Origin of the sequence: Bdellovibrio sp. HCB117 (genome assembly GCF_047305915.1) — a bacterium.
GTDB classification, from domain to species: Bacteria; Bdellovibrionota; Bdellovibrionia; order Bdellovibrionales; family Bdellovibrionaceae; genus Bdellovibrio; species Bdellovibrio bacteriovorus_B.
Genome location: NZ_CP178622.1, coordinates 3,039,239 through 3,096,909 on the forward strand (window position 1 = coordinate 3,039,239; position 57,671 = coordinate 3,096,909).

General features: G+C 45.9%; 45 protein-coding genes (2 of these 45 running past the window's edge). 22 read left to right on the forward strand and 23 right to left on the reverse strand.

The window, feature by feature from the left end:
• Positions 1–598, forward strand: the 3' portion of a protein-coding gene (locus tag ACLWBD_RS14400; protein ID WP_063205060.1) for a signal peptidase II. Its footprint begins 335 nt before the window's first position; the window shows 598 of its 933 coding nt (coding positions 336–933); the start codon falls outside the window, past its left edge; its stop codon occupies positions 596–598.
• A 36-nt stretch (positions 599–634) separates the two neighbouring features.
• On the opposite strand, the gene ACLWBD_RS14405 is transcribed toward ACLWBD_RS14400, so the two are convergent.
• Together ACLWBD_RS14405 and ACLWBD_RS14410 are read right to left on the reverse strand one after the other, a co-directional pair.
• Positions 635–2,182 carry a methyl-accepting chemotaxis protein gene (locus ACLWBD_RS14405; RefSeq protein WP_413568683.1) on the reverse strand — a complete coding sequence of 516 codons (1,548 nt, stop codon included), beginning with the start codon at positions 2,180–2,182 and terminating at the stop codon, positions 635–637.
• A 201-nt stretch (positions 2,183–2,383) separates the two neighbouring features.
• Entirely contained in the window at positions 2,384–3,229 is an 846-nt protein-coding gene (locus tag ACLWBD_RS14410; protein WP_413568685.1) for an exonuclease domain-containing protein, read from the reverse strand.
• Positions 3,230–3,372: 143 nt separating this feature from the next.
• Here ACLWBD_RS14410 and ACLWBD_RS14415 point away from each other — a divergent pair, with 143 nt between their 5' ends.
• Complete coding sequence (locus ACLWBD_RS14415; RefSeq protein ID WP_253696412.1) at positions 3,373–4,020, forward strand: TorF family putative porin; 648 nt, start codon at positions 3,373–3,375, stop codon at positions 4,018–4,020.
• On the opposite strand, the gene ACLWBD_RS14420 is transcribed toward ACLWBD_RS14415, so the two are convergent.
• Both ACLWBD_RS14420 and motA read right to left on the reverse strand, forming a co-directional pair.
• A complete protein-coding gene (locus ACLWBD_RS14420; RefSeq protein WP_413568687.1) occupies positions 3,992–4,954 on the reverse strand; it encodes a flagellar motor protein MotB in 963 nt (320 codons plus the stop codon). The genes ACLWBD_RS14415 and ACLWBD_RS14420 overlap by 29 nt on opposite strands.
• A 97-nt stretch (positions 4,955–5,051) precedes the next feature.
• Positions 5,052–5,918 carry a flagellar motor stator protein MotA gene (motA, locus tag ACLWBD_RS14425; protein WP_081112120.1) on the reverse strand — a complete coding sequence of 289 codons (867 nt, stop codon included), beginning with the start codon at positions 5,916–5,918 and terminating at the stop codon, positions 5,052–5,054.
• A 104-nt stretch (positions 5,919–6,022) separates the two neighbouring features.
• On the opposite strand from motA, the gene ACLWBD_RS14430 reads away from it, so the two are divergent.
• Entirely contained in the window at positions 6,023–7,831 is a 1,809-nt protein-coding gene (locus ACLWBD_RS14430; RefSeq protein ID WP_413568690.1) for a protein-disulfide reductase DsbD family protein, read from the forward strand.
• A gap of 56 nt (positions 7,832–7,887) precedes the next feature.
• Here the strand turns inward: ACLWBD_RS14430 and ACLWBD_RS14435 are convergent, their stop codons facing one another.
• Positions 7,888–8,391, reverse strand: coding sequence for a hypothetical protein (locus ACLWBD_RS14435; protein ID WP_413568691.1), 504 nt, complete (start codon positions 8,389–8,391; stop codon positions 7,888–7,890).
• Positions 8,392–8,497: 106 nt separating this feature from the next.
• On the opposite strand from ACLWBD_RS14435, the gene ACLWBD_RS14440 reads away from it, so the two are divergent.
• From ACLWBD_RS14440 to ACLWBD_RS14465, 6 genes are all read left to right on the forward strand, one after another.
• Complete coding sequence (locus ACLWBD_RS14440; RefSeq protein WP_063244375.1) at positions 8,498–9,547, forward strand: hypothetical protein; 1,050 nt, start codon at positions 8,498–8,500, stop codon at positions 9,545–9,547.
• Positions 9,502–10,368, forward strand: a complete 867-nt coding sequence (locus tag ACLWBD_RS14445; protein ID WP_063205064.1) for a pseudouridine synthase — start codon at positions 9,502–9,504, stop codon at positions 10,366–10,368. Before ACLWBD_RS14440 ends, ACLWBD_RS14445 begins: the two co-directional genes overlap by 46 nt.
• Before the next feature lie 3 nt (positions 10,369–10,371).
• Positions 10,372–11,259, forward strand: a complete 888-nt coding sequence (locus ACLWBD_RS14450; RefSeq protein ID WP_413568693.1) for an EamA family transporter — start codon at positions 10,372–10,374, stop codon at positions 11,257–11,259.
• 112 nt (positions 11,260–11,371) lie between these two features.
• The gene (locus ACLWBD_RS14455) at positions 11,372–15,115 is read left to right on the forward strand and encodes a tail fiber domain-containing protein (protein WP_413568695.1); all 3,744 of its coding nucleotides are present in this window, start codon (positions 11,372–11,374) and stop codon (positions 15,113–15,115) included.
• A 42-nt stretch (positions 15,116–15,157) separates the two neighbouring features.
• Positions 15,158–15,757 carry a pentapeptide repeat-containing protein gene (locus ACLWBD_RS14460; protein WP_413568697.1) on the forward strand — a complete coding sequence of 200 codons (600 nt, stop codon included), beginning with the start codon at positions 15,158–15,160 and terminating at the stop codon, positions 15,755–15,757.
• Positions 15,754–18,045, forward strand: a complete 2,292-nt coding sequence (locus ACLWBD_RS14465; protein ID WP_413568698.1) for a PQQ-binding-like beta-propeller repeat protein — start codon at positions 15,754–15,756, stop codon at positions 18,043–18,045. Before ACLWBD_RS14460 ends, ACLWBD_RS14465 begins: the two co-directional genes overlap by 4 nt.
• On the opposite strand, the gene ACLWBD_RS14470 is transcribed toward ACLWBD_RS14465, so the two are convergent.
• The 5 genes from ACLWBD_RS14470 to ACLWBD_RS14490 all read right to left on the reverse strand — a co-directional run bounded on the left by ACLWBD_RS14470 (position 17,972) and on the right by ACLWBD_RS14490 (position 25,631).
• Entirely contained in the window at positions 17,972–19,810 is a 1,839-nt protein-coding gene (locus tag ACLWBD_RS14470; RefSeq protein ID WP_413568699.1) for a hypothetical protein, read from the reverse strand. The genes ACLWBD_RS14465 and ACLWBD_RS14470 overlap by 74 nt on opposite strands.
• An 86-nt stretch (positions 19,811–19,896) precedes the next feature.
• Entirely contained in the window at positions 19,897–20,892 is a 996-nt protein-coding gene (locus ACLWBD_RS14475; RefSeq protein ID WP_413568700.1) for a type II secretion system protein J, read from the reverse strand.
• Positions 20,889–23,750, reverse strand: a complete 2,862-nt coding sequence (locus ACLWBD_RS14480; protein WP_413568701.1) for a hypothetical protein — start codon at positions 23,748–23,750, stop codon at positions 20,889–20,891. Before ACLWBD_RS14480 ends, ACLWBD_RS14475 begins: the two co-directional genes overlap by 4 nt.
• A 33-nt stretch (positions 23,751–23,783) precedes the next feature.
• Positions 23,784–25,079, reverse strand: a complete 1,296-nt coding sequence (locus ACLWBD_RS14485) for a hypothetical protein (protein WP_413568702.1) — start codon at positions 25,077–25,079, stop codon at positions 23,784–23,786.
• 216 nt (positions 25,080–25,295) lie between these two features.
• Complete coding sequence (locus ACLWBD_RS14490; protein WP_413568703.1) at positions 25,296–25,631, reverse strand: KH domain-containing protein; 336 nt, start codon at positions 25,629–25,631, stop codon at positions 25,296–25,298.
• A 125-nt stretch (positions 25,632–25,756) separates the two neighbouring features.
• Between ACLWBD_RS14490 and ACLWBD_RS14495 the strand changes: the two genes are divergently transcribed.
• From ACLWBD_RS14495 to rfaE2, 10 genes are all read left to right on the forward strand, one after another.
• Positions 25,757–26,509, forward strand: a complete 753-nt coding sequence (locus ACLWBD_RS14495) for a TIGR02147 family protein (RefSeq protein WP_413568705.1) — start codon at positions 25,757–25,759, stop codon at positions 26,507–26,509.
• 100 nt (positions 26,510–26,609) lie between these two features.
• A complete protein-coding gene (locus tag ACLWBD_RS14500; protein WP_413568706.1) occupies positions 26,610–30,197 on the forward strand; it encodes a tail fiber domain-containing protein in 3,588 nt (1,195 codons plus the stop codon).
• Between the two features lie 121 nt (positions 30,198–30,318).
• Positions 30,319–34,449, forward strand: a complete 4,131-nt coding sequence (locus ACLWBD_RS14505) for a tail fiber domain-containing protein (protein ID WP_413568707.1) — start codon at positions 30,319–30,321, stop codon at positions 34,447–34,449.
• Between the two features lie 53 nt (positions 34,450–34,502).
• Positions 34,503–34,790 (forward strand): hypothetical protein, encoded by a 288-nt coding sequence (locus tag ACLWBD_RS14510; protein WP_253696414.1) that lies wholly within the window; start codon positions 34,503–34,505, stop codon positions 34,788–34,790.
• 147 nt (positions 34,791–34,937) lie between these two features.
• Positions 34,938–37,022 (forward strand): hypothetical protein, encoded by a 2,085-nt coding sequence (locus ACLWBD_RS14515; protein ID WP_413568709.1) that lies wholly within the window; start codon positions 34,938–34,940, stop codon positions 37,020–37,022.
• Between the two features lie 123 nt (positions 37,023–37,145).
• Entirely contained in the window at positions 37,146–37,859 is a 714-nt protein-coding gene (locus tag ACLWBD_RS14520; RefSeq protein ID WP_063205079.1) for a hypothetical protein, read from the forward strand.
• A complete protein-coding gene (locus tag ACLWBD_RS14525) occupies positions 37,852–38,754 on the forward strand; it encodes a 50S ribosomal protein L11 methyltransferase (RefSeq protein ID WP_063244301.1) in 903 nt (300 codons plus the stop codon). Before ACLWBD_RS14520 ends, ACLWBD_RS14525 begins: the two co-directional genes overlap by 8 nt.
• The gene (locus ACLWBD_RS14530) at positions 38,751–39,512 is read left to right on the forward strand and encodes an RsmE family RNA methyltransferase (protein WP_413568710.1); all 762 of its coding nucleotides are present in this window, start codon (positions 38,751–38,753) and stop codon (positions 39,510–39,512) included. The genes ACLWBD_RS14525 and ACLWBD_RS14530 overlap by 4 nt, the downstream gene beginning before the upstream one ends.
• 11 nt (positions 39,513–39,523) lie before the next feature.
• Positions 39,524–40,303, forward strand: a complete 780-nt coding sequence (locus ACLWBD_RS14535; RefSeq protein ID WP_063205082.1) for an RDD family protein — start codon at positions 39,524–39,526, stop codon at positions 40,301–40,303.
• Between the two features lie 4 nt (positions 40,304–40,307).
• Entirely contained in the window at positions 40,308–40,775 is a 468-nt protein-coding gene (gene rfaE2 / locus ACLWBD_RS14540; protein ID WP_373998208.1) for a D-glycero-beta-D-manno-heptose 1-phosphate adenylyltransferase, read from the forward strand.
• A 56-nt stretch (positions 40,776–40,831) separates the two neighbouring features.
• Here rfaE2 and ACLWBD_RS14545 read toward each other — a convergent pair whose 3' ends face one another.
• Complete coding sequence (locus ACLWBD_RS14545; protein ID WP_413568712.1) at positions 40,832–41,686, reverse strand: hypothetical protein; 855 nt, start codon at positions 41,684–41,686, stop codon at positions 40,832–40,834.
• A gap of 193 nt (positions 41,687–41,879) precedes the next feature.
• On the opposite strand from ACLWBD_RS14545, the gene ACLWBD_RS14550 reads away from it, so the two are divergent.
• The gene (locus ACLWBD_RS14550) at positions 41,880–43,235 is read left to right on the forward strand and encodes a hypothetical protein (protein WP_413568714.1); all 1,356 of its coding nucleotides are present in this window, start codon (positions 41,880–41,882) and stop codon (positions 43,233–43,235) included.
• Here the strand turns inward: ACLWBD_RS14550 and ACLWBD_RS14555 are convergent, their stop codons facing one another.
• The 11 genes from ACLWBD_RS14555 to ACLWBD_RS14605 all read right to left on the reverse strand — a co-directional run bounded on the left by ACLWBD_RS14555 (position 43,236) and on the right by ACLWBD_RS14605 (position 54,828).
• Positions 43,236–44,021: a VTC domain-containing protein gene (locus tag ACLWBD_RS14555; protein ID WP_413568716.1), complete on the reverse strand. Its 786-nt coding sequence runs from the start codon at positions 44,019–44,021 to the stop codon at positions 43,236–43,238.
• Positions 44,018–45,169, reverse strand: coding sequence for a hypothetical protein (locus ACLWBD_RS14560; RefSeq protein WP_413568717.1), 1,152 nt, complete (start codon positions 45,167–45,169; stop codon positions 44,018–44,020). Before ACLWBD_RS14560 ends, ACLWBD_RS14555 begins: the two co-directional genes overlap by 4 nt.
• Complete coding sequence (locus tag ACLWBD_RS14565) at positions 45,166–46,947, reverse strand: HlyD family efflux transporter periplasmic adaptor subunit (RefSeq protein WP_413568719.1); 1,782 nt, start codon at positions 46,945–46,947, stop codon at positions 45,166–45,168. The genes ACLWBD_RS14560 and ACLWBD_RS14565 overlap by 4 nt, the downstream gene beginning before the upstream one ends.
• A complete protein-coding gene (locus ACLWBD_RS14570) occupies positions 46,947–47,630 on the reverse strand; it encodes a DUF4956 domain-containing protein (RefSeq protein WP_413568720.1) in 684 nt (227 codons plus the stop codon). The genes ACLWBD_RS14565 and ACLWBD_RS14570 overlap by 1 nt, the downstream gene beginning before the upstream one ends.
• Before the next feature lie 161 nt (positions 47,631–47,791).
• Positions 47,792–48,520: a hypothetical protein gene (locus ACLWBD_RS14575; RefSeq protein WP_413568722.1), complete on the reverse strand. Its 729-nt coding sequence runs from the start codon at positions 48,518–48,520 to the stop codon at positions 47,792–47,794.
• A 62-nt stretch (positions 48,521–48,582) separates the two neighbouring features.
• Positions 48,583–49,638, reverse strand: a complete 1,056-nt coding sequence (locus ACLWBD_RS14580; protein ID WP_413568724.1) for a hypothetical protein — start codon at positions 49,636–49,638, stop codon at positions 48,583–48,585.
• Positions 49,639–49,786: 148 nt separating this feature from the next.
• Positions 49,787–50,161: a YkgJ family cysteine cluster protein gene (locus tag ACLWBD_RS14585; protein ID WP_063205091.1), complete on the reverse strand. Its 375-nt coding sequence runs from the start codon at positions 50,159–50,161 to the stop codon at positions 49,787–49,789.
• A 7-nt stretch (positions 50,162–50,168) separates the two neighbouring features.
• The gene (locus ACLWBD_RS14590; RefSeq protein ID WP_413568726.1) at positions 50,169–51,299 is read right to left on the reverse strand and encodes a polysaccharide deacetylase family protein; all 1,131 of its coding nucleotides are present in this window, start codon (positions 51,297–51,299) and stop codon (positions 50,169–50,171) included.
• Between the two features lie 8 nt (positions 51,300–51,307).
• Positions 51,308–52,729, reverse strand: coding sequence for a hypothetical protein (locus tag ACLWBD_RS14595; protein WP_413568728.1), 1,422 nt, complete (start codon positions 52,727–52,729; stop codon positions 51,308–51,310).
• 252 nt (positions 52,730–52,981) lie between these two features.
• A complete protein-coding gene (locus tag ACLWBD_RS14600) occupies positions 52,982–54,274 on the reverse strand; it encodes an O-antigen ligase family protein (RefSeq protein WP_413568730.1) in 1,293 nt (430 codons plus the stop codon).
• Between the two features lie 2 nt (positions 54,275–54,276).
• The gene (locus ACLWBD_RS14605) at positions 54,277–54,828 is read right to left on the reverse strand and encodes an SLBB domain-containing protein (protein WP_063205095.1); all 552 of its coding nucleotides are present in this window, start codon (positions 54,826–54,828) and stop codon (positions 54,277–54,279) included.
• Positions 54,829–55,026: 198 nt separating this feature from the next.
• Here ACLWBD_RS14605 and ACLWBD_RS14610 point away from each other — a divergent pair, with 198 nt between their 5' ends.
• On the forward strand, positions 55,027–55,971 hold the full coding sequence (locus ACLWBD_RS14610; protein WP_413568732.1) for a hypothetical protein: 945 nt from the start codon (positions 55,027–55,029) through the stop codon (positions 55,969–55,971).
• A 51-nt stretch (positions 55,972–56,022) separates the two neighbouring features.
• Here ACLWBD_RS14610 and ACLWBD_RS14615 read toward each other — a convergent pair whose 3' ends face one another.
• Complete coding sequence (locus ACLWBD_RS14615) at positions 56,023–57,027, reverse strand: 3D domain-containing protein (protein WP_413568733.1); 1,005 nt, start codon at positions 57,025–57,027, stop codon at positions 56,023–56,025.
• Positions 57,028–57,191: 164 nt separating this feature from the next.
• On the opposite strand from ACLWBD_RS14615, the gene ACLWBD_RS14620 reads away from it, so the two are divergent.
• A protein-coding gene (locus ACLWBD_RS14620; protein WP_063205099.1) for an Hsp70 family protein crosses the window boundary here: on the forward strand, positions 57,192–57,671 show its beginning. It continues 810 nt past the right edge of the window; 480 of the gene's 1,290 nt are visible here — the first part of the coding sequence; the start codon lies at positions 57,192–57,194; the stop codon falls past the right edge of the window.

Sequence of the window (57,671 nt, forward strand, 5' to 3'; positions counted from 1 at the left end):
GGGTTATGTCGTGGATTTCATTGTCCTGGGCACGCCTTCTCTTTCCAGCCCGGCTTTCAACTTAGCGGATGCATTGCAATGGCTGGGTTATGCGCTGATCGTATATGCGATCATTCGCGAGGGTGAACTTCTGTGGCCCGAAAACAATGTTCGTAAGCAATACTGGGTGAACATGCCATTTCAGTTGAAGTACTGCTTCATTCTGATGGCCGTTGGTCTAAGCCTGACTTTGATTTGCTTGGTGTTTTCGTACACGTATATGCGAGTGACGATTCAAGAGCTGGTGGGGAATAACGCTTTCTTATTGAATAAGTTTCTGGTTCCTTACGTCATCACTTTTATAATTATCTGTATCGCCTTTTGCGCGATATTGTTTGCGGTGGGACGTTTGATCTCTCATCGAATCGCCGGTCCACTCTATGCCTTTGAGCGTTTTTTAAAGACTTCTTTGGAAGGAACATCGTCGCCTCTTAAACTTCGAGCCGGAGATGAGTTTAAACATCTGGAAGAACTGGCCGAACAAATCAATGAGCGGCTAAATCAAATTAAAAAAGAGCGCACCGTCAATGTCATCGAATACAAAGAAGATGAAAACTAAAAAAAAGGGAATCTGTGAAGATTCCCTTTTTCTTTATTAAGCCACATCATTCAAGGGCAGTAAGTCTTCGTTCGTCTTTGCGACCGTTTTTTGTACGGCTGCAGATGGACGGGCCTTCGACGCCTTTACCAGAGGAGGCACCGGCGATGCCGCAACCTTCTGCTCCCCTTTGATTGTTTCTACCAATGTACCAATTACCTGAGTCATGCTATCAGCTTGCGCGGAAAGCTCCTCTGCCGCTGCGGCCGCCTCTTCTGATGTCCCGGCATTGATTTGGGTTACCTGATCTAACTGATTCATTGCTTTGCTAATCTGGGCAATACCATTGCTTTGCTCTGTACTTGCCGCCGCGATCTCATTGTTTAATTGAGTCACCTTCTTCACTGCATTTACGATTTCACTAAGAACAACACCACTGCGTTCAGCTTGCTCACTGCCCACTTCAATACGTTCGACAGAGGCTTTAATAAGATCCGTAATATCTTTGGCTGCCAATGAACTTCTTTGTGCTAAAGTTCTTACCGCTTCCGCCACGACCGCAAAACCTTTACCCTGTTCACCCGCTCGAGCCGCTTCCACGGCCGCATTAAGGGCTAATAGATTTGTTTGGAAGGCAATATCATCAATCACGTTGATGATCTCAGCAATTTTCTTAGAGTCTTGGGAGATGCCCGACATCGAACCTACTAGAGTGCGGATTTCCTGTTCGCCCCGAGTGGCAATGGAACTTGTCTCATTCGACAAAGACGCTGCTTCCGCCGCGTTGTTGGAGTTGACCTTCACCATAGAAGAAAGCTCTTCGATGGTCGCCACTGTTTCCTCTAGCGAAGAGGCTTGTTCAGTGGAAGCCTGCGATAATTGTTCAGAGGAAGATGCGATCTGTTGAGCCGCTCCCGAAACTTGCATGGAAGCGCTTGAAAGATTTTCGATGACAGAATTAATCGCTCTTCCAAGTGAGACCAGGACAAAACCTGCCAAACCTGTCCCTAAAAGAATAGCGAACGCACTCACCAAGATCATCAGCATACGAGCATGATCGTAATTGCTTTGCGCCATTGCGGCTTCTTCTTCCATGCGCTTTTCATTGCGCTCTACCGTCGAATTGATGATTTCTTCACCGAACTTTCTAAGCGGAGCGCCCTTTTTTTGAGTCATCTCTAAAGCAGCCTTATCGTCACCTTTAGTAGAGTGATTTTTTACCTCCGCCGTCGTATTCCACCATGTCAGATAGTTTTCTTTGAATTGCTCCATCTCTTTTTTTCCAGTTTCAGTAGAAATGGCATGCAGAGAATCAATTTTTTTAAGCATTTCTTCATGACGTTTCTGCATCAATCCCCAGGCTGTTTCCATAGCCTCTGGGGAATCTTCTAAAATCAAATTCTTTTCATTCATCATTTGCAGATAGAACAAGGCTTTAATGTCTTTAACTAATGAAACGCGCACGCTTTTTTCTTCGACGATGGATTTTAAAGACAGATTAATGCCTTCCATACGAGTAAGACCAATACCTGCTATAGTTAACGAACCAAAAACAAGAATGGCCATCACAAAGGCCAACTTAAAGTTGAGACTTCTTTTTTTCATTTAGATTTTTCCCCTTAATTACGCACAACACATTTTGCAATTGCATGCAAAACGACGAGGGGATTTTCGGAAGATAAACAAACAACTAAAGTTTATTTTTAAACAATTTTTATTAACACGTTGATGCGTCCACCTAAATAACTTCTCGGAACACTTCGAACAAAAGTTCGATTTCTCCTCTGATAAAACTGCTATGGAATATTAAGCGTAGACGACAGCGACATCATTGATGCGATTTAGGTAATACCGCTTGGCTGTTTTTTCGTTGTGACAAAAGGCTTGCAAGTAATCCCCGTCCGGATTCCTTACAATACCGATAGGAGTGATCCGGCGAACTTCGCCTTTTGCAGAGCCTCCCATGTAAACCATGTCGATATCTCGTTTAGCCAAAATGGCCTCTTTGATAAATTGAAACTTTGGTTCATTCAGCGCAGCTAACGAATAATCACGCCACCAAAGATTCTTCGCTTGGCTTTTGATCACTTCAGCCAGTGTGACATTTTCGTTCATCTTTTGAAAACAAGCTAACGCGACATAAAGACAAGACTTCGCATCATCATAAGCGCGATGTGCCTGGCCGCCATCGATGGTTAAATGCTTCACTAATGTTTGGAGTTTGTGATTTTCAACTCCATGTATCCACTTACGCGAAAGAAGACTTGTGCACAACGCCGGCTCGGAAGGTAACGGCAAATGATTTTTCTCGAAGTCTGCCGCCAAGAATCCCATGTCAAACGGGGCGTGGTGAGCCATCACAATCGTCCCTTTGATAAAGTCATGAATCTCGCGAATTTTTTCTGACATCGGTGGCGCATCGGCGACCATCTCGTTTGTGATGCCGTGAATACCAATGATGAAATCGGTCATTAACTCACGCGGCTTAATTAGAAATTGCAGCCGCCCAATTTCTTCCCCTTTATACCATTTCACCGCGCCGAATTCGACGATGTCATGTCCCACCGGATAAGCTCCGCTGGTCTCGGTATCAAAAGCGACAAAGGTATATTCATTCAAAGGAAGATCTAAATTCATAGGAACAGGCACCATAACACCTTTTTGTGTCAGCGACCAGAGCCAAAAGTCCAGTCCCCGAAATCTCTGGCAGTGAAGTCTTTGTTTTTCGCTCGCGATTAGTTCAGAATGAAAAGCACTTATCTATGCGAAGATACATTGCTTTTATAATTATTCTAATGAGTTCGTGGACAGCTCAAGCCGCCGACGGGACATCGCCGACGTTTGATCTATCTGGTGACATCAACCTGTTATCTCATTACGTAGAAAACGGTTTATCCCAGTCCGATAAATCGCCTGCCTTGCAGGGTTCATTTTGGTTTCACTTTGGCTCTCAATTTCGTTTAGGAATTTGGGGTTCGAATACCAATTTTGAAAATAGTGATGATCACTTTAATTTAAGACTTCTTGGCGACATCAAAGTCTCTTTTTCTCAGAACACAAACCTGATCATCAGCTATGCCCAAAGCCAGTACTATAACGGTGGCGATCGCAATGGAAACATCATTGGTGTGCGTCTGAACTCATTCGATTATCGCATTATGTACAGCAGTTTTAGTAACTGGGAAGGCACTGACGAGAATTCAAAACGCTATGCCTTTGGAAAGTTCTTCAATGTTTTCAATGGTTGGAAGTGGGATAACGAGATTGGTTACAACACTCCCAATGTTGATGAAATTAATCCTTATTTTGATGCACGGACGGGGCTGGGAACAAAGTGGGGAGTGATCTTTTTTGAAGGAGCCCTCACTGGAACCAGTGAAAGCTCCCAATTTAATGGTGCCGGAGATTTCTTCTTTATTCTGTCGGCGTCGACGGAGTTGTAATTCCCGCGGCTTCGTTCAGCTCTTGATCTACTTGTTCTTTCAAGTTTTTCGGAGCTTCTTGTTCTTTTTTACGGTTGCTGATCTGATTCACGAAGTTGTCATACACAGACATATCCACACGTGAAGGACCAAACAAAGTTTCTAGCTTACGCGGTTTACGACCGTCCGAAGTGATTTCTTTCTGCGCGATCTTCACGCGAATGAAACCTACAAGCTTCGCCGGATCGATCTCGCCTCTTTTTTCCTTCACACTGATTCCGCCGGTGACAGACACTGTGTTTGTTTCCAAAGAAGCTAGGATCTTGTTGCGAACAATATCAAATCTTTCTGCCGCCACTTTGTTTGCCGTCATCACGTTGCCATCGGCCACCGCTTGCACAAACAATCCGGACGTTAATTTAATATCTGCGTCTTTCAATCCCGTTGTAATGCCTTTGATCTTATCCATGACTTTGACGAAATTCGAATTTGGAGTCGCCGTGCCTCTTTCAAAAAGCATGTAGTCAGGAATATCAAAGTCATAACCTTCTGGAGTGACTTGCACGTTCTTGGCAACATCATTCATCTGGTCTGCCAAATAAGCCGCCACCACTTTTGTTGAACCCATATCCAAAAGATTTGGAGTTTGATCGGCAGGTTCCATAAAGCTTTGGAATGCCTTCAAAGGTTCATTCAAAATATCCAAGAATAGTTTTTCTAGAGTGATCTCGGCACCGAAGTTCTGGAAATTGTATTCAATCACAGACGGTGTAGAGAAATAATCTGAAACGGCTTTTTTCGTTTCTTCGGATTGACCTAAAAGCCACATCACCAGGAAGAACGCCATGAGGGCCGTCATGAAGTCGGCCAAAGCCACCTTCCAGGAACCGCCGTGATGGCCGCCTCCTGAAACAATGATCTTTTTGATAACAATGGTTTGCTTTTTTTCTGCCATTTCTTATCCAGTTTTCTTGAGGTTCCGTCCTCAGTACTTATTTCTCAATCCGTTCAGCTACGCGGGCTGAAGCCCGCTTCGCCTGCTCGACAGCCGATTACGCTGCCTTCTTAATTTCTTTAGTCGCTTTATCAACTTCGTCGAATGAAGGACGCTCTTCAGGCATGATTGTACGGCGAGCGTACTCAACACACACGATAGGAGGCGCACCTCTTTGCAAAGCAATCATCGCGGCTTTGATACAAGCAAGGTAACGACCTTCTGCTTCGATATCCGCACCCATTTTTGATGCTGTTGGAGCAATCAAACCGTAGGCACAGAAAACCCCTAACATGGTTCCAACCAGGGCGCCGGCAACCAAGGAACCGATCTTTTCAACCCCTTCAGTTAAGTGGGCCATGGTTTTTACGATACCCAGAACGGCGGCAACGATACCCAATCCAGGGAAACCGTCGGCGACTGTTTGCACCGCGTGCGCGGCCATATGTTCTTCGTGGTGAATCGCTTTAATATCGGCATCAAGAAGATCATCCACGTCATACGGAGACATCTCCGCTGACAAAGTGATTTTCATCGTGTCACACAGAAAGTGAACCGCGTGGTGATTGTGCATGAAGCTTGGGTAAGCTTTGAAGATGTCACTCTTCTCTGGTTCCTCGATGTGTTTTTCGATTCCTTGCGGACCTTCTTTTCTGAACGCTTGGAAAAGTTGGAACATCATCTGCAGCAATTCGACATAATCCTGCTTCTGAGGACCTTTTGCCGTCATCGCCTTGATACTCAATTTGATACCAGATTTAATAATTTTCATCGGGTTCGCAATAATATACGCACCGAGTGCGGCTCCCCCGATAATCATCATTTCGATAGGCGCTGCTTTCAAGATAACGGACATGTGACCGCCGGCTATAATGAAGCCCCCGAACACCATCACGAATACGACTATGATACCTACAAATCCCATAAGATATGACCTCTTCAGTTTCTCTATCGGAGACAGTTGTGGTAATATTGAGTCATTGCCGAATAAACTTGCCCATGGTCCGGACTGGGACTAAGAGGAAAAGCATGAAACGCAGCCTGAAGTACATTTTAGCATTCACACTTTTACTTCTGACGAGTCCTTGGTCTTGGGCGCAGCTCAACACCAACGACACCGATCCTCTTCTTGTAGAAACGAAAGTCATTCCTTTTGAGTGGAACCCCGGCCAGGGTGGAACTCTTGAAATAAAAATGAAACTTCCACCGGGTTATCACGCCTACGACGATCAATTCAAAGTCGTTATCTTGGAGCCCGATGGATTTCAGGTGGCGCCACTGAATGTTGCACCCTTAAAAAAATGGTTCGATAAGTTTTCAAAAAAGGAACGCTTGGGAATTGAAAATGAGGCGACTCTGCAAGCGCATATTGAAGCTCCCAACCGGTTCTTGAAAAAACATGACAAGATGAAGCTTGAGCTGACTTATCAAGCTTGCTCTGACCAATTTTGTCTTTTCCCTACAACGAAGTTGATTGAAGTTCCTATCACAGTCACGGTTGTCGAAGGCTCACCGCAAATCGTTGAACAAGAAACCACACCGGCCATGACCTCCCCTTCTTTCTTCGACTCTGGAAGTTTTCAAAAACTTCTGGGCGCCAGCATGTTCACCGGACTTCTGTTTGTTTTCTTAGCGGGTGTTTTCACGAGCTTCACACCTTGTATCTTCCCGATGATTCCGATCACTCTCGCCGTGTTGGGCAATCACGCCAATGAAAGATCTCGCCTGCAAAACTTTATCACTGCGTGTGTTTACGTTTTGGGTATTGCCACGACTTATTCGGTCCTAGGACTTGTGGCTGCATCGACCGGCGGTGTTTTCGGAGCGACCTTAGGAAATCCTTATGTCTTAGCCGTTATCTGCGTGATCTTCCTAGCGATGGCTTTAAGCATGTATGGTCTTTATGAGATTCAAGTGCCGGCGGCGATTCGCAATCGTTTCGGCGCGGGCCAACAGAAAAAAGGTTTGGGTGGTGCTTATCTTACGGGGCTCTTTGCCGGCATCGTGGCCAGCCCTTGCGTAGGTCCTGTACTGGTTGCAATTTTGACTTACGTCGCTTCCACACAAAATAAAGTGATGGGATTTCTTTTCCTGTTTACTTACGCCGTCGGCTTGGGATTGATCTTTATCGCGATGGGAGTGTTCACCGAACTCAGTCGCGCACTGCCTCGCTCGGGTCCATGGATGAATGCTTTTAAGTTCATTCTTGGAACTTTGATGTTGAGTGCTTTCTATTATTACTTAGAACTTCTTCTGCCAGAGCGTTGGTTTGACCTAGCGCTGGGTGTGGGTCTGATTATTCTAGCCAGCGTTTACGGAGCCTTCCTGGCCGCGGATCAAGTGGCTTCGCCTTTGAACAAAATCCGCAAAGGTCTTATGCAAGCTGTGCTTCTGGTCGGCGTGGGTTACATCGCTTTAGCCGCTTTTGAACTTCGTCCTTACATCCGCGGTCGCATCATGGCGAACGACAGCTTAAATCAAATCCAAAAACTTCAGTGGCAAGTTTACTCGGAAGATCTTTTGGCGGAGGCTGCAAAAAACCGAAAACCTGTGATTATCGACTTCTGGGCAGAATGGTGCGCAGCCTGCCACGAACTTGAAGAGCATACGTTTTCAGACGCTCGCGTGCGCGCGATGGGACAAAATTTTGTCTTCTTAAAGTTTGATGCAACAAAAGATTCAGACAAGCTTCGCGAACTAAAAAAGAAATATGGGATTCAAGGACTGCCGACCGTGATCTTTATTAATCCTAACGGCGTTTGGATTGATGCCCTTACACTGACGATGTTTGAAAAAGCTGATGCCTTCTTAAAGCGCATGGAAAAGGCAGCACAATAAAAAAAAGCCGGTGTAAAAACCGGCTTTTTTTATTTTGGGCAAGCTGTTCGTTTCTTTTACAGACGTTTCAAACGCGCGATTTCCATTTTGGCTTCATTCAAAGCCGCTTGTGACGAAATCATCTGCGCTTCTTTTTCCGCCAAAAGTTTTTGCAAGTGGTTCATGCGAACTTCAAAACTTTTGATCACGTTGTTGTGGCGATCGACCATCTCTTGAACTTTCAGATCCAGGCTTTTGCGCTCGTTCACACGTTGCGCTAGCTGCGTGATCTTCTGACCAGCCTCGGTAGCAAGCCCATTGTGGCTTTGCTCGAGACGACCCAAAAGCTGACTTTGTTTTTCAAATTTGATGTTGGAAGATTTAATCAATTCATTCACCGTCGCCACCACCTTGTTCAGCTGGTCTGCCAAGGCTTGATTCTGAGCTTTCAGCTCGAAAATCTGACGATCTGTGTTCAAATAGTTGTTTCCTACTGTGCCCATATTCGTAGGAATTTCCATTGTAGGACTCTTGGCGACTTTCTTTTCCCCAAATAGTTCCGGATTTAGTTCTTTCTGCATAAGACGCCCCTCCTAGGACTTCAAAAAAATCTACGTCTTCTATCATATTTTTTCTGGACTAAAATTTCAAATGTTCATACTTTATGCGCGAAGGGGGAACCGCATTTTGCTTAAGGTTGGACAACTTTTAAAATTCGTATCTGATCTAAATCCGCAAAATACGCCCACGCGTCTGTCATTCTTCAATTTTTTGCGTGGTTTTCCTCATCCAGACGACGTTTTAACCCCAGAATTGATCGAAATGTTTTTTAACTACTGCATGGATTACCCGCACTGGGCGTCCAATAAGCAGCAGTTGGGTCACGAAGTTCAGTTTTTGTTAGAGAATTTCAATAGCTTCTACCAGCAGAAGTTTGACTTGAGTCCAATCCGTTTCCCGCAAAACATGCAGTTGATCGAAATCGAGCATTTCCATGACTTGATTGACGCGGTTGGCACTTACGTTAAGACGCTTTGCGGCGAAAATGACAAGTTCCGCGTTCTTCCAGATCAGAACAAACGCGTGATCGTGATTCTTCTTCGCGAAGATAAATCTTTAGAAGTTCGTAGCTTCGATCGCAAATTCACACTTCGCAATGGTCAGCTGGAGCCTCTTCGTAAAGATCTGGTTCTTTACTACAACTCCGAATTGGAGTTGAGCAGCCAGCACACCCACAAAATTGAAGTGGCTCCTTACATCACAGCACAGTTCCGTGTGATGGGCGAAAAGGTCACAGGTTCTTTGCTTCGCGGGTATGTTTTTCAAAAACTTCAAGAAATGAAAAGCGAGCCTCTGGCTGAACAGACACGCGTTTTGTTCCCGATTAAGCGTTTAGAGCAATTCTTTGTCGATCGCCGAACGGATCCTTACTATCAAGATTTGGTCAGCCAACTTGAACGAACTTGTGCTTTAATCCAACAGGGTGATTCTGAGGCGCTAAAATGGTCTTCGATCGTCTTAAATAAAGCCGAAACCGCTCTCGATAATATCTTTATGGGAGACAAGCTCATGACTCTTCTAGTACGTGACCTCCGTCACGCCATCGGAGAGTACGGCCGTAAGAATATCTCCTCTTCTGACCTCACTGGTGGTATATTGTCTTCACAACAATTACCCGAGGCCGATGAAGAATGTCTGAAAATAACTCCGCTCAAAGAGTTCGACTTAATAAACTAATAGCTGATTCAGGATTAGCATCCCGTCGTCATGCCGACCGCATGATCGAAGAGGGGCAAGTCACAGTAAACGGAAAACGCGTTTACGAGTTGGGCATCAAAGTTGATCCTACTGCAGACCGCATCATGATTGACGGTAAACCTCTTCGCAAACCGTTGTCGCAAAAGTACTATCTTGTCTTCAACAAACCTAAAGGTGTCTTAACGACAATGGATGATCCTCATGGTCGCCCGACAGTGGCGGACTATTTGGGTGAAGTGCCCGCACGTGTATTCCCTGTGGGTCGTCTGGACTGGGACTCTGAAGGCATGCTTCTTCTGACGAACGATGGGGATTTTGCTAACAAAGTCATGCATCCGAAAGCGGAAGTTACAAAAACTTATCTAGTCAAATTAGATGGGCAGCCGCAACCTCACCAAATCGAAAAGCTTAAAAAAGGTGTTTCGATTGTGGGCGGTCGCGTGTCGGCTCGTCATATTGAAAAAATCAAAAAATCCGGCGACAACAAATCTGATAAATACGAGTGGTACAAAATCGTGATCACTGAAGGTAAAAACCGTCAGATTCGTCAGATGTTTGCTAAAGTCGGATTCGATGTTTTGAAACTTCAGCGTGTGGCGATTGGTCGCTTGCGTATGGGGGCTTTGAAAGCTGGCGAACTTATTTTCTTAAACGAAGTGGCTGTAGAGCGCGTCTTCTTGGCGGATGATCCGGAAGAAGTAAAACAAAAGCGCACCTACAAAGGCCGCACGGCTTCTGTTAAAAAGACGGCCAAACCCGCTTCGCGTATCCGTGTGAAAAAAGAATCTAAAGGCAAATAGTCCATGTCTTCCATAAACCCACGCTTAAGAGGCACGATTGAGATCTCTATTGCCAGCGTGGGTTTTGGATTTTTAGGTATCTTCGGTAAGTGGGCTTTTGCTTCCGGTCTTTCGGTCGGCGAATTTCTTTCTTACCGATTTACTTTAGCCGCCCTTCTGATTTGGATCTTCCTTCTTTTATTTAAACCTCAGTGGATCAAACTTACTCGTCGTCAGACGATGATTGCCGCTCTTTTAGGGGTTTTCGGTTACGCTTTATTCTCGACTCTTTATTTTGAAGCCATCGATGGCTTGAGTGTCACACTCGCAGCTTTATTGCTATACACCTATCCGTTTTGGGTGAATGTGTTTTCTCACTTTTTCACTCACGATAAAATTTCAAAAAAGGAAGCGCTCTGCCTGGTAGGAGCTTCTTTGGGATTGGTGCTTTTACTTTGGGGTCATATTGAGGTTCGTAACATCTGGGCGATTGCCGCAGGATTAGGTTCGGCCATCAGTTACGCGATCTACGTGATGTTATCTGGACGATTGCAACAGGGTGTGCGACCGATTTCCTCAAGTCTTTATGTGATCACCTTTGGTGCGATCACGCTGTCATTATTTCACCGCACGGATTATTCGCACGTACAAAGTCTGACAAGCTTTCAGGCCAGCTGCATTTTTGGTATTGCGGTTATCTGCACGATCTTGCCTTTGACCTTAGAACTCGCGGCCCTTCAAAAATTGCGCAGCAAAGAAGTCGCGCTGCTGATGATGATTGAACCTCTGACCGCAGCTATTATGGGCGCGATGATCTTTCACGAAAGCCTTAGTCTTCGTCAACTTTCTGGGGCTCTTTTAATCGCCGGTTCTTTAGTCATCAATACTTTTAGCAAGCAAGACTCACCTTAGGCCCTTCAGAAAATCTTTAACAGCCGTTTCAATCTGAGACGAAATACTTATAGTGACGCAATATCACGTCTTTTCTCTTACAAAATGCTGTTAAGAATCCGATAAGAAAGATATGAGATCCGGAACGTCCATCACATTCATTCTCATGATTTTCTTTGTTTTTTCGGCCCACTCTTCGCCGAGAACCTTCACGTATCAAGGACGTATTCTTAAATCCGACGGAACTCCTCTTGAATACAATAATGTTAGCTTTGCCTTTGAAATTACAAACGCCTCTGGAAATTGCGTTATCTATAAAGAGCAAAGGAACAATATCAATATGCAAGGTTCCGGTGGGGTTTTTGATGTTCCCATCGGCTCGGGAGTAAAACTTTATCCAACGACTGCCGGTTATGATTTAAGAACTGCTTTTAACAATGCGGTTTCTCATAATTGTGAAGGCGGATCGACATATCTTCCACAAGAAGATGACATTCGTATCCTACGCGTGCAGTTTCATGATGGAGTCGGCTGGAAAGCGATCACTCCGAATAATGAAATTCGCGCGGTGCCATTTGCTTCCTTTGCAACATCAGCCTCTAAATTGGGCGATAAAATCGCCGATGATTTCGTTTTAAAAACATCCGTCGGTGCGTGCGCCCTGGGACAGTATCTGACTTATGATGGCACCAACTTTTCTTGTCAAAACGATGCCGGTGGCGCGGGTATGGTTAGCGATGTGAATGTGACAGCTCCGCTGACAAAAGGTGGAACGGCTTCTATTCCAAGTATTGGCATTTCTGTAGGCACAACCGCGGGAACTGTCGCTGCGGGAAATGATGCGCGCTTTTTGAATGCCGAACGCCTGCGGGGAGTGAATGTGTCGTCAACACTTCCGTCCTCAGGTGGACAAGTTCTTCAATATGACGGCAGTCAATGGGAGCCTGCAGTTTTAGGAATTTCGAGTATCACGGGATTGCAAACTGCTTTAAATGACAAAGTCGCCGTCACAATGTTTCCAACGTCTTGTTCGGCGGGACAGTCTTTGGTGTTCGTCACACCGGCAAATAAATTTGATTGCTACAATATTCAAATCTCTGAATCGCAAATAACAGGAACGTTTTCTGGCGCAAAAATTTCTGGAAATATCATCGGAAACGCGGCGGGTTTCACAGGGAATTTGAGTGGTGATGTCACAGGAGCCCAAGCCGCAACGGTGGTGGGAAAAATTCAAGGCATCGACATTGATACGACAGCGCCGACGGCAGGTCAGGTTTTAAAATTTGTCGGTGGCAAGTGGACTCCCGCTGCCGATATCGGGACATCTAATGCCGTTACCAATGGCGGCAACGCCACGAATATTAAGGTCGACACCAATGCCAATCGGCCCGTGACAGGCGCCGTCGGTGACATTTACATCGCATCAGATATCAATACCACTTTCGTGGGTTCCGGCGCCGGTTGGAATACTGTCGGTACATCCAACTTAGCTTTTACTTCAGGAACTCTGCCTATCGCACGCGGTGGTACAAATAGTACGACAGCTTTGACGAACAATCGTGTGATGATGTCGTCAGGTGGTGCGATTATTGAAGCCCCTGCTTTAACTGATGGACAGCTTCTAGTGGGTCGAACTGGAAATTCTCCGGTCGCCGCGAATCTTGTCGCTGGCACTGGCGTGACAGTGACGAATGCGGCGGGTTCAATCACTATTTCTGCAAATGGAGGACTGGCTCCAGGCGGAACTGCTGGTGGAGACCTCAGTGGCACTTATCCAAATCCGACAGTGGCAAAAATCCAAGGAACTTCCGTCTCAGCGACGGCCCCTTCAGGAATGGGGCAAGTCTTACGTTACAATGGGACCGATTATGCCGCGAATTTTTTAAGTCTTGCGGATATTCGTTCGACGGTAACACCAGCAAATACTATTTTTCCTTCTTCACCTTGTGCAGCAGATAAGACTCTGAACTGGTCGGTCCTTACAGATACATTCACCTGTCAGAATATTGGAATCACAGATTCGCAAATCACCTATGCGTCTAAATCCGCGAAAACTTTTTTGGCAGCTCCTACAGGGGCTGCGGGTGCCCCAACATTTAGAACTTTAGCTTCCACAGATTTACCAACAAGCGGAGTGAGTGCCGGGACTTACACTTCAGTGACTGTCGATACTTATGGTCGAGTGACCTCTGCTTCCAATCCTACAACAGCTTCTGGATATGGCATCACAGACACCTTCGTTCAGAATGGAAATTCATTCGCGGCGGGAGCAGTCTTAGGAACAAACAATGCTCAACCTTTGAGTTTTGAAACCAATGGCGCAACTCGCATGAACATTTTAGCGACGGGAAATGTCGGTGTGAATGTTACCACTCCCCTTGCGCCCTTGCATGTCGATGGCATCTTCATGGCCGGTGAAAATAGTGAACGCGCTATTTCTTTAGAGCCTGATGTGAGTTCGGGATTAACTGGGGCTGCTTCTGCGGCCCAGATCCGAATTTCTGATCCTAACTTTGATGAAGCCACAGCGGGATCCACCTTCCTTACTCACGAGTCAGATGGGGCCACGGTTTTAGGGAACACTCGAAGTAATGGGGGACTCTCTAGCGTCAAGTTTGTGACGACACCCAACGCGGGTTCTCCGACAGAAAGAATGCGCATTCACTCGGATGGTTCTGTCAGTGTGGGCTCAACAGCCGCTCCGGTATTTATGACCGTGAACGCCGGTGGAACTGTCGCTCCTTATGTTCCAGCAACAGATCGCTTGGCCGTCATCGGTAATGCCAACACCGTCATTCAAGTAACGAGTCCCAATACGGCGGCGGGTGGCATTTACTTCTCGGATCCTGAGGATCGCGATCCAGGCGGAATTGCTTATTCACATCTTTCAAATGCCATGTCGTTCAGAGTGAATGATGCCACAAGCATGTACATTGATTCCACCGGCAACGTCGGGCTTGGTACAACAAGCCCCGCTTTCAAATTGGAAGTCAAAGGTGGAAATACACAGATAACTTCTAATACCACGATGGCTAATACTGGAGCCGTCGGCGGACTTCGTATTTTCAACTCGCAGTCTTCTAATGCCGCCGACTATATCAACATCGGATGGATCGGTGAAAACAAATACGGAATTCAATCCGCAGATGAACTGACCAATCGTGATCTCTTTCTGAATCCCTACGGTGGAAAAGTCGGCATTAACACGACGTCTTCAAGCCATGCGTTGACCGTCGCGGGACAAGCTTATGTCACTGATGGCGCCGGCTTTGTAGAAATTCTTTCTCGCGCAGATTCTGCACTTAATGTCACTAATGACAATGGATCTAAGCGTGGGTTCACTGTTCATCACAACGCGACCACCCTGCTATCGCAGTTCTATTATTGTCCCGGTGGCGCCTGTACCTCGAAGATGACTTTTGATTACAACGGCAATATGTGGATAGCTGGAACTTTAACTCAGGCTTCGGACCTGCGACTGAAAACCAATATCGCACCTCTAGAAAATAGCTTGGATAAAATTCTTTCTTTGGAAGGCGTCAGTTATGACTGGAAAAATCCTGAAGGTCGAGGCCATCAGATCGGTCTTATCGCTCAAGATGTCGAAAAGGTTTTTCCCGAGGCGGTAGAAACCAATAAAGAAGGCTGGAAGGCCGTTGCTTATCAAAACTTAGTGGCTCCTTTGATTAATGCTATCAAAGAACTTCATACCTTGGTTATGACTCAAAATGGGAATCAAGATCGCGCTATTGCGTCCTTGCAAGAGTCTAACGAAGTTCTGAAAGCAGAAGTTCAAAACCTTTCAGAACAGAATCGTCTGCTGAAGGACGCCCTGTGTGAATCTCATCCTCAGTCTAAGATCTGTCAAAAAAAGTAAAAAGCTTTGCTTCACAGAAGCAACAGAATAAAATAGAGATATATGCACGTTTTCACTGTGACCTTGCTCTTAATAACCTCTGTAGCAACGGCGGAAGTTTGTCCCGACGGTCGCAAAAGTTCCGACTTCATTCAAGGTTCCTTGCAGTTTGTTCGTTGCCAGAACATTCAAAATGCTTACTTTGAAAAAGATCTTCTAAAGGGAGCGGACGCTTCTGGAAGCCATTTCTATAAAGTCGGATTCAACAAAGTAAATTTTGATAATGTTCAAATGACGTCCGTCGAGTTCCGGGAAAACACTTTTGAAAAAGTAACGGGACTGAACTGGAACATTCAAAATTCGCGATGGATGGGTGGGATAATAAAAGACAGCCATCTATCCAAGAATCGCCTCGACGCTTCCAAGCTAGGTGGAGTTAAAATCTATCGTACGAATTTAAGCGAAACCTCATTGAAGGACACGACTTGGAGCAACTGTTATTTCGAAGACGTAAATCTGGAAGGCGCTGACCTACGCGGAGCCCGCTTCGACATGTGTGTCTTCTTAAACGTACGTATGAAGGGAGCTATATTTAATAAATACACGAAGCTTCCAATTTCTGACGCTCAAAGATCACTTCAGGGCATGGTGTACTCTCCATGAACAAGACACAACGGCTGTACGGCTTCTTTCTGTCTTTGACCCACATTGTGACCCTTTGGTTTTGGCGGGCCTTTGATTTCGATTACGGGCTGTCGCACAAGCTTCAGAATTTAGAATGGAATCCTTGGCCATTTATTCCTGAAGGGCACGTCTTATTTATTCAGGAACATGCGGTCGCGGTCACAAGTGCCTATATACTTCTGTCCTTTCTGACACCTTTACTGTTTCTGTTTGAAAAGCCTAAAGACCCCCTTCGTCTTGGCGCTTTCACACTGACTCTATTCATTAAGCTTGCGATCTTTTTTTCCTCTTATGATTTTATGGGTAACTATCACTATATGGGCAACTTGCTGTTGGCCCTTTATGTGGTCTCTGGCGCCCATCTGCTTTTTTTACAGATATCGTTAGCACTTTTTTATTTCGGCGCCGGACTTTTAAAGTTCAATGCCGAATGGATCACGGGTTCCGCTCTTCTTCGCGAAACATTTTTGCAAGGATTCTGGTTACAGGCAGCCTGCGTTTACGTCATCTTGTTAGAAACAGTCTTGATCTGGTTTTTATTTGCCAAAAATAAATATCTTCGCCTTATTACTTTCGCCCAACTCGTTGTCTTTCATATTTTCAGCTGGCACATCGTCGGATTTTACTATCCGTCGGTGATGTTTCTATTGCTGACTGTATTTCTTCTTTATCGGCCTACGGATTTTAATTTCAAAAATAGCCTTCCGAAATTTGCACCCGTCTACTTTGCCCTGTTCTTAGCGGCTCAGCTCTATCCAAAGCTGCTTAATAAGAATGAAGCTTTGACCGCCGAGGGAAGAATGCTTTCCTTGAATATGCTTGATGCCAAAACAGAATGCCTGGCATCGTTTGAGCTTCCAACCCAAGACGGATATTTGTACCTGGATCAACCGCTTTCTTACGCGATTCGCATCCGCTGTGATCCGTTGGTTTATTTTAATTATGCAAAAAAACTGTGCGCGCAATCTTCCGATGTCACTATCCCCAGCGTTAAGATAAACCTGAAATCACGCAAACAGACCGATTATCAAGACACATGGGTCATTCGCGACCAAGAAATGTGCGATAAAGAAATTACCTATTCGATCTTCCTAAATGATTGGGTTCACGCGAGTCACGAACTTTCTGCGCCGACATCAGCACCAGAAAAAGCTTACTCTCATTGGCGGGAAAATCCGCAACGGACCGGAGAATCTCGTCATCTGATGAAAACATCGTTTACTACCACCTCGCTGCCCTTTCCTTTTCAGGAAAACATTCACTCCGCGGGTAAATCCAGTCCTATAGCCTTTAAGAGTCTTTGGTTTGTAGGAAGCGATAGTGGTTCGTTGTACGCCTTTGATAATTCCTCTTTTCTTTGGAGAGATTACTTCCCGAAGCCTGTCTTTGGCTTTCATGGCTCTGGTGTGACCACCGAAGATGGAGATCTCTATCTTGGTGCTTACGACGGAATTTTGCATAAGATCCGCAGTAAAGATGGAAAACGGATCTGGTCCGTAAAGTTGGGAAGTGCGATTGGCTCTTCTCCCCTTTTGGTAAATGGTTCGCTTTACGTCGCGGTAGAAAATCTGCCTGATAGCAGCACTTTCTTTGCGCTGGATCCGCGCAATGGCGCCATCCGCTGGAGTTCAAATAAAATCAAGGGACTTGCCCACGCTTCGCTGAGCTACCACGCCAAAAGTGATCAGGTATTTGGGGCCACTGGTGCGGGTGAAGTGATTTCCTTTCACTCACGATCCGGTAAGGAAATGTGGCGCATAAGCGTCTCGGGAAAGATTATTTCTACGCCTCTAGTCACTGACGAAACAGTGGTCATTGTAAGTACAGAGGGAGATGTCCAAGCACTGAATGTTCGTAACGGGACCTTGCGCTGGCATCATCAGTTAAGCTCGGGATCTCGGGCCTCTCCGTCTTATCATTCTAAAGAAAATATCCTGATAGTTCCCTCTGAAAATGGCGACATCACGGCTTTACAAGCTTCCGACGGGGCCGAGCTTTGGCGGAAGGTGAATGCCCACCTTCACGTATCGAGCGGACTCATTGCGCGTTACGGTAAGGTCGATGTGTATATAGATCAGTGCCAGGAAAAGACTTTGTGTTTTCTAAATGTGAAATCCGGTGCGGTGCTGGAATCTTATTCTATACCGGAAAGTTTTTCATCGACGCCTATGCTGAAAGAAGACGGACTCTACATCACTCTTGATGGGTCAGCGGGCTTATGGCGCTTGGGTGAGAACGTAAAGACTGCAAAACAGTCTGCAAAGTAGTCTGGTAGATTTCTTGGGCCTTGTGTGACGGCTCCGCTTTTTGCAGATTCTCTACCACTTTGCCCAGATACTCCACTCGGTTCAGTGTTGTGCGATGCTGATACTGCGTCAGCTGATAAAGTAACGACTCATAACTTTCCGGTAGCGCCTCTTTCATATTCGCTTGCAAAACCAAATCTACATGCAAAAGCTGACCCGCTATGGCCACAAGAGGATGGTTGTTCTCTACTCCCCCCGGCAAAGGAGAAGGCTTTTGAATAACATCCAATGGAAAATGAATCTGAAAATGATCGCGAATGTAGGTCATCGTCAAATTTCGACAGAACAACACTTCTTCCGTCATCGGCCGGTTGTTAACCTCACGGTAAGCCTTTATAAGACTTTTTTCATCACAGTTATTAGACGTCTCAAGACAGTTCAAAATCTTCGGGAGAACACCTTTACAGACACCCGGTGTTGCCCACGCCATGTGATCCGAAGACTTGGCGGAAATGATTTCCAAGCGGGCTTCCAACTCCATTAGTTTTTCGTCCTTGGATTTGGACGTAAAAAGATTTCGTTCAAAATTTCGAATCAACGTGTCTGAGGATGGAATCATCAAAAGTAGTGTGGTCAGAACAGCACTCAGCGCAAGAGGTCTTTGAAACTGAGAAAGGTTTTGGCTCGCGACGTATGCAAAGTTAATGGCTAAGATCGGAAGGAAAGAATAGATAAAGCGAGCTTCTCCGGGGTTCGAGAAGAAAACAGCAGCGCACTGACAAAGAATAAATAATAGGAAAAGCCGGGTTATCGGATTTGAAAGAATTCGCGAAGCACAGAAGAGTGTACAAAGAAATGCAAAAAGATAAAGACCGCCGAAGATCTTACTGAGGGCCGTCATTCTTCCTTTCATTGGATCAGGATAGAAAGGCCCGTCAAAGATGTTCAACAAGCTGCGCGACTGCAGTGCCGCCACCCACGGTCGCTCTTGCACACATGCCTTCGCCGTTTGCACATAGTAAAACGTATCGCGAAAATCATTTTCTAAAAATAGAGACCGCGTTTCTCTAAGAGACCAAAATGAGGGCGGTCGAAACCAGAATGAATTCTGCTCGTTTTTAAAATCCAACGTGGGTGCCTGACACCAGGCCTGAGCGATATTGGCACCGCGATTTAAATTCAAAGACGCTGTTCCTTGTCGATCAAATCGACTGTTCACAAGCGAAAGACCCGCTAGCAGAAACACCATGAGCATCAAGCCCGCCAGAGTCTGCTTGCGGGACATCCTTGTTGCCTCGGTGGAGAAAGTGAGGGCGTAGAACGGAAAAAGCAAAAGAAACGGCAGAATGATATTTCTTAACGCGAACGAGAGACCTAATAAAATGAAAATGCCTAAATGGCGTGTCCACGATGACACTTTGAAAGTTTCAAAGTAAAGCCCCAGAGCCAACACCGTCAGAAACTGAAAAAGGCTTTCGCTTATGTTTAACGAATTCAAATAAATCTGCATGGGATTAAGCAACAAAAAGAGTCCTAGAACCCCGTTTTGCCATCGTGAAGCGACATTAAGATGACCCAGAAATCGATAGACCAAATAGGCGGCGCCCAGCCCTAATCCCTGATTCAGCCAATAAAGAAGACTCAAGCGATATTCTAAAAGACCGATGGAATCTAAGATTTTATAAATAAAGGCCAGCCAAACCGGATAAGAACCCCATGCCGCAAAATTTCCGAAAACTTCGCCAGAAATCACAGCCAAGGCTCGCTCATCGAAGCGAAAAGCCATGTGAATATTCCACGTCTCGCTTTTATAAAAGAATACGAAGAAAGCGAATCGAAGAAGAATGCTAAGAAGAAAAAGTCCCCGTAAGCTTAAAGAGATATCACACCCGTCCTAAGAATGTCGTTACTGATCGTCGTGGAAATACTTTTCGAAGTAACACGAACCAGATCTGTGTAGGTATCAATCATTTTCAGAAACTGTTTTAACTCAATCTGATTTTCACAGGCACCAGGGAAGGCGTTCTTCCTTAAGTAACAGTTGTTTTGCACAGTGAAAGTTTCAATGGCAACGTTCGTTCCCTCGACATTCTTAAAGAACATTCCAAATCCCGCGCCTACAACAGGGTTTCCGGCATTGGATTTAGGGAACTCTTGAACGGAGATCACTCTTTCATTGTTATCGAGATCAATGGAGTAAGCCTTAAAGAAGAATTTAGAAACTGATCCTTCCGTACAATTGGGCGAGTTCGGAAGACAGCAGGTAACACTCATCGTGCCATCACTGCGATGAGTGATGAAGGGACGACGTTTCATTGCGCCTAATACGTACAGTGCGGTGATACCCGGAAACTTATTATCTATCTCAAAAGCTTTATCCGCCTCATCACATCGTGCGACCATAAGGCGTTTGGTTCTTTTTTGCATTCCACCTTGGCTTCCGGTCAGACGATGTTCTTCCAACAAAAAGGAATCAAGAATAATATCGTAAGCCGTTCCTGAAATGGCTTCCGTGGCTTTTTCATACAGGTGGCTTCCCTGAGCATTCTTAGCCCATTCTTGAGGATTTATAATCATTGACGGCGCAGGTGAAACTGCGTTGCTACCTAGACTAGCGGCTCCCGTATTGAGAGTTTGATAAAAAGTTGTCGGCATATTCAGACGGCTCATGTTTAAGTTTCTTGCCGAACGACGAATAAACATATCCATTTCTTGAATTTCACTGACCACTTCTTGCTTCTTTTCAATACGCTTCATCTCTTTTACAAAGACAATCGTTGCCTGGCTTGATGCTAAAAGCAGAATGGCCATGATGGCACTGACCACCATGACCTCAACCAATGTGAATCCCTTCTTATCCAAAATCATGGTTTCACCTTAATAAAATCCAGATACCCCAGATCAAAATTCGACTTCTTCATCACCCACAACATCGAAATCAAGGGCTTTTGTAAATCAGCTTCAAGTAGGCGGTCTTCATCGGTTCCACAGCCTTGCGCTATATCCCTAACAGCGATGTTTCTATTTCTGCTTGAATAACAAGCGACTTTGATTTTCACCGAAGGATCTGGAACCCATTCAAACTCCTCTTGCTGTTGCGCTTGAGGCGAGCTTTGTGGTCCTTGGTTGCTCTTATCCACTTTGACTTTTTTCAGTAGTCGGCGCGCTTCAATAAAGGCACCGTCTCTATCGACAAGCTCCTGACTGAGCTCCTCAAATCCGGGCTTTTTAAACGCCAGCTTAGAAAACTCTCCTTGAAGCGCGGGTGCAAGATGCGGCCCTTGCAGAGCGACCCATACTGCACGCGGTTCGGAAGCCAACTCTGGAAACGGATAATAGTTTCCATGAGGTGCCACCGCCATGAGCGAACTCAACCAACCCGAAGAAGAATGAGGCGCGACGAAAAATCCATTCGAAGATTCACAGGCGTTACCACCGTCCGCAAAGTTTTGCGATGACTTGCCGCGAGTGACGAAGAATGCTCCGCTTTTATTCTGACAGAGGAATTCGTGCGAGCTTGTTTGTTCAGAGGCCACAGGAACAACACCGCGGAATTTAACGTGATTGAAAAGCACATAGGCCGTTCCGCCACTGGCAGGCGCACGCACGTACGAATAAGGTGTTTCCGAAACTACGGTGTGGGTCTGTACACCTGCAGGACTATAATAAAGCATGTGACGTTGATCGACGTCATTTGAAAGCATGGCTCTAGGCACATCTGCCACGACACCGGCGTCTTCAACTTTGAGTGCTGTCCAGAATTCGCTAGAAACTTTACTTCCAAAAGATTTTTTCAAATCACTTGCAGCCCGAGTACTCTCTTCTTCTCCTTGTGGAGAAACAAAGAAGCCCATTTTTGCTAGATTCAGAAACTGATAACGATTCGATGCTTTAGGGATCTCATCTAAGCGGGCCACGGACCCGCCCTGTTGCAGAATACCTTCGCGCAACTGAGTCACCGGATGTGATTCGCGTCCCATATTTCGGCAGGCATCCGGAGCCTCGGCAAAACTCACGGAAGGAATCGTCGAAGTTCCCAGAGTGCGCGCCAAAGTATATTCACCGAAGGCAAAACACATCGCAGGAAGCTTGTCGTTACAATTTCGCGATTGATAGATCAGCTTTCCATTTTCAACTTTAGCCGAAATACAACGGCCTCCTCCTGCCAAGGTGATGTTTTGTTCAGCATAAGGCAGGATTTTTTCGGCTTCGTCTTTGTTTTCAGCAGCACATTCAGGAATCTGCGCATCCAAAGGTTCTGGCGGCAACTCGTTCAATGGGCCAAAGGTCTCTAGCCCCATGCGAGTGCATCCTTTAACAAAACACATTGTACAATGAAGTGGCATCGAAGCAGCGCCGATTTCTGCTGCCCACTTATCTTCGTTATCCAAGAAATCCGGAGTGGACACGGTCAAAGAAGGTCGTGCCGAAATTGGATTGGTCTCAGAACACACTTTGCGACAAAGAGGTTCTGCATTATTCACTTTCACCTTCAAGCCATTGCCGCCCGGACTGAACGACATAGGAGCACTTGTATCCATTCCGCCTTGAGCATCTATCGGGTAAAAAAGCTGGTTGGAGTGTTGACGATAAGATGTCGTCGCTGAGTTTGTGTACTCTATCGACGTTCCCGAATTGTTCAGAATATTCTTCCCATTAGTATCTAAAAACTCCATCTTAGGACTGACCCGGACCCGTTCTCTATAACCATACTTGTTTTTAGAAAAATAGTTCGCAAAAGCCGTGACGTTTATAAACGGTTTGTAGTCGCGCGTGTGATTTCGCGCCGGGCAACGAAAACGGGTTTCTGTACAAGCGGCGACGACGTTTTTAGTTCGATCTGCGGAAAGACGACCATCAATGTAACGACCTTGAACCACTTCCGTAGCAGAAAACGAAATTTCAAAAGGACTGACACCGGACTCTTCAAAAATAGTATTATTATAAATAGTCCGTCCCGAAGGGTCTCCGACACCGGTGCCCGCGGGTGACATCGACAGAATCACACCATTAGCATCGCGGACATCACACGAGCCCACGTCTAAAACTGAAATAAGATCTTTTGAATCTGCGGAACGCTTAGAGCGTTCTCCGTTGTCTAGAATACGGTCATAGTTCGTGACCGCCTCAACCATGAAGACGGCGGTTTTTGAATCGACTCTCTGCAAACCCATAGGTAACAGAGAAAATACGGCGCTGGATTTCGTCGGATCCATTGTACGAATGCTAATACTTAAATCGACTTGTAAAGTTTTGAAATCAATAGCTTGGCTGGTCGCCAAGGTGTTCCTGCCCTGAACGGGGGCTAATGAGATTTTGATTTCGCCTCTATCTGAAACTTTATAATCTGATACCGACCACTCGGGTGCAAAAACCTTTTTCCACACGGTCAAAGAAAACGCCGTGTTAAGCCGCGCTTTTGTTGTCACAAGATCAATGGGTTGAATTCCGGGTTTAATCTGCTTTGGCTCTAATAAAGAACAAATGCCTTTTGTTTTAAGGCCCCCCGACGTCTCGGCAGTTTCTAAAAGGGCCGCCCGTGTGCGGTTTAAAACGTCAGTTCCGATTCCAGGCAGTTCCTGTTTTGCAACAGAACTTTTCGCCATCGTCGAATGCTGGCTGACTATGGCAGCAATGGATAGTATCGAAAGAGCTACGATACCCGCGGCGATCACGCCTTCAATCACGGAAAAACCTTGTATAGATTTAATATTGTGTTTTTTCATAGATCTCCCGCACATAAACGTTCAAAAAAGAGTCTAGTTATCACCGTCGCCATCACCGTTTGACTGAAGGACTTCGACAGGGCGTGGTCGGACCACCATCGTTGTGACCGTCGTAGTTTCCGTGACGGACTCCTGAGGCGACGTCACTTCTATCTCAGGAAGTTGCACCCCCAGCCGCTTGGGCTCGATAACGGACAAAGTTGGATTCTTCACGAAGGTGCTTGCCACGTATGGATTATAAGTATTTCTAAACGTAGGTTTCGTGGCTTCCATCGGTGAATATCGAGAGACACTGATATCAAATTTTTCGTAGGAAAGACTTTTAAAGCTACTAGCCACAGTGACAGAGGTCGACGTCGAGCTGCTTGCAGAGTCCCCTTCCACTTCACGACTGACTCGTTGAGTTTGAAATACGCGCACCGGCGAATAGCATTTGCGCTCAACTTCCGCGTTGAGTTTTTCCCCAGGCATGAAGACTTCTTGCTTACCCATGGCATCGACCAGCATCACGTCTTTTTCCCGATTCGGATAAATTTCGCTATTGTAGGTCGTCGTTCTTTCATACTTTAGCTTGTAGATAGCCCCTGGCCCCAAATTTGTGATGCGCACACCGATCATCGCCGATGCACCATCTTGGGGAGCCCCCAAAGGGCCGCGACATTCTGGATTGTTCGTCAGAACACTTCCGGCTTCACATTCAAAGATGCAGGATTCTCTTCCCGTATTACTAATCACCTGCACGTCAGGGGTTCCGATAGGACGACGAATCGCACCACTTTTACTGACTTCTTTAGCTCGGCCGTCGGTTCCCATGAACTGCGTTACCGCCGTCATCACCACCATAAATCGATCGTCATCCGAGAGAGAGTTAATGAATGGAATTTCGCCCACAAGAGATCTAAATGAGCTTTGTTTCGACCAATCAACAAGATCCATTTTTAATTCGGTGGTATAAACCTTCTTGTTCTCATCTTTGTTTTCCACAACAAGAACCAAAACATCGTCCTCATGACGAACGGATTTTATATTGTACTTACTTTCAGGAATGCGCGGAGTATGGTATCCACCGCCCCAGCGGCATTTTTTATTACTTCCTAAATCTTCCCAACCATCTTCGCGACACAATACCAGGTTATGAGCGACGAAATATCCGCCTAATCCCAAGGCTTTTTGATTCCCTAGATTTGTTTCCCATTCAGAATAGGCGTAAGACGACCTTCTAAAGATATCTAGTCCCATCTGAGACATGGCAGCGACGCCCAATACGGAAATAACCGATATCCCTGCGACCATTGGCAGAATGCCTGCGCCAGAGTGATTCAACTTCACAAAAACCTCCGACCGAAACGCACAAATGAAGCATTTTAATGTTGATTCCCCAAATTTATCGGCAATTTTTCGCTGCGAATAAACCCTGGGTGCATTACGATGTGTGGTTTAAAATTTTTTTGACTTCGCGTACCGCTTCAAAAGAAGACGACGTTCTAAAATTTTTAAAATTGCGTAATATAACTGTCTCACTCATAAAAATGATTTGCTTTTAACTCAGTAGAACTGATCTTCGTTCTCGACTTGCAAGATGGCGCGAAACCCGTGGCGGCCCGCTATCGCCGTCACTAGATGGCGAAGGCAATTGATAGTTCTACCTCCACTTCCCAAAACCCGGCCGAAATTATCTTGATCTGTTTTTATGTAATAGACGGTGGTCTGTTCCCCCACGGAATATCTAAGACCTACACTATTCGGATCGCTGGCAATTTCTTTAAGTGCCAATTCGACAATGCGCTGAATATTTTCTCGCGCGATATTGAACTTTTCCGAAGATCCATCTTCCATCTTCCGCACTTTAATCACCGCCACTTGCTTTCTTAGCGAACTCATTCCTTGGCCCCTTTCGTGACATAGTTCTTCATCTCTTGTGAAATGTCTTTAGCCGAGCTTAAGTTACTGTGTCGGACTCGACTGTATGCCCACAGATTCAAAAACTGCGACCATGCGAGGAGCAGATGAACGAACTTTCAAAAATCCTGATTCGCGAGTTTAAAATGAAGCGTCAGCGAAATCTTAAATTTTCACTCAGGGCTTTTGCTAAGTTTTTGAAAACGGATGCCAGCAATCTTTCAAAGATACTTCGTGGCGAGAGAATTCCTTCCGCTAGCTTTGCTTTGGAGCTTCTTCAACGACTGAACATCAATACGGATGAAAGAAACATAGTTTTGAAATCACTTGTCGAAACTAAAAGCCATCTTAAAGAAGAAAAAAAAGAAAAGTCGAAAAATCTAGAACACAAAATCGTGGCGTCCTGTCACTGGCTTCACCTCATTTTGCTGGAGCTCTCGCAAATAATGATTTTAACGCCAAATCAGCTTGAAAAGATCAGCCGAATTTTGAATGTCTCTTTGTATGAAGTTAAGGTGGCCTACGAGGAATTGGCAAGGTGGGACTTATTAAATGAAGATGGCATCGATAATTATAGTACGATGTGTGGGCCCATAACTGCGGAAAACCTTCGCGCTATTCAAAGACAATTTTTAAAGATGGCTGTGGATGCCATGGAAATCTACGACCTGACAGAACGGGAAAACACGACACTGACTTTCTCGATTCCCAAGACGCACATTCCCGAAGTAAAAGAGATCTTAAAAAAGACTCGCGATCGGATCAATCGTTTATCCAACATGAAGAAAAATCAGAAAAGCTGTATCTACAATATTTCCATGGCCCTTTATCCCGTCTGTGATAGCGCCGATCTGTCCTAAGTTGTATCAAGTTGAAACAGTTTTCTTAGAAAGTATTACGTTCTGTCTATAATTCCGCTTTTCACTCGGACTTTCTTGTTAAGAATCCGATAAGAAGAATATGAAACACGGAACGTATCTTGTCTTGATTCATGTTTTTCTAGCATCCCTAGGAAGCTTCGCCGCTCCTAATCTTCTGACATATCAAGGCCGCATCGTGAAAGCGGACGGTTCCGCCCTTGAGTACAATAACGTCAGCTTTTTATTTGAAATCACTAACAACACCGGCGCCTGTGTGATCTATCGAGAGCAGAAAAACGGAATCAACATGACGAACAGTCATGGTGTTTTCGATGTTCCAATTGGTGCCGGTACAAAACTTTTCCCTTCTTCGCCGACGAAAACTCTTTTGAATGCGTTTAATAACAGTACGACTCACGATTGTGCAGATGCTGATAACAATGTTGCGGGCTCTTACACACCCGCTGTCGGACATACGCGTCTTTTGCGCGTTCAGTTTCACGACGGAACGGGTTGGAAAGTCATTAGCCCGGATAACGAGATTCGCTCCGTTCCCTTTGCCGCTTACTCTCAATCCGCTGAAAAGCTTGGCGACTTAGGCGCAAATGACTTCATCGTAAAAACAGGCATTCCTTCTTGTAATACGGGTGAATTTTTAACTTGGAATGGAACCGCTTTAACTTGTGGCGCGGTTTCTGGAGCCAGTGGTGGAACGGTCACCAATGTCACATCGGCCAACTCTTATCTCACAGTGACTAACAACACATCCACGCCCCTTCTTACATTGAACGTGGGCACCACTGCTAACACCGTCGCTGCCGGAAATGATCCGCGTTTGTCAGACTCTCGTCCCCCGAATGGCGCCGCAACCGGTGATTTAAGTGGAAACTATCCAAATCCTACAGTGGCAAAAATTCAAAATGTGGCAGTTGCGACGGCGGCGCCGACAACGGGGCAGTTTTTTAAGTTCGATGGTGCCCAATGGGCGGCTTCAGCCATTGCGATTTCTGATGTTACAAACTTGAATTCCACCTTCTCTAATTATCACACCACCGCGGCCTTCAATGCCGCTGTCGGAAGTGCGAACTGCGCCGCTTACCAAACTCCTTACTGGAGTTCGGTTTCGGGCTCTTTTCAGTGCCAAGCGATCAACGTATCTGTCGCCGGCGATGTCAGTGGAAGTATTGGTGCCGTATCGGTTAATAAAATTAAAGGTGTCGATGTTGATACGACCGGATTGTCTTCAGGACAAGTTTTAAAATACGACGGAACGAAGTGGGCGCCTGGGAATGACAGTAACGCCGGTGGTACAGTTACAAATATCACAACTGGCACGGGTCTTAGCGGTGGTCCGATCACTTCGACGGGAACTATTTCTTTGGCAAATACGACGGTGACAGCAGGTTCTTATACGCGCGCCAATATTATGGTGGACGCTCAAGGTCGTTTGACTGCCGCAAGCAATGGCTCGGCCGTGAATCTTGCCACGGATATCACTGGAACTCTTCCAATTGCAAACGGCGGTACTGGCCAAACAAATGCGACAGAGGCCTTCAACGCGCTTTCTCCCCTGACAACAAAGGGTGATATTGTCGTGAACGACGGAACCAATGACATTCGTCTTCCCGTAGGTACGAATGGACAAGTTCTTTCCGCAAACTCGGCCCAGGCATCGGGCTTACAATGGGTGACTCCCACGAATGGAACTGTCACCAATGTTTCAGGTACAGCACCTATTTCGGTTTCATCCGGCTCAACAACTCCTTCAATTTCAATCGCGGATGCGACGACCTCCGCAAAAGGGGCTGTTCAGGTAGGAGCTGGTATCGCAGTCACCTCAGGGACTATCAGTGCTGATCCCGCAAACTTCCCTTCAGCGGTGCCCGTTGCTAAAGGCGGTACGGGTGCCACTTCGTTAACGGCAAATAGACTTCTTGCTTCCAATGGAAGCGGCAACGCGATCACCGCATTTAACTGTGCGACAGGACAGCTTCTTACTTTTGATGCGACAGGTATGATGACTTGTACATCTTTCGCAAATGCATCGGTGTTTGTGAATGGCGGAAACTCTTTCGCAGCCGCAGGAACTTTGGGAACGAATGATTCCAATGCATTGAATTTAGAAACGAACAATGCGGTTCGACTTACAATCAGTGCGGCGGGTGACCTCGCCGTCAATACGACTGTGGATACAAATGCAAAACTCAAGATCCGTTCTGGATCGGCGACTCAAGCACCTCTGAGTTTAGACAGTCCGGCCTCAGGTATTCCTAGCATTGATTTTCTTCGCAATGGAACTTGGAAGGGAACTTTCGGGTTTACAAATGGTGCGGGCGACGAACTTTATGTCTCTAACGGTGTTAACGGGCCGGTGATCTTTGATACGAATAACGACGAAAAAATGCGCATTCAAGCTGATGGTAAAGTTGGCATCGGTTCTAGTGGCCCAGGGGCTCTCTTGCAAGTCGGAGCTTGGGATGCGCAGGCGACTTACAACAGTATATTCGTTGGAAGTTATCACAACACTTTGGGGCAAGCTCAGTTCGTTGGTAACTGGAACAGCACGGGATATTGGGGTATTGGTCCTGCGACAAATCCGGCTAACGGTGTTGTGCGTATCGGTAATGCGAATACAGCCGGCGACTGGAGAGCCACTCAAGATTTGGCGCTTCAAGTGCCCGGAAGAATTGGTCTTGGTCCTACGGTCACAGCTCCTGAAAGGGTGTTGCATATCAAAGGAACTGGCGGGCTTGACGATGATCTTTATATTCAATCGCAGCACAGTGCGAGTGGCGAAGGTTCTGTGATTATCACGCGCGCGCGCGATTCTGCGGGAGCTCCTGCCGCCGTTCTTGCTAATGACAGTTTGGGATTTCTGGCGATCCGTGGTTACGATGGATCTGCCTATGTACAAGCAGCAAGCATTAACGCCTACGCGGCATCTGACTTTGCGACTTCAAAATCATCAACGATGATTTTCAGTACAATAGCTTCGGGAACGTCTGCTGAAAGAATGAGAATTCATTCTGACGGAAATGTTGGGATTGGAACCACGGCACCTACAGGACACCTTACAGTCTCCTCTGCGGCGGCCTATACGATGATCTATAATACCAACACCTCCGCCGGCGGCCAGGCGTGGCGATGGCTTTCCTCTTCTACCGCCGCTCCTCTTGGCGCCAATGCTATGTGCTTCGCACTCGGCGCCTGTTATTTTAGTTTATATGCTTCAGGTAACGCCACCCTCTCTGGCACCCTCACTCAAGCTTCAGATGTTCGTCTTAAAAACGATATCCAACCAATCCTTAATGCCTTGGATCGAATCACAAATATTCATGGCGTGACTTATCAATGGATCGACAAAAATAAAGACCAGACAAAACAAATGGGTCTTATCGCGCAAGAAGTGGAAGCTGTTTTCCCTGAGGTCGTGAAAACGGACAGCAAGGGATTTAAATCGGTCGCTTATCAAAATCTTGTTGCTCCGATCATCGAAGCCATTAAGGAGTTGAACCATAGATGGTCTTCAGATTCGGAAGTCATTCATAAAGAATTAGTCGCGCAAAAAAGAGAGATCGCTTCCCTCAAAGAAGAAAACGAAAAACTGAAAACGCAGGTTGAAGAAATCTCTTCGATCAAAAAGGCCTTGTGTAAGCAGGATAAGAGTCTCGACTTTTGCAAAAAATAGCTCACAGAAGATCGCTAAAACTGTGTCTCACTTCGAGACACTTTTTTTAATCGCTCTTACATTCGAATAATTCTGGCCCAAAGACCTTCTAAATAGTTGTTAAGATTCCGATAAGATAAGTATGAGAACCGGTACGTCGCTTATTCTATTTCTCGTTTTTTTCGCCATATCTGCAGTCCATGCGGCGCCGGCACTATTCACCTATCAAGGACGTATCTTAAAAGCCGACGGTCAGGCCTTAGAGCACAACTCTGTCAGTTTTATTTTTGAAGTCACCAACCCTAATGGCACTTGCGTTATTTATCGCGAACAAAAAGACGGCATCAATATGGTGAATTCTAAAGGCGTCTTTGACGTGCCCATCGGTTCGGGCACAAAACTATTTCCAGCCGATCCGTTTTATTCCCTCTTAGACGCTTTCAATAACGCCAAGACACATGACTGCGTTGGTGGCGCAACTTACTCGGCTTTATCCGGAGACATTCGCCTTCTTAAGGTGCAGTTTCATGATGGCAGCGGTTGGAAAGTCATTTCTCCCTCGAATGAAATTCGCACGGTTCCTTTTTCAGCTTATGCTCACTCGTCTGAAAGATTGGGCACTAAAACTGAAAATGATTTCTTCGTAAAAACAGGATTACCCGCCTGTTCTGCCGGAGAATTCTTAAGCTGGGATGGAACTGCTCTGGGATGTGCGCCAGTATCAGGAGCCAGTGGCGGTACCGTCACAAACGTGACTTCTGCCAACGCTTACATCACGGTTACTAGTGGGACTTCTACACCGCAATTGACTTTGAATGTCGGCACTGGTGCAGGCACCGTGGCTGCGGGAAATGATTCACGCTTGAGTGATGCACGTGCTCCAACCGGAGCTGCCAGTGGAGATCTTAGCGGAACCTATCCAAATCCCTCCGTTGCCAAAATTCAGAATGTGACGATCGCCAATGCCGCGCCTTCAGCGAATCAGTTTTTTAAGTTTGATGGATCACAGTGGATAGGATCCGCCATCGCTATTTCAGATGTTACAAACTTAAGCGCCACACTCGCGACTTACAAAACGAATGCTTCATTTAATACGGCAGTGGGCAGCGCGAACTGTGCGGCTCACCAAACTCCTTATTGGAATTCAGTATCTAGTTCTTTTCAATGTCAGGCGATCAATGTTTCTGTTGCCGGAGACGTTAGCGGAACAATCGGCGCCGTTTCGGTTAATAAAATCAAAGGTGTCGATATCGATACGACCGGCTTAACTTCCGGGCAAGTCTTAAAATATGATGGAACTAAGTGGGCTCCGGCTAACGATAGCAATGCCGGGGGCACAGTTACTAATATTGCAACGGGAACAGGTCTTAGTGGTGGACCCATTACTGCGACTGGAACTATTTCGTTAGCGAATACGGCTGTGACTGCTGGATCTTATGGCTCGATGACCCAAGTGGGAACTTTCACTGTGGATGCTCAAGGACGCTTAACTGCTGCGAGCAATACAGCTATCGCATTCCCCGTCACTTCTGTGGCAACAAAAACTGGAGCCGTCACTCTTGATTATGGTGACATTAATAGCGCCGCTTCAAAATATCTGACTTATCGTCCTAACAATGTCGCCTGTACCGACGGTCAAACTTTGAAATGGGTGACAGCAAATTTACGCTGGGAATGTGCGAACGATACGGATACATCAAGTGGCGGAACCGTCACCAATATCGCCACAGGTACTGGCCTGAGTGGTGGTCCGATTACTTCCACCGGAACTATTTCGCTTGCAAACACGGCAGTGACCGCGGGTTCTTATACTCGCGCAAATATCACTGTCGATGCCCAAGGCCGTTTAACTTCGGCAACAAATGGGGCCGCCATCAATCTTGCAACTGAAGTTACAGGCACCCTCCCTATTGCTAACGGCGGTACGGGACAAACTTCAGCAACAGCCGCTTTTAACGTTCTTTCTCCTCTGACAACCAAGGGTGATCTTGTTGTTAACGATGGCGCAAATGACATTCGTCTGCCCGCGGGCACCAATGGACAAGTTCTTTCTGCAAACTCGGCACAAGCATCAGGCTTACAATGGGTGACACCTACTAATGGAACTGTGACCAGCGTTTCAGGAACAGCTCCCATCGCCGTCGCAACGGGAACTTCAACGCCTGTTATTTCTATTAGTGATGCAACAACGAGTGCAAAAGGTGCCGTGCAAGTAGGCGCGGGTATTGCGGTCACTAGTGGTACTATCAGTGCCGACCCAGCCAATTTTCCAACGGCAGTTCCCGTTTCCAAAGGCGGTACGGGAGTTACCTCACTGACTGCAAACAGACTTCTTGCATCGAATGGAACTGGATCTGCTGTCACGGCATTTAACTGTGCGGTCGGACAGCTTTTAACATTCGATGGTACGGGAATGATGACATGTACATCGTTTGCGAATGGCTCTGTGTTTGTAAATGGAGGCAACTCTTTTGCGGGTACAGCAACATTGGGAACGAACGATGCCAATTCACTTGTACTAGAAACTAACAACACCGCTCGAGTAACAATTCTATCGGGTGGAAATGTCGGTATCAAAGAATCTGCTCCCGCAGGAAATTTGCACATCACTGACGCCGCGGGTGCAGACATTCGCTTACAAGACAATAACGCCACGACCCCTGCGGCCCTCCGCATACTTTCAGAAGGTGGTGTAAACTACATCGAATCCGGTGCAAACTTCACCTCGGGTTCCGCAGCGGATCTTCACTTCACGGATATGATGGGACAAAAACGCTGGATGACGGTTAAAGCCAATGGTTGGGTTGGTATCGGTGATACCACACCGTCCTCTCAACTAGAGGTCACAAGTGCAAGTACAAATCCTACCGTCGTTGCTCGCTTTAATATGCTTCCTGCGCCCACGGCCGATGTTGCAGGAAATCTGCACGGCTCATGGTCATCCATTACTCCAAACAATGCCTTCAATTATACAGGTTCACTTTACGCGGCTGTGAACCGTGTTGAAACCGGAACAAGCCAAACAGGCTCTATCAATAGCGCCATCGGTATGACAGCAGATGTTTACAACAGATCTGCAGCAACATTCGGTACAGCAACGGGTGTTTATGGAGCTGTTTTAAATACTTCAACTGGTTCAATCTCTGCCGCAAGAGCTGGATATTTTACGGTAACAAACACTGGCGGTGGAACGCTCAACACTGGGTATGGCGTCTACATTGATGGCATCGCAGGCACATCCAAATACGGCCTTTATCAGGCTGATGCTGGAGCAAACAATTACTTTGCTGGAAAATTGGGTATCAACACGACAGCCCCTCTGGGCAACCTTCATATCGGAAGCACAGGAACTGGTGCTTTCGCCTACTCTTCCTTTCAGATGGGAAGTGATGCCACGGCCACTCACAACTTTCATTGGGCGAACGAATACACGAATGGAGCGCGATCACTGCGTCTCTATAACGGGAATCTGGGCTCAGGCACGCCGTTATTGTCCGTGAATGCGGCTGGCGGAGTCACGATGGGTGAAGGAACTGGTGGCGCTGGACTTCTTACGTTGAAACCAGGAAATATCGATCACGTTTATTTACAGTTGTTTGCGCGCACAGCATCGCCGAATACACGCTCCGCATGGATCGGTTACGGCGCAAGCGCCACGGTTGACCTTTCGATTACGAATGAGCTTGAAGGCGGCCAAATCTATTTCAACACAAAATCAGGCGGCGCTCAAAGTGCGCGAATTATCTTCGCTGCTGACGGAACGGCTTACAAACCTGGCGGTGGATCTTGGGCTGCTACTTCCGACGCTCGTCTTAAAACAGATATCAAAGATTTCAATCCGGGGCTCGAAGATCTTCTTAAAGTTCATCCGGTTAGCTTCCGCTACAACGGCAAAGGTGGGACTGTCGACGACGGTAAACACTATATCGGGGTCCTTGCACAGGAACTAGCTCCGATTGCTCCTTATATGATTCAAAAAGAAAAAGCGAAAATCAATAAGACGGACAAAGAAGAATCGGAAATTTATAAAGTAGATCCTTCTGCATTCACATACATGATTATCAACTCGATTAAAGAGCTTTCACAAAAGCTCTCCTCGTTCGAGAACAAAGTGAAATCCTGGTTCAACAATCATGAAGATCGTCTGCAGCGCCTAGAAAACCAGATGGTTTTATTGCAAAAGCAAAATGAAGAATTGAAAAGACAGAACGAAGAGCTTGTGAAGCATTTGAAGTCTCAAGGTGAGACACGTGCTCCGGCTTCTTCACAGTAAGTGCTTAGGAAAACATCAAATTCAACCGATAAGTATGAAGTCGGAGGTTGTACGTGAAAAAACTAATTCTGCTCTCGCTAGTAGTATTGGCTACGGGTTGTTCGATGGAAGCCTCCTTAGAGCAATTGGCGAAGGAAGTTCCGACCATTAAGTTTCAAGATCCTGCAAAAACAACGGGCTTGGTTTCTGGTTCTACACAGACGGGAACTGCGTCTGGTGGCGGTGTCACTTATCACGTGCAAAGCACAGTCGGTAACTACATGTCAGGAATCGAACAAACCACTTCAGACAACTCTTACAAGGTTTATAGCTCCGTTCAAGGGGCGATCGTTTCTAATTAATTTATTATCTTTACTGTAAGTTGGCGACAAATCTCCTCTGTATCAAGAGGAGATTTTTTATTTATTAACATAGTAGTTCCTTACTGTTAGCGCTCTTGCGTTCTTGTAACATACAAAATCCCTCACAATAAGCCGATAAGTCTTTATATGAAAATCTTGAGCGTTCTGGTTCTTTTCATGTCTCTATTAGGGGCTGCAACGACTCACGCAGTTCCAGGTTCTCTAACTTATCAGGGAAGAATCAAAAATTCCGACGGACTTCCGCTGGAAGTTAATGGCGTTCGCTTTGAATTTTCCATCACGAATCCCTCAGGCTCTTGCGTTCTTTATAAAGAAATATCTTCGTCCATTGATATGCGCAATTCTTCCGGAGTCTTTGACGTGCCTATCGGAACAGGCACAAAAAATTATCCCGTCGATCCAGGATTTAAGCTCTTAGATGCCTTCAATAATGCAGCGGCTTTGAATTGTGAAGGTGGAGGAACCTACACTCCTATCGCCGATGACAAAAGGCTTTTAAGAGTCCAATTCTATGATGGCACAGGTTGGAAGCTCATCAGTCCCGACAGCGAAATCCGCAGTGTTCCTTTTGCAGGCCATGCGCAGTACGCTGAGTCCGCGCAAAAACTTGGTTCAAATACAGTCGCTGACTTTATTCTAAAATCCAGTGTGCCTCTTTGTGGCGCTGGCGAATATCTTCGACATATTGCGCCCGCTGGCACATTTCAATGCACAGTTCCCGTTGTGAATGGAAATGACGTCAGCGGAAATATTTCCGGTAGTTCCGCGGGCTTTACTGGAAATTTAAGCGGCGATGTCTCGGGAACTCAAAGTGCGACAAGCGTTGATAAAATCAAAGGCATCGCCGTTAATATGACGGGCCTGGCTTCTGGAAAAATTCTTAAATACAACGGAACAAATTGGGCGCCTGCAGATGACACGGATACTAACACTGACGATAAAATCCGCGGTGTCGATGTTTCTGCAACCACACCGGTCAGTGGACAAGTTTTAGTTCACAACGGATCAGCGTGGGCTCCTCAATATTTCGGCATGGGGCAATTGCGATCGACGGTTACGGGCACAGCGCAAGTTCCGGCATCGTGCTCAACTGCTGATAAAACTCTGACTTGGAATTCAATCACAGACTCATTTGCTTGTACCACGATTGCGATCGCGAGCACTCAAGTAACCGGGCTTGGAACAGCGGCTACAAAAAACTTCGGGACCTCTTCTGGAAATCTTGTAGAGCTTGATGGTACCGGAAGGATTCCGGCTTCACTTCTCCCCGCTTCTAGCGGAAATATCATAGATGGAGGCAACAGCACGGGCGCCACTTTGAACGTCGGCACCAACGACGGGCAAGCGCTGAATTTCGAGACCAACAATTCGTCACGAATGACTATCACGAGTAACGGAGATATTGGCATTGGCACAGCCTCCCCCGGCTACAGACTTCAGGTAAATAAAACCTCCAATGCGACGGCTGCCAGCAATATCGCTGCTTCTTTTAATTTCATGTGGGCAGCACCAACTAGTTCCAGCGCTAGTACTTTTGTCGGTCAGTATAACGGCGCTGAAAGTGACGGCACGTCGGCGGCTATCACTGGCGGTATTTTAGCGCAGATCAACTACACTCACCACAACGGCTCAAATGCTTTAGCTAAACTCGTGGGCTCCTGGTCCGGTACTTACAATAAATCTTCAGCGACGGTGGGATCCTCACTGGCAGTTCAGGGTGAAGTGAACAATGACGCTTCGGGAGTTATTTCACAAGCGATAGGACTTCACTCGCGCATTAGAAACAGCGGCAGCGGCTCGATCACGAATGCTTATGGAGTGTACGTTGACGGAGTGCAAGGGACGAACAAGTGGTCCATTTATACGAACGATCCTTCAGTGCCATCGTACTTTGCCGGTTATGTTGGTATCGGAACGAACTCTCCAACAGCTCCACTGGATGTCAATGGCACGGTAAAAGCCACTAAGTTTTCGGTGGGTCCACAGATCGTCACCGCGACTTGCAGTAATAGCGCTGCAGCCTCTTGTATGGCCATCGCCACGTGTCCCGCGGGAAAAACACTTCTGTCAGGAGGTTATTCAACCTCTTGGGCGGCCACCAGTGTTGTTCAGTCCGCCCCCTCTTCAGGGAGTACCTGGTCCTGCCAGTTTTACGGCGACAGCGCCCTCGGTCCGCATACCTGCTACGCCCTTTGCGCCAATTTCGAGTAAGAAAGAATTATGAGCGATCGCTAAACTCAAGTCGAGTCGGTGTCGCCATTTCTGCAACAGACCTTAAGTTTCATTTTAAGACAGCCGATAAAGCTTTTAGACAAACCATGGAAGGGTTTTCTTATGAAGTTTATAACTTTAATTCTGCTTCTTGCCGGTTTCACGATGAAATCTCAAGCCGCCGATATCACCATCGTGGATGTTCGCCGCAATATCACGATGTCTGAAGATGACACTGTCTACAAAGACTTCTACATCAACGCCGGTCCTTCTTCAGGATTAAAAAAGAATCTGGTGGTGACGGCTGTTCGCAAACTCAATATTCGTGATGCCAGTGGCGCCAATGCTGTGGGTGAAATCACTGTCCCCGTTGGGCAGCTAAAAATCATCGCCGTTTACGACAAAGTCGCCGTCGCGCGCGAGTACACTCTTTTATCACGCGATGAGCTTCCGATGCTTGAGCAAGTAGGGATGATGACCGGAGACCGCATAGATCTTCAAGGCTCATTCATTGATAATTCTAAGCCCAAACCAAAACGCAAAGTAGCCGAAGCCTCTAGCGAAACGACCGCAACAACGGCCACGGTGGTTTCACTCACCGTCGCCCCTTCAGCCGCTGGTTTAAGCACAGGGGCAGGAGCCCTTTCCCCTACCCCGGCCTCCCCCGCGGGAGCGAACCCTGTAGTTTCTGCCAATTTAAAAGCGGATAGTATCCTTTCTGCCGCAACTAATAGCAGTTCAGCCCCTGCCGCCCCTGCGGCTGCGGCATCCTCGGCTACCGCCGGGGAAACCCTTGAAAAAACGGCGGATTCTGGTAACAACACTCTTCATGAGTGACAATTCTTATTTCCGCGTTCGTCTAAGCCAAGTTCCAGCAGAGCTGGAAGACATCATCACCACACATAGTTTTGAATGTGGAGCCTCTGGAGTGACAGAGGCTTTGGCTTTTATTCAGCCTGATCTTACCTACGACCCTAAGCTTCTTCACGTCCGTTCTCACGAAGTGGATGTGTTCTTCCCTGAAAAACCGGCACAAAATTTCTTTGATGGCCTTCTTGAAATCAACGGTGGCATCAAATGGAATATTTTCGAAGAAGAAAACAAAGACTGGCTTGAGGAGTGGAAAAAAGGTTTTAAACCTTTCAAACTTGTCGGTGATTTCTGGGTTGTTCCAAGCTGGTTGCAACCTCCTGAAGAATGCAAACACGCGATCTTCATTGATCCAGGTATGGCGTTTGGAACCGGAACTCATGCAACCACGCAAATGATGGCCTTCTTTATTCACAAACTCGCTGAAAAATACAAGAACGACGTGAAAGAGTGGGCTCTTCTAGATGTCGGAACCGGCACGGCAATTTTAGCAATGCTTGCGCAGATGAGCGGCATGGGCCTTGTCACTGGGATTGAAATTGATCCAGAAGCGCGTCGAGTGGCTCGTGAAAACGTGAAGTTGAACAAGCTTGAACAAATTGACATCCCCGAAACACAGATCGAAGACATGCGCTCGCAGTACGATGTCGTAGTTGCGAACATCATCGATGGAGTTCTGATCAACATCAAATCCGATCTTCTTCGTGTGCTAAAACCAGGTGGTCATATTCTTCTGACAGGAATTTTAGAAGAACGTGATAATCACTTCTTTGAAAAGTTCATGGAAAACTCGGGCCTCACCGTTCTTCGTCGTTTAGAAAAAGACGAGTGGGTTGGATACTGGGCTCAGTCAAAAGCATGAGACGTTATTGGATAGAGAAAAAAGATTTATTCCAAGATCAGGTGAATTTCACCGGCGATGTCTTTCATCATATTTTCGATGTCTGTCGCCAAGAGGTCGGTTCAAAGTTTGAGGTTCTTACCGAAGACAGTAAAGCCTACTTCGTTGAAGTCACTCAAGTCTCGAAGAAAAATGCCACCGCAAGAATTCTAGAAGAACGCGTGATTCCTCCATTAAAGGAACCGCACATTCATTTAGCACTTTCTATTTCACGTTTTCCAGTGATGGATGCGATCATGGAGAAAGCTGTCGAAATGGGTGTTAAAAGCATTCAACCTTTCTTTTCTGAATTCAGCTTCCTGCGAACAGGCGAAAAACTTTCTGACAATAAAGTGGAGCGTTGGGATAAAATCGTCCGCTCCGCCACCCAACAATCTGGCCGCGGCGACCTCATGAAAGTTCAACCGGCAATTCCGTTGGAGAAGGTTTCAGGTTTGATTAACCGAGACGCGGGACATGTGGGTCTATTTGCTTATGAGGGTCCGTCGACTCTTAGCATCAAGGATTATGTTCAACAGGTGAAGTCCCAAAACCCTCAAGGTGTGAAAGCCATCTGGATTATCGTGGGTTCTGAAGGGGGTTTCTCTCACAATGAAGTCGAAAAATTCCAGGAACTAGGCCTTCGCCCAGTCACCTTGGGACCCCAGGTTTTGCGAGTTGAAACGGCTTGCATGGCTCTGGTATCAGTCCTAAAGTATGACTTTGATCTGATGTGTTGAAAGGAGAGGGAATGGATCCCTTCGAGGAATTTGAGTTTAAGCCGCTCACGGACGGTCTAGGTTTTCACAAAAAGAAAACAACAGGCGCAGCCAAAGACGAAGCTCAGACAGAAACGTTTTCTAAAAACCGTATGATGGATCAAGGCTTGGAATTGATCGAGGAATCCTCTGTCGATCCTTTGCGTCCTCCTCTTCCACGCAAAAACCGCAACTCTTCCACACAAATTCAACCGACTCCAGGTGCTACAGAAGTGGGCGGAGACGGTTCAGCCGCGGTTGATGAAATTCTTAAGACACTTCAAAAAAACCGTCGTTTGGATTTCGATAACAGCAAACAAAAAATCTCTCAAACAGCTGTTAAAGAAGAGTACAAAAAAGCGACTTGGAGTTTTTCAGCTGCCATGCTTGATGGCATGCTTGTCGTAGCTTCGAGCCTTCTTTGCATGATCATTCTTTTGGTTATCACGAAAGTGGATTTGATTGGCAACCTTACGAACCCAGACTCTCAAGGTATGATCTATCTTGCGACATTGTCTTTGTTCGCAATGGTGAGCTTTGCTTACCTGACAGTAAATCGTCTGTTCATGGGTTGCACTCCAGGCGAATGGGCTTTTGATCAACGCGTAGGTCAACCTGCAGAGTTGAACAAAGCTTCTTACTCTTTACGTGTAGTCGCTCGTTCCTTCCTCGTGATCGTCACTGGGTTTATCGTATTCCCACTTCTTTCGACTGTTCTGGGACAGGACCTTGCGGGTTCTATCACAGGCGCTCGTCTGTATAAAAAGGCATAGTTCTATGGGCCAAGTTCGTAAATTTGATGATATTGAAAACAGCTTGGCTCCACTTCGCTCTCAAGGAAAAAAAGTCGTCTTCACAAACGGATGCTTCGACCTTTTGCACGTCGGCCATGTTCGTTACCTTCAAGAAGCTAAAGCCTTGGGTGACGTTTTGGTTGTAGGTGTGAATTCAGATGCGAGCGTTAAAAAACTTAAAGGCCCCACTCGCCCCGTACAAATTGAAAATGACCGTGCCGAGATCTTAGCGGCATTAGGAGCTGTGGATTTCACGGTGATTTTCACCGAAGAAACTCCAGAGAACCTTATTCACAAGGTACGTCCCGATATTTTAGTTAAAGGCGGCGATTGGAGCATTGAATCCATCGTCGGCGCGCCGTTTGTTATGTCTTATGGCGGAAAAGTGATGTCTTTGCAGTTCGTGGATGGCAAGTCCACCACGAAACTGATTGAAAAAGCTCAGAAGTAATTCAAAGAAATTCAGAAATAAAAAAGGGAATACAGATTTGTATTCCCTTTTTTATTTTAGTTCGTAGGACAAATCGCCGCGCGCTCAGCCGCGGTGATCGAAAATTTCACATAGGGTTTGAACGACTTTAAGCGATTGCGAATCGTTGTGAATCCTGCAGAATTCCCATCCGTGTTTTTCACCCAATAAGCGTCCACTTTTTCATTGCTCCACCCACAGAACTGCTTCAAGGCCATTCCCGAAATCAAGCCAGAGGAATGCCATCCGTTCCAGCAGTGCGCATAGATGGGACCATTCAACTTACCTTTAATACGATTGTAGACCATTTGTAGAATGGCTTCATTTTCTCCCGCCGCCGCGTACTGTTTGTACTGCATGGTGTGGCTTTGGTGAGACGTGTTTTGACAAGACACACTTCGAGGTGCGGATTCGAAATTTTCGGAATAGAGGTAAACGGAAGCTCCGAAATCCTCTTTACAAAGATTATTCAGACCGACAGTTGGCAAAGGGTTTACATTGTTTCTCGGCGTGCTGAGGTACTTGTTATTAGCTCCCCCGCGGTACATCACACCGTGAAGCACAACACGAAAATTCCGAGTGCCCCAAAGCTCATCGACACCATCACCTCTGTTATCCGTGAGTTTTGCAAAAGTGTCGGCAAGTTCATAGCGATCCTTGTACTTCTTGGCTTCCCTTTGAATGCTAAAAGAGTTTGCACCTGTATCAGGCGTAGATCCAGATGAATTGGAATCGTCAGGTATTTGATTGGGCTCCTCTTGACCCACATTTCCTGAAGCGGCGTCTTGCACGCCTTTCATGAGCGCAGCTTCCATACATCCTGTAAGTTGAGTAACGGCAGCGAATAAAATGATTGCGGTTTTGAAATATCCTGTTTTCATTGTCTTGATCATGCTGAAGTTTTGTCGAAACACACAATCAGACTAGACCCACTTTTCTTAGAATACGAGGCTCTCGCCAATTTCCCCTGTCCCTTCGTAAGGGCGAAAAGCCTGGAGATAAGAATATTCTCTTTTTTGTAAGGTGCGATCACCTCACTTCAATCTTATAAATGGCTCATCACCTTCATCAGAAAAGAGTAAAACTATGATAAAGAAATGGATTTCCGTTCTGTGTGTCAGTACGTGCGCTTCGTCTTCGTTCGCACTTAATCTCTCTGAATTACAAGGCGAACGCCGCGTAGAGTTTCGTTCGCCTCAAGGCCTGGCAGAAGTCTGCGTGGTCCCCAAAAAATGGCCGGGAGCTTCTTACCGCAGCGATGACGTGGAAAAAGAAAACGATTTGTGCAGCTATGACTTTCACACAAACATGGGAATTTGTCCCAAATACACATCCACCAATCCAGCCATTCTTTTATTGAAACCTAATGCGACTTATTCGAAAGCCGCTATCGATGCTTCTAACTGCGATGTAAAAAAAATGAACGTAAAAACCGAGGCGAAGTTTAAGCAATCGGTGACTTGTTCATACACACCCGCGATTCTTGCTTACTACCCCATCTCTAGAATCTTGGGAAATGTGGGACGAGTCCCTGTGGCCGTGATTCGCTCCATGGACCGCGAGGTGCATTCTCGACAAACTGATAAAGCGATTGCGCACTTCCAAAATAGCACGGACGATATTAAGTACTCTTGGAACGCCATGGGGAAAGTTCACAAAAATCCGGCCAACTACCCCACTGTCATTGACGGTACGTTAAGCCAAATTTATGGAGCGCTTTCTGATAACATCAAAAATGAAGAACAATACGTCGAAGTCAGCGGCAAAGGCGTCTATGAAACACGTTATGAACGTTTCCTTCAGCAGCCTCCATTCTTGAAGGTCTCTGGCTCTCAAACGGTAGAACAGATGCTAGGAACCAAAGACTTCGCGGCTGTGGCACAGACAGTGACTCAGATGAAGGATGTCTCAGACCTCGTGCTTTTAGATACCTTGATGAACCAGCAAGACCGTATCGGTAATATTCACTATAAGTTCTACTGGTACGCCGCAAACCCGGCCACTCAAAAAATTGAACGCATGAAATCAGAGGCAAAATGGGTTGGAAACCAACTGCAAGTGCCACAAGCGGAAAAAGATCTTATGGCTGGTAAGCAAGCGGCATTAATTAAAGAAATGGTTCTGAAAGACAATGACTGCGGCATCGTTAAGACAAATATGATGAGACGCGTAGGTGCTCTAGAAAAGGTTAAGCACATGAGCTATAACACTTATCGCCGCTTCATGGCTTTTGAGCGCACTCTTAAAGATGCATACACTAAAGACTATTTTATGAAAGAGATGCTTTTTACTTCTGGTGACTATGGCGTCCTTGTCGGAAACGCGACAAAAGCAAAACAGATTTTGCTTTCGAAATGCCAGGCTGGAGAACTGATCTTTGATGTGGATCTAGAGACTTACATCCCCGGTGCGACGAAGCCTATCTACCGCTGCGATCTTTAATTATCGATAAAGAATTCCTGACGAAACCACGTCAGGAATTCCCAAGTGGGTCGCCATCGAGTTTCCAAACTTAGAAAACGACCCACCTACTAATCCAAACTGTCTAATTAAATCAATCATCCAAAGTGGGATCTTCTTTTCGCATTTAAGTTCTAGAACTACACACTTTCCTGGTTCTTCAAATGAATCCGGGTGATCATAATGGCACAGCAGTTTTTCATTTGGTGTGACCGTCCACGTGTTCGCTTCGTGGAACCGCAGATCACGATCAAATGTCACTCGCGCATAATCATCGACGTGAGAAATATAGGCCTTTCGACGATACTGCGTCAGAATCACCGGCCCTACATTGTAAGTGATCTTTTGCCTTAGAAAATCTTCAAGATTGCCTCGGGAACTTTCGTCGACGTTTTCAGGAATAGTGTCATACTCTAAAATTTCCGCCCAGTTCGGGATAGAAACTTTGGCCCGCTTCTTTTTCACGAACTCACGCACTTTGTACTTCACTTCAAAGAAATAAGGTGGCGCCGTCCCCTGACCATAAGAGCGAATCCGCATATTGAAGCTAAAGGCGTTTGCGCGCTCTTTGAAGTGTAAGATAAAATAAGAGGGAGAATCCAAATACAAACTATTGATCGTATAATACTTGTCATCAGCAATCTCAGAAAAATGATCCATGTAGCAATAAGCTTCGACAAATCGGGATATAGGTTCAACCAACTCGGGAGAGATGAGATACTTTAGCTCATATCTTTCTAAGTTTAGAGGCGAAACCTGAATGCTCATAAAAGAGCCTTTAAAGATTTGTCGAGATAGTTCTTTTCCGGTGAATTATTTAAAACTTCCGCTTCTAAGAGGTATTCCAGATACAGACTGTATATTTCCTGTTGCTGATTCAGCAAATCCAGCTCTTCCTGCTGTTCAGCGATTTTGCGTTCAATATTGGCCAAAGGGTCCAAGCTGCCGGCCTGTATCTTACTAAGTTTCTGAGTGTCTTTATAGATCTCGATCAGATTTAAAACCTGAACACGCAGTGTCTCTAAGCGGTTTCCGGTTTCTTCGATGTCTCTCTGTTTTAAAGCCCTTTTTAAAATCAGTTCATTTTGTTTCTGCTTTGCTAAGTCGTCTGAAAAAAGAAAGGGCAACTGAACCGTCACCTCGAGTTCGTAAGAAATATCATCATTCTTTCGGTTTTGACTGACGTCTAAACCTTTGAACCATTGCTTCTCCCGGCCTTTGACTATCGTCAATTCCTGACTGATTTGCTCAATCTCTTCATTAGCAATTTTTTTCGTTAGGGAGTCACCTTTGACGACGGTGTCTTTCAGACTTCGCTCCACATCCTCGACACCAATTAAATTCAGATTCTCAAGTGCTCCTTCTTTCCAAGAAGGCACCCACACCTGAATTTTTGTCTCTAACATCTGCTTTTCCTGCTGCAATAACGCGAGCGCCCGCTTGAGTTTGATCAGTTCACTGCGTGCAGAGACAAAGGCCTTCGATGTCGCTCTGCCCGCACGCAGCGACAGAGTCTGAGCTTGGACATTTCTTTCGGCCAGCCTGATCACGTCTGTGAGCTTATCTGCTTTTTGCCGGTTTAATTCATACAGCAACAACGTGTTGTAACGGTTTTTCAGCGCCCATCCCAAAGAGGAGTTACGCAAGAGTTTTTGTTCAGTCCCCTTAGGCCGACCGGTTTTCCACTCGGGCCAGGACTTAAACTGAAATTTAAGACCGATCTTAGATTTGGTGTCGCCATCGTCGTCTTCGGTCGACACAAACCCGTCCACACTGCGCAGAGGATTTTTAGAATCCGTGGCTTGAACCTCTTCGAATGACAAATAGGTCTTATCATTCCAGGCTGTTTTAAGAACCTGTTCTGGCGTAATAGCAAGCGCCGAAGAGACTAACAGCCAATGAATCAAGAACGTCATTGCTGCCCCTGAGCCGCCGCAAAAGGAATGGTGATAAACTTGCCACCTTTTTTATTATCGAAAACACCAAAAATCTGATGCTCAGAAGGCCCTAGAGAAATTCCTTCTAGTTTCTTTACATTGAATTCTTGAACAAGTTCGACGTGGGAGTTTTGCGGATTGATTTTCCAGACCGCACTGCACTTTTCGCTTACGCACGACGTGGAGATGTAGATGTGATCCTTCGTATGAATCATATCAGAAAGATATAAACTGGTTGTCTTATTTGGCAGACGCAATGGAAAGCGCCACGCAACGCTGACATCCTTCTCTGAAATGCGACCCAGCTCAAACAGAGATTCTGTGTTTGAGACTTTAAGAATCAAGCCTTCCCCGGCAAAGATCATAGGACGCTTCAACGCCAAAAAAAGATCCCCGTCCTTTACAAAGTGTCCTTCCACTTCAAGGTCATTCAGTTTGGTTCCTTGGCTTTGTTTGGCAATTTCCTGTAAGGTCTGATCTTTTGATACTGCCAAAGCTTGCAAAAGAGCCTCGCGTAAATCCACTTGTTTATCTAAGTGAAATCGAATCCCATGGCGTTTGACCTTCACGAAAAGCTGACGTGTGTCTTTTAAGTTTTCCTTTTTCGTGGCGGAAAGCGAACTTAATAGATAGATATCGGATCCTTCAGCAGAAATAGACTCGATATCCTCCATTTTATCTAAGCCCTCCACCGGAAGCATTTGCTCTGCAACCTCACCCTTAGCATTCATGAGCAAAATCCATGGGTGGTCTTCCGGGTAATCGTCCGAGATCATCGCGAATTGACGGATTTCTGGGATATAGGTAAGGCCAGAAATTTCTGGTTGAAATTGATCGATGATACGGGTTGGAAAGTAAATCTCTTCAAGGCTTTGAAAGCTTTCTATCCCGGTATCTGCCTGTTCGGCTTGCGCAGTGCTAAAAAGTGTTATGCCCCAGGATTTTTTGACTGAAACCTTTTCCCCAACCAAAAAGCCATTCGCATTGGGAATTTTGATAACGACTTCTCGTCCCCAAGCCGGAAGACTTTGAATGCGCATTACGCGATCGGGAATTTGCACGATACGCGTCCCAACACTTACTACGCGTCCTTGAATTTTGTGACCACTACCAGAAACCACGTCCACCAATTGTCCAACATTGATCGTCGCGTGCAGATTTTCATTTACGTAGCCATTGATATAGCTGGGATTCAAAGGAACTAAAGTTAGAAGTGGAGCAAATGCCGGCGCTTTCTCTCCATTCTTAAAATTGACTGCGCCTACAGCGCCATCGACCTCCGCAAAAACAAAAAGATTGCGCAGACGATTTTCAATCAGATCCATTTCCTTTTTCGTGTCGTTAAGATCAACCAACAAAGGGTCCGCACCTTCCGGCATCTTTGCATAGTCCTTGGTAAGATGAGAAATCTCTTGGCGTAGTTTAAGCTCAGCCAACAATCGGTCATGGCGGGATCGAAGAATTCTTAACTGATTGTCGAGCTCCTTCTGCCCCAGTTCTAAAAGAAGATCCCCTTTTTTTACGATCTGACTGGGCATCACGTGGATCTGCTTGATCTCAACAGCCGTGTCAAAATTGACTTGAAACTCGCGGGACTCTGCGATTCCCAAAATACTGACGGTCTCAGAATTCAAGACGAACCCGAACCCTAAAATCAATAACACCGCCACGCACCAGATAGCGGCCAGGAACTTATTGTCCGAGCCCACGAAATCTTCCATAAAAGTCTTTAGAAACGAGCGTGCGGCTTTCATCATCACACCTCAATCACAGACTCTTGATTCATAAAATTCAACCCGCGAACTGAATCTACCTTACCAAGATCTTCGATAAGTTGCGACGACGTCGTCTGAGGTTTTAACCGAACTTGATAGGAAAAATCCAGGCGGTCCCCTTGCCCCATCTCGCGAATGGTTGCTAAGGCAAAGTGACGGCACTTTCCTTCCAGCACATTTTCAATCTGTCTTTGCTGTTCGGGATTTCGTGACAAATTAAAACGCAGCAAACCATCAAACTGTGGTCCAGCCGCAAAAGAGGAACCTTGCAGAACCAAAAGAGCCACAACAAAGCAGCCGGTTCCAAGAATAGCAATGCCATAAGCATGAACTCCGGATGCTAAGCCCACCGCCAAAGAGGCAAAGATGAAAAACATATCGCGGGGATCTTTGACATTCGTTCTAAAACGCAACAGGGACAATGCACCGATCATTCCGATACCACGCGCGACATTGTCGCCAATAGCCTGCATAGCGATCGCAATCACGATCGGCAGCAGAACCAAGCCGTGCAGGAAATTCAATGAATATGACAGCCCACGGAAGGTTTTAACGTAGATCACGGCCAAGACCGTGCCCAGTACGAAACTCAACAGAAAGGCATACACGATTGAGATCCAGGTCGGATTAGAGAATGATGAATTCAGAATAGAAAAGTCCAACATATTAAGCCCCTAGAAAAACAGGCTTCATCCAAATCACTATTCGGGACAATCAAATTGAACGGAGTTTGTGGATAGACAGAGCAACCTTGCAGACTTGTAGGTAAAGAACATCGAATTGCTTACTGAACAGAAAGGAGAATTGCGGAACTGACAGAAAACTTTTAGAAACGATAACCTAATTTTCCCGAATAAACCGAATCCGCGTAACGATCGATTTGCAGAGCTAAAAAGAATTTCGCGATATCGACATTGATACCAAACACCGTGTGATTTTCGACGATGTCTTCTTCAACGGTATTCTGATCATCAGTGATTCCATCGGTGCCACCGATAAAGGTCCCAATCGCACGAACACGGCCACCACCAAAATAGATTGCGACGTTATCCATTGCGACGGAAGCAATCAGATCTGCCCCCAGAGTTTTCACGTTAATCAAATTTGAAAAATTCGCGCCCCCGCCTGAAATCATCGCCGTCAATGTCAGAGGAAAAAAAGAGGCCTCATAAAAACCCCAACGCACTTGTCCACCGAACGTTTGAATGCCATCACCTAAAGCCGGAGTGAAGTACACATGCGTGTCGACGTTATAGTAAAGACCTTTTCCAAACGTCAGCGTCAGGTAGTTGATCTCTCCCGTGTCCGTAGTTTCTGACCCCAAAGTCGCCAAATCCTCCGTAGGAATATACTCCGACGCAATTCCAACCTCGATACCGGAGTAACCGCCGAGTGGATAAGGATTATCCAAAATTTTTGAAGCCGAACCAAACCCCAGAATTTCAAGTGCGCGAACACGGTCTCCAGAACTGAGGTTTTTAGGTAAATCATAAGCAGCACTCGCCGACCAAGTGGTGAAGATTGTCAGAATGAAAATAAGACGGCTTAAACGCATAATATCCCTGGGACTCAAAGTTCTAGGGATATTCTTGTCAGAAAATGGAATGCTGTCCAGTTTTAAAGAGAAGCGACTGCAGTTTGCAATTGCCCTAGGCCCGTCGCCGCTAAATTAGCGATCGTCGCATCCGAACTTTGTGCAAGTTGTTGAAACAAAGGTACGAATTGAGAGTAACCTGCCACCGCATTTGTCGTTACATCCCCGCGCGAGTTGCGTGGATCCGTGTTTGGCGTTACGCCACCCTTTGCACTTTGATAGCCCTCAATAACAACCTGCAACGCGGCTTCCACTACCGAAGAGTCGTTAGATTGCAAAACAGATTTCAAAATACCCAAGCGCGCTGTAACCGCATAACCCGCAAGATATTTATCGGCTTTCGATTTCAGTTCAGGAGTCATTTGCTCATAATACTTCGCTGTGACCGCAAAACTTCTAGAGTTATAAAGAGATTTAACCGCCTCAAGACCCAACGCCTGCGTTTCCGCTTTATTGGAACTGTAAAGATCTGCAACGATAGAATAAAAGATACTTTCGCTCACTTCACTACGGCTGAATGCAGCGACAAGTTGAGCGACGTTTTCAGCGGTAGGTTGCGCTCTTAAACGAGCTTGCCACTGGTCGCCCGTTAAAGTTTCTTTGTCAGCACCCGTTTGTTCATTCTTAGGATTGTTGTTTCCTGAGTTATCCACAAATTGTTGCCCAGAGCCCGTACCTGAATTCATGAATCCGTCGTCGCCAAATCCTGTCGGTTCATCTGCACCCACGATTTGAACGTCAACAGTCTTTTTCGGAGCTTCGTCCGCTTTTTTCTTAGCTTCAGCCTTCTTTTGCGCAACCGGTTTCACTGGAACTGCAGCATTTTTAGCGTCGGCCGTCTTTTTAGCGTCTTCTTTTTTCTTTGCATAAGGATTTACGTATTTACGAGAGATCTCGCGATCGCCCAAGTCAAAAAGAGCTGCCAAAAATGACGTCTTAGGACGTGGCATTTCGTAAATCACTTCCAGCTCTGCAATCGCTGATTGAACAGGGGTTCTTAGAACGTAACCTAGAGCTCCCACCATCACGATGGACAACCCGATAATCGCCGTTTCTAGTTTATTGTCTTTGAAGCCCATTGTAGCCTCCTGTTCTTACTTGGTAGTAAGAGCAGTGCTTGTGCCACCTGGGCTCGCATATAGGGAACTTGGCATAGATCAGTCTGAGACAGAGACGTGCAGCGCGCACCCCTGTCAAAGAATCAGGCAATCTCAAAATGAGACAGGACTAAGTGCTACCTGGACAGAAACCGGGACGAGGCCCTATAGAGGGAAATCCACGACAGGTATCGGGACGTTTTTCGTAGACGGTACAAAGACGGGTTTTTGAATCTAAAAACCAACAGTCACGATTGGCTTTTTGTGAGAGCATAAAGAACTCGGTGCCTTGACGGTACGAGGTGATATAGCCTTCTTTCATTAAACGTTTCGCTAATTTTTTGATGGAGCCAGCGGCCTCATCTTCCGTCGTCAATCCTAAGCGAATGAGGTCCGAGATTTTGATTTCCACAGGCATAGTGCAACAGCCGCCCCAGCAGCCTTTGCACATATCGGTGCGATAGGATTTCCAAGTTGAGGGGCGATCGACATCAGGACGTTTCATTTGAAAACTAAGGGGTTCTTTTCCTAACCAGTTTGCTGTTGTATTTCGCTGACGGGTCAGCGGACTGAAGTAATACAACACTGTACCCACGAGTGTAAAGCTCGCGCAAGAATGTCGGCATGATTTCAGCCGTTTTCCTTTGGATGTCATGGAAAAGAATAATGCCGCGGCCTTTCGCTTCTACCTGGCTCAAGGTGTTGCGAAGAACATAGTCATTGGATTGAGCTTTCCAGTCTTCGCTATCAACAACCCATGCAAAATCCGCTGTCGAGCTGGCTTTTAAAAAGTTTCTCAGCTCTGGAGAGCCCTCGGCATAAGGGAAACGGAAGAAAGGATCAATCCATCCCAAAACGTCATAAATCGCCTGGTGACCTTTACGAATCTCTTCAACGGCTTCACTGAACGTGAAGTTACGCCCGTGCATCTTTCTGCACGCATTGCTATTGCCAATACAGCTATGTGCTTCTGTGTGCGAACCGATACCATGGCCTTGAGAAGCTACAAGCTTCAAAGTTTCAGGATTCAAACGAGAGTTCTTACCCAAAGCAAAGAAGATAGCCTTTGCATTCACTTCATTTAACGAACGCAAGATGGAAGGCGTGTAGATGTTGTTAGGTCCGTCATCAAAAGTCAGAATCACTTCTTTACGGGCCGTATCGCCGTATGTTGCGTAGTACCCATTGGAAGTATCCCGTTTCTGAACATTCGTAGGAAATTTGAAGTTGTTCGTCGTACGCGCAGGAACCAGAGCATTTACGCTCACAGACATCTTCTGTCTTTCTGCCGCAAAATAATTTTCGATATTTCCAAGAAGATCTTGTTTGCAGTCCTTAAGCAAAGCTTGGTTCTGCTCATCACGAATTTCATTTTCAAAAAGAGTCAAAGATTGTGAATCCAATTGCGAAAGACTTTCGCAGATTTCTTTCGGCAAACCATCACGAGACTTACCACCATTGGATTCACGCCATTCTTCAAAAAGAGCTTCAGGATTCGCTTCGGATTGTTCCCACTCTAAATGAGACTTCGCCTCTTGATTATCCGAGACTGCTTGTTGCACTTTTCTGCTAACACTATTTCCGCAACCTACAAGAGTCCCCGTCAAACCAATTGCAAGCGTTGTAACAATCCAATTTTTCATCGCTCATCCTATTGTGAAACGTCAGTTCCCTGCCCAACGTTGACGACATTCCAAGAGATCTTTTGTGGATCTTCCGGTTTGTCCGCTTCTTCAGGTTTGGGTTCAGGCTTTTTCAGACTGAATTTAATTTTCGAGTTCTCAATAATGACGCGTGGATCGGCAGAGTGATTATCAAAGATAACCAAGTTGCGCGATGCCTGCGCCGTAACCACATGCGGATTCCAAAGGTATTTGAAATAAATCACCAAAGACCCGATGAATTGGCTTAACAACAAAGACAAAAGACCCAAACTTAGGAGACCAATCTGCGGCAACGTATTTTCCCAACGTGCGCGTTCTAAGACTTCAAAACGAGTGTCGATAGATAGCTTTTGCGCCTCAAGCTTCGCAAGATTTGTCGTCAACTCTTTGTAACGAGCAAATTCAAGCTCAGATTTCTTTTTAAGATCGTCGACCATTTGCGCGGCAAACGGCAACTCTTTAGCGTCCCTTTTCAAACGATCTATAGAGGATTGCACCTGACCTAACTTCGTTTGCAAAATGCTATTTTCAATGCGCAATGCTTCGATCTTACCGCCAACTCCGTAAAGAGCAGACTCACGCTGGCTGGAACGACCTCTTTGAAGATATTCGATCATTTTATTATTTTCGGCCATCTTCAGTTTGATTTCGTTGGAACGAACCAAAAGATCTGAGATGTAGTCGCCCATTTTATCTTTAGAAGCTAAAGGTAAAAGCGCACCTTCTTTGTTCTGCATCTCTGCAAGTTGTTTGCTGAGTTGAACAAGCTTTTGATCCGCATCGACTTTTTGCTTAGCCATGAAGTCTTCAACACGAGCGATTTCATTCATCTCACGTTTTTTTAGAATCTCTGCGGCTAATTCAGACGCTGAATTAGACAAGAATAAAGACATGGCTTTAATGGGTGTCACAGCAGACACGCGTATCTCAAAGTCCGAATCGATATTAATCTTCGTCCAGCTGTCCAGTCTTTGCAGAACTTGAACACGCTTTTCTGGCTTATCTAAATCACCTAGATAATTGGTTTTAAGAATATCGTAGCCGTTGCGCTCTTCCATGGTAATAAGAGGGCTGTTGCCACGAACTTGAATTCGCTGCAGAAGAGCCTCATAAAACTCTCGGGTTTTAAGATACTCGATATGCTTGGAAAGCAAACTGCTGCCTTTTTTAGATTCCTGAACTGACTTCGACAAACCGAAAAATTGGTTTGAGAATGCCTGCAATGATGAGTTCTGCGAATCGTTAATAACAATTGTCGAAGACGCGACAAAAGGAATCTTAACAACATAAACAAGAACCGCTACCGCAAATAGTCCTGCGGTAAACAAAGCAAACATGCGCCAATGGGACAGATAAAGTTTAATAATTTCGCCCACTGTTAATTCAGGTTCTATATGCTGATCACTCATATATCCCCACCTTCTGTGACATATCCCCGCAAGCATTGGTTGTGCCACTGAATTAATGCCTTGGCCTGTGTTTAATGTGCAATGAGGATTAAGAATTTGAAATTACTTCAGGGGTGTGCACCCAATTGACATCCACGGGGCGTGAAATCCGCTTCAGTAGGGGCTTAGTCTTTGTAAAAGACAAAAGAACTTTTGGAGCAAAAACTTTAGCCGCTGTTGTGTTTTTTAAACTCGTTTGATCAGTAACAAATATTAGGACTGCTCAGAAGATGCGTCCGAACGAAGAGTCGACGCAGCGACAAAGCCAAAGACCATCCAGTAAAGACGGTCCGCCATTCCACCAATCGATAAGTGGATATGATAGATCACCAGGATTGGAATATGGGACAGCAAATAAATAGCGACCTGGCGTTTCGCGATACTTTGCGATGTCAGAGCTTTAAATGAACCCAACAACATAAAGATCAAAGCCACAATACTTAGAACAATCAGAGGCCAGCCTCCGACAACACCCGCTGAAATAAAGATGTTATGCGGATCTTTCATCGCATTATAATTAGAAACGTCCACGTCGTTTCCAGCAGCGAATTTAGATAGCAATCCATGCCCTAACAAGGGTTGCTCTTGAAAGATTTGAAAGCCTCGTTCGACCTCTTCCCAACGAGAGGCGATACCGTCTTGGGCCTCACGTCCACCTAAAGCGGCCTGACCCGTCGCAATTCCGCGTGCGAAGTCATAGACCTTGGCGCCGAAAAACATCGAAAAAGTAATCACGAAGGAAGTGAAAGCGAATTTAAAAATGCGCCCCTGATTGCTAGCCGTTTTGTGTAAGATCATGGTGACTACAAAAGCCAGAACCGCGGCTCCTGCGGAGGACCTTGTTCCCGTTAAGATGATCGCGATGAAACTAGCACCCAGGATGAGCGCATCTAAAATTTTATGTTTCGCATTTGTGTCTTTAAGAAAAGTTCCTAAAGAAAAAATAAAGGCCACAGTCGCACAGGTCACCATGTGAGGAATGTGCTTGAACACGCCGATAAAGCGTCCGCCTTTAAAAACATGGCCACTTGCCACGACCAGTAAAACCAATGAAATTAGAACCAAAAATCCGGACCAGCGTTGAATAAAGCGCAAAAAATCATCGACGCTCCAAAGACTGGGTATCACCAAACCATAGACCACAACCATGAACAAAGAGACACCTAGCGCACCGATCTGCATGATCGCAGATTCACCTGTGTTCACATAATGAGCCTGCAACAATGTCTGCACCGTCAAGGTCAACATCAGAACATAGACGAAGAGTTTATAGAACCCACTCAAATGATGGCGCGTTCGCACACGCAACCACATGAAAATCAAAGGCACCCCAAAAAGAAAGCACAAAAAGACATTCACGAAAGGATGCAGGCCTTGCTGAAAGATCAAAAACGAAAATCTTTGCGGAATAGGCAGCACGGCCCCAAAGGAAATCTTAGAAATGAAAATCAAAGCCGCGAGAGCTTTTATAAGAAATAAAATTCGGCCGTCGCGAGCTTGCATCATTCTTAGTTATTTCCTGTGTTCTTATCAATTAGAACTGCGGTCAAAGCGATACCAAGGATCACGGACACAAGAGTGATACCACGAGCCGTTTCGTTACTGATCCACGGAGTGCGCGGAGGAACATAGACGAAGTCGTCTTGATGCAGACGAAGCGCGCGAGTCCCACCGAACTTAATCAGCTTTTCGGCATCAACCTCATAAGCACCTTGATACTCATTGACCGCTTTAGATTTAATCTCTGCCCAAGTTTTAGGCTCCATCTTGCGAACAATCACTTCGGAAAGGTCTCCCCCGTTGGTTGTACCACCAGCCAGAGTGATCAACTTCAGAAGATCTGTGCCGGCTGGCACATAATAGATACCAGGCTTATTGACCGCACCCAAAAGCTGCACTGTCACCAAGGACTCTTTCGGTGAAGACCGGAAGATATACTCGGATGTCTGCTGAGGAGGCTTGATGTCACTTAAAAGCCCCATGTCGTCTGCGTGCGCGCCAGAACAGGTGATCAATAAAACTACGGCCATTATAAAACGAAGGGGTCTTTGTAAACTCATGGTATCTCCTCCTACAACAACAACCCTGGACCTAAATCGAGAGGCTCGACCTCTGTCAATAAATTTCGATGACTTGACTTCGGTCTGTGCATCACAATGAAGTCTATGACGACTTCCGTTCCTGAGCACGAAAAACTTTTTGACGAAATTTGCAATAAACTAAACGAGTTAAGTACCCAGCATCAGGGAGAGGAACCTATGCCCCCTCAACCAAAGTATGAACAGATGCAAGTTCAGATGAAAAAATTCCATTCTGAACTGAAGGGTTCCCAAGAAGAGTTGAAAGAAAAAATCAAATCTCTTGAGAACGTCTCTTACGGACCTGAAACATTGGATGCGCAAATCAAACAACTTGCCGACCAGCTTTCTGCCGAAAGAGCCAGTAACACAAAACTCAGTGGCGACTTAGCAAAATCTTTAGAACTCAGCCTGCAACTGCAGTTAGAGATCCAAGGCCTGAAAGCTCGCGCGTTGCAAATGCAAAGCGAAGAGAAAAAGTACAGTCAGGCTCTTTTTGAGAAGAACAAAGCTCTGCAAAGAGATTTGGAACTCAACCAAGCGCTTAAAGATGAAACTGCCATGGAACTCGCGAAAGCGAAAAGTGCCTTTGCTAAAGAACAACAACTTTGGGAAGAGCAGCGCGAACACTTTGAGGCAGCCATTCAAACTTTGAAGACGGAAAAGCACGAACTGAAGCAAACCGTTGACGAGATGCAAGCAACCATCGAAGAGCGCGATCAAAATATTGCTTCTTTGAATGAAGAAATCGAGAAAATCTCGGCGTCTTTCAGTGAAGTGGAAGCTTCGGCGCAGCAACAAAATGATGTTCTCAAAAATTTAATGTCTGTTGCAGAAACAAAAATTATTGAGATGAAGCTCGCTTTGGATAAAAAGGCTTTAGAGGCTCAAGACTACTACAGTCACCTTCAACAAGCTCTGACTCAGTTGGGTGTGCTTAAGCAAGAAAATGCCGCTCTTAAAGAATATGTTGCTAAGTTGAACTACTACCACCAGCAAGCCCAACAGGCGCAAATGGCGGTGGCTCAGATGGCTCAAGTCGCTGCGGCTCAGGTGCAAACACCTCAACAGCAGACAGCGCAACCGCAGGTGCAACAAGCGCTTCCGCCTTCGGCTAGAAACTGAAAGCAAAGACTACAAAAATAAAAAAGGCTCCTTCTCAGGAGCCTTTTTTATTTATTTGCTACGCGGTAGATCAGGATACGCTCTTCTTTCCAACACGCCTTTAGCGACGTCGCCTGTGACTCGGAAGTAAGGAATATTGGTTTTCACATCTCCCAAACCCAGTTTTTTGAACGGGTTCGCATTATCTAACCAGCTATAATAGCCGGTGTAAAAATCAAACCTTCCGCGCCCTACAATACCACGGCCCTTGTCGCGAATAACAAAGTAGCCGTTGTGTTTCGTTCCATCCGGCAATTGCAAGCCAACAACAGCGGGAACATAGATTACTTCGCCCGGCTTGTAGATAGTTAAATCCGCCGCCAATGTATAAAAGGGATCCAAGCAAGAGCTGTTCACGCCATAACCATAGCGACAACCGTCTTCTTCAATTTCAAAAAAGCGCTCTTGTCCTTCAAAGCGTCCAATGATGTTAAAGGTGTGAGTTTTACCTTTTTGAATTACCGCACAAGAACCTTGCAAAGAACACGCGGCCCAAGTTTTTGCACAGACTTTCAATAAGACTTTTCCGCCGGCACCGTGCAGATCTCTTTTCGCATCGTCAGCGCATTTATTTTTATCCTCGTTAAGAACAGCAAAGTAATAAACGGTTGGTTTTAAAACACCAGGACCACTAAGAACTGGCTTCGGATCTTCTTTAGGATCTTCTTTAGGATCCTCCGCAGTCACATCAGGTTTTACCTCGGGTTTGATTTCCGGCTTCGGCGTTTCCTTGCCACCCGACTCTTTTGGCTTAACCGGAAGCTCGGGAGAACTGACTGTGGCCGGCCCCACCGGAAGAGTTGTTTTCGGAGCCTGCGATGGAACCTCTTCGGTCACGACCTCTTCCGATTCTTCATTGGCGTAAAGCTCCTGAAGTGGCTTTTCAAATTGTCTTGAGTTCTCGTCCCAAGAACCTACGGGATGCTCGATATTGGCTTCCATATTGCCACAGGCAACCATTCCTAATACCGCGCTAAGAAAAATTAAATGTCTTAAAATTTTCTTTTGCATACTCATAAAGCGACCCCTTACGACCGGTCGCCAGAATACCAAGACTTTCTGCTAACCGAGCAAGAATGTGATCGCGCTGAAAAGATGAAAATTGCGGTGACAAAGATGGGCCCTCTTCTAAAGGTGGGCCAGCCATTGTATAACCTGTTGATGTTTGATAGCTTTCTTGAATGAGTTCAGACAGTTTCCTCTCTATTGATTTTGGTACGAGTAATTCTTTGGTCGGCGCCTTTCACAAAGGGCAAAGATATGAAGCCCTCCAATTAGATCCTAAATCCCAAGATCCCACGATGATGAGAACTCTTCTCTATTTCCCTCATCCAGATCTTTGTTATTACGGCACGGAAGCTATTGAGCAATATATTGAACAGGACATGGAAGGTCGCTTGTTCCGCTCGTTCAAGTCTCATCTTCCGAATCAGAGCTATTTAGGGACTGTGCTTAACAATCGCATTCTTACCCTTGAAACTTTGATTGGTGTCTTTCTGCTGGAATTGAAAAAAAGAGCTGAAAAAATATTAGACACTCCGATTGAAAGAGCCGTTATCGGTCGTCCCGCGCGTTATTCTATGGATCCGGTGGCTGATGGCTTTGCCCTGCATCGCATGGAAAAAGCAGCCACCTTCGCTGGTTTTAAAGAAGTGCAATTC

Coding starts and splice junctions, on each gene's coding strand:
- ACLWBD_RS14560 (WP_413568717.1), bottom strand. CDS start 45,169: ATGACGTTCTTGATTCATTGGCTGTTAGTCTCTTCGGCGCTTGCTATT.
- ACLWBD_RS14430 (WP_413568690.1), top strand. CDS start 6,023: ATGAAACGCAGCCTGAAGTACATTTTAGCATTCACACTTTTACTTCTG.
- ACLWBD_RS14595 (WP_413568728.1), bottom strand. CDS start 52,729: ATGAGTGATCAGCATATAGAACCTGAATTAACAGTGGGCGAAATTATT.
- ACLWBD_RS14530 (WP_413568710.1), top strand. CDS start 38,751: ATGAGACGTTATTGGATAGAGAAAAAAGATTTATTCCAAGATCAGGTG.
- ACLWBD_RS14435 (WP_413568691.1), bottom strand. CDS start 8,391: ATGCAGAAAGAACTAAATCCGGAACTATTTGGGGAAAAGAAAGTCGCC.
- ACLWBD_RS14575 (WP_413568722.1), bottom strand. CDS start 48,520: ATGCGTTTAAGCCGTCTTATTTTCATTCTGACAATCTTCACCACTTGG.
- motA (WP_081112120.1), bottom strand. CDS start 5,918: ATGGGATTTGTAGGTATCATAGTCGTATTCGTGATGGTGTTCGGGGGC.
- ACLWBD_RS14495 (WP_413568705.1), top strand. CDS start 25,757: ATGAACGAACTTTCAAAAATCCTGATTCGCGAGTTTAAAATGAAGCGT.
- ACLWBD_RS14590 (WP_413568726.1), bottom strand. CDS start 51,299: ATGAAAAATTGGATTGTTACAACGCTTGCAATTGGTTTGACGGGGACT.
- ACLWBD_RS14465 (WP_413568698.1), top strand. CDS start 15,754: ATGAACAAGACACAACGGCTGTACGGCTTCTTTCTGTCTTTGACCCAC.
- ACLWBD_RS14405 (WP_413568683.1), bottom strand. CDS start 2,182: ATGAAAAAAAGAAGTCTCAACTTTAAGTTGGCCTTTGTGATGGCCATT.
- ACLWBD_RS14555 (WP_413568716.1), bottom strand. CDS start 44,021: ATGAGCATTCAGGTTTCGCCTCTAAACTTAGAAAGATATGAGCTAAAG.
- rfaE2 (WP_373998208.1), top strand. CDS start 40,308: ATGGGCCAAGTTCGTAAATTTGATGATATTGAAAACAGCTTGGCTCCA.
- ACLWBD_RS14520 (WP_063205079.1), top strand. CDS start 37,146: ATGAAGTTTATAACTTTAATTCTGCTTCTTGCCGGTTTCACGATGAAA.
- ACLWBD_RS14605 (WP_063205095.1), bottom strand. CDS start 54,828: ATGAGTTTACAAAGACCCCTTCGTTTTATAATGGCCGTAGTTTTATTG.
- ACLWBD_RS14455 (WP_413568695.1), top strand. CDS start 11,372: ATGAGATCCGGAACGTCCATCACATTCATTCTCATGATTTTCTTTGTT.
- ACLWBD_RS14545 (WP_413568712.1), bottom strand. CDS start 41,686: ATGATCAAGACAATGAAAACAGGATATTTCAAAACCGCAATCATTTTA.
- ACLWBD_RS14570 (WP_413568720.1), bottom strand. CDS start 47,630: ATGTTGGACTTTTCTATTCTGAATTCATCATTCTCTAATCCGACCTGG.
- ACLWBD_RS14475 (WP_413568700.1), bottom strand. CDS start 20,892: ATGATTTTGGATAAGAAGGGATTCACATTGGTTGAGGTCATGGTGGTC.
- ACLWBD_RS14500 (WP_413568706.1), top strand. CDS start 26,610: ATGAAACACGGAACGTATCTTGTCTTGATTCATGTTTTTCTAGCATCC.
- ACLWBD_RS14450 (WP_413568693.1), top strand. CDS start 10,372: ATGTCTTCCATAAACCCACGCTTAAGAGGCACGATTGAGATCTCTATT.
- ACLWBD_RS14490 (WP_413568703.1), bottom strand. CDS start 25,631: ATGAGTTCGCTAAGAAAGCAAGTGGCGGTGATTAAAGTGCGGAAGATG.
- ACLWBD_RS14480 (WP_413568701.1), bottom strand. CDS start 23,750: ATGAAAAAACACAATATTAAATCTATACAAGGTTTTTCCGTGATTGAA.
- ACLWBD_RS14585 (WP_063205091.1), bottom strand. CDS start 50,161: ATGAAACGTCCTGATGTCGATCGCCCCTCAACTTGGAAATCCTATCGC.
- ACLWBD_RS14415 (WP_253696412.1), top strand. CDS start 3,373: ATGAGTTCGTGGACAGCTCAAGCCGCCGACGGGACATCGCCGACGTTT.
- ACLWBD_RS14565 (WP_413568719.1), bottom strand. CDS start 46,947: ATGATGAAAGCCGCACGCTCGTTTCTAAAGACTTTTATGGAAGATTTC.
- ACLWBD_RS14610 (WP_413568732.1), top strand. CDS start 55,027: ATGCCCCCTCAACCAAAGTATGAACAGATGCAAGTTCAGATGAAAAAA.
- ACLWBD_RS14535 (WP_063205082.1), top strand. CDS start 39,524: ATGGATCCCTTCGAGGAATTTGAGTTTAAGCCGCTCACGGACGGTCTA.
- ACLWBD_RS14550 (WP_413568714.1), top strand. CDS start 41,880: ATGATAAAGAAATGGATTTCCGTTCTGTGTGTCAGTACGTGCGCTTCG.
- ACLWBD_RS14420 (WP_413568687.1), bottom strand. CDS start 4,954: ATGGCAGAAAAAAAGCAAACCATTGTTATCAAAAAGATCATTGTTTCA.
- ACLWBD_RS14505 (WP_413568707.1), top strand. CDS start 30,319: ATGAGAACCGGTACGTCGCTTATTCTATTTCTCGTTTTTTTCGCCATA.
- ACLWBD_RS14580 (WP_413568724.1), bottom strand. CDS start 49,638: ATGGGCTTCAAAGACAATAAACTAGAAACGGCGATTATCGGGTTGTCC.
- ACLWBD_RS14615 (WP_413568733.1), bottom strand. CDS start 57,027: ATGAGTATGCAAAAGAAAATTTTAAGACATTTAATTTTTCTTAGCGCG.
- ACLWBD_RS14515 (WP_413568709.1), top strand. CDS start 34,938: ATGAAAATCTTGAGCGTTCTGGTTCTTTTCATGTCTCTATTAGGGGCT.
- ACLWBD_RS14445 (WP_063205064.1), top strand. CDS start 9,502: ATGTCTGAAAATAACTCCGCTCAAAGAGTTCGACTTAATAAACTAATA.
- ACLWBD_RS14525 (WP_063244301.1), top strand. CDS start 37,852: ATGAGTGACAATTCTTATTTCCGCGTTCGTCTAAGCCAAGTTCCAGCA.
- ACLWBD_RS14600 (WP_413568730.1), bottom strand. CDS start 54,274: ATGATGCAAGCTCGCGACGGCCGAATTTTATTTCTTATAAAAGCTCTC.
- ACLWBD_RS14470 (WP_413568699.1), bottom strand. CDS start 19,810: ATGGCTTTTCGCTTCGATGAGCGAGCCTTGGCTGTGATTTCTGGCGAA.
- ACLWBD_RS14410 (WP_413568685.1), bottom strand. CDS start 3,229: ATGGTGCCTGTTCCTATGAATTTAGATCTTCCTTTGAATGAATATACC.
- ACLWBD_RS14460 (WP_413568697.1), top strand. CDS start 15,158: ATGCACGTTTTCACTGTGACCTTGCTCTTAATAACCTCTGTAGCAACG.